At 60.7% G+C, this 42566-nt stretch carries 53 protein-coding genes and 3 tRNA genes; 16 read left to right on the plus strand and 40 right to left on the minus strand.

The window, feature by feature from the left end; genetic code table 11:
* Positions 1 to 339: 339 nt before the first annotated feature.
* The 4 genes from JQ629_RS32260 to JQ629_RS32275 all read right to left on the minus strand — a co-directional run bounded on the left by JQ629_RS32260 (position 340) and on the right by JQ629_RS32275 (position 4323).
* Positions 340 to 693 carry an NIPSNAP family protein gene (locus JQ629_RS32260; RefSeq protein WP_212416044.1) on the minus strand — a complete coding sequence of 118 codons (354 nt, stop codon included), beginning with the start codon at positions 691 to 693 and terminating at the stop codon, positions 340 to 342.
* Positions 694 to 785: 92 nt separating this feature from the next.
* Entirely contained in the window at positions 786 to 1697 is a 912-nt protein-coding gene (locus JQ629_RS32265) for a DMT family transporter (RefSeq protein WP_212416045.1), read from the minus strand.
* Between the two features lie 172 nt (positions 1698 to 1869).
* A complete protein-coding gene (locus tag JQ629_RS32270) occupies positions 1870 to 2928 on the minus strand; it encodes a phosphotransferase family protein (RefSeq protein WP_212416046.1) in 1059 nt (352 codons plus the stop codon).
* Between the two features lie 162 nt (positions 2929 to 3090).
* Positions 3091 to 4323, minus strand: coding sequence for an acyl-CoA dehydrogenase family protein (locus JQ629_RS32275; RefSeq protein ID WP_212264400.1), 1233 nt, complete (start codon positions 4321 to 4323; stop codon positions 3091 to 3093).
* Between the two features lie 307 nt (positions 4324 to 4630).
* Here JQ629_RS32275 and JQ629_RS32280 point away from each other — a divergent pair, with 307 nt between their 5' ends.
* Positions 4631 to 5323 (plus strand): TetR/AcrR family transcriptional regulator, encoded by a 693-nt coding sequence (locus tag JQ629_RS32280; protein ID WP_212416047.1) that lies wholly within the window; start codon positions 4631 to 4633, stop codon positions 5321 to 5323.
* A gap of 1 nt (position 5324) precedes the next feature.
* Here JQ629_RS32280 and JQ629_RS32285 read toward each other — a convergent pair whose 3' ends face one another.
* The 9 genes from JQ629_RS32285 to JQ629_RS32320 all read right to left on the minus strand — a co-directional run bounded on the left by JQ629_RS32285 (position 5325) and on the right by JQ629_RS32320 (position 12401).
* Positions 5325 to 5720, minus strand: coding sequence for a RidA family protein (locus JQ629_RS32285; protein WP_212416048.1), 396 nt, complete (start codon positions 5718 to 5720; stop codon positions 5325 to 5327).
* A 92-nt stretch (positions 5721 to 5812) separates the two neighbouring features.
* Positions 5813 to 7039 (minus strand): CaiB/BaiF CoA transferase family protein, encoded by a 1227-nt coding sequence (locus JQ629_RS32290; protein ID WP_212416049.1) that lies wholly within the window; start codon positions 7037 to 7039, stop codon positions 5813 to 5815.
* A gap of 146 nt (positions 7040 to 7185) precedes the next feature.
* A complete protein-coding gene (locus JQ629_RS37355; protein ID WP_349631358.1) occupies positions 7186 to 7857 on the minus strand; it encodes an NUDIX hydrolase in 672 nt (223 codons plus the stop codon).
* A 268-nt stretch (positions 7858 to 8125) separates the two neighbouring features.
* Entirely contained in the window at positions 8126 to 9319 is a 1194-nt protein-coding gene (locus tag JQ629_RS32300) for a M20/M25/M40 family metallo-hydrolase (protein WP_212416050.1), read from the minus strand.
* Between the two features lie 118 nt (positions 9320 to 9437).
* Complete coding sequence (locus JQ629_RS32305) at positions 9438 to 9815, minus strand: YbaN family protein (protein ID WP_212416051.1); 378 nt, start codon at positions 9813 to 9815, stop codon at positions 9438 to 9440.
* Positions 9815 to 10234, minus strand: coding sequence for a DUF1801 domain-containing protein (locus tag JQ629_RS32310; RefSeq protein ID WP_212416052.1), 420 nt, complete (start codon positions 10232 to 10234; stop codon positions 9815 to 9817). The genes JQ629_RS32305 and JQ629_RS32310 overlap by 1 nt, the downstream gene beginning before the upstream one ends.
* Positions 10231 to 10359, minus strand: a complete 129-nt coding sequence (locus tag JQ629_RS37620; protein ID WP_283815972.1) for a hypothetical protein — start codon at positions 10357 to 10359, stop codon at positions 10231 to 10233. The genes JQ629_RS32310 and JQ629_RS37620 overlap by 4 nt, the downstream gene beginning before the upstream one ends.
* A gap of 53 nt (positions 10360 to 10412) precedes the next feature.
* Positions 10413 to 10556: a hypothetical protein gene (locus tag JQ629_RS32315; protein WP_212416053.1), complete on the minus strand. Its 144-nt coding sequence runs from the start codon at positions 10554 to 10556 to the stop codon at positions 10413 to 10415.
* Positions 10557 to 10760: 204 nt separating this feature from the next.
* A complete protein-coding gene (locus JQ629_RS32320) occupies positions 10761 to 12401 on the minus strand; it encodes a phenylacetate--CoA ligase family protein (RefSeq protein WP_212416054.1) in 1641 nt (546 codons plus the stop codon).
* A gap of 153 nt (positions 12402 to 12554) precedes the next feature.
* On the opposite strand from JQ629_RS32320, the gene JQ629_RS32325 reads away from it, so the two are divergent.
* Entirely contained in the window at positions 12555 to 12857 is a 303-nt protein-coding gene (locus JQ629_RS32325; protein ID WP_212416055.1) for a hypothetical protein, read from the plus strand.
* A gap of 201 nt (positions 12858 to 13058) precedes the next feature.
* Here the strand turns inward: JQ629_RS32325 and JQ629_RS32330 are convergent, their stop codons facing one another.
* The 8 genes from JQ629_RS32330 to JQ629_RS32365 all read right to left on the minus strand — a co-directional run bounded on the left by JQ629_RS32330 (position 13059) and on the right by JQ629_RS32365 (position 18787).
* A complete protein-coding gene (locus JQ629_RS32330; RefSeq protein WP_212416056.1) occupies positions 13059 to 14003 on the minus strand; it encodes a phosphotransferase in 945 nt (314 codons plus the stop codon).
* 120 nt (positions 14004 to 14123) lie between these two features.
* Positions 14124 to 15122 carry a threonine ammonia-lyase gene (locus tag JQ629_RS32335; RefSeq protein ID WP_212416057.1) on the minus strand — a complete coding sequence of 333 codons (999 nt, stop codon included), beginning with the start codon at positions 15120 to 15122 and terminating at the stop codon, positions 14124 to 14126.
* Positions 15123 to 15205: 83 nt separating this feature from the next.
* Complete coding sequence (locus tag JQ629_RS32340; protein ID WP_212416058.1) at positions 15206 to 16090, minus strand: hypothetical protein; 885 nt, start codon at positions 16088 to 16090, stop codon at positions 15206 to 15208.
* Positions 16091 to 16180: 90 nt separating this feature from the next.
* Positions 16181 to 16804 carry a 7-cyano-7-deazaguanine synthase gene (locus JQ629_RS32345; RefSeq protein WP_212416059.1) on the minus strand — a complete coding sequence of 208 codons (624 nt, stop codon included), beginning with the start codon at positions 16802 to 16804 and terminating at the stop codon, positions 16181 to 16183.
* Between the two features lie 554 nt (positions 16805 to 17358).
* Positions 17359 to 17432: transfer RNA gene (locus JQ629_RS32350), tRNA-Gly, on the minus strand.
* Between the two features lie 401 nt (positions 17433 to 17833).
* Entirely contained in the window at positions 17834 to 18199 is a 366-nt protein-coding gene (locus JQ629_RS32355; RefSeq protein ID WP_212416060.1) for an SH3 domain-containing protein, read from the minus strand.
* A gap of 136 nt (positions 18200 to 18335) precedes the next feature.
* Positions 18336 to 18557 carry a hypothetical protein gene (locus JQ629_RS32360; protein WP_212264419.1) on the minus strand — a complete coding sequence of 74 codons (222 nt, stop codon included), beginning with the start codon at positions 18555 to 18557 and terminating at the stop codon, positions 18336 to 18338.
* Positions 18558 to 18586: 29 nt separating this feature from the next.
* The gene (locus JQ629_RS32365) at positions 18587 to 18787 is read right to left on the minus strand and encodes a hypothetical protein (protein ID WP_249119398.1); all 201 of its coding nucleotides are present in this window, start codon (positions 18785 to 18787) and stop codon (positions 18587 to 18589) included.
* A gap of 234 nt (positions 18788 to 19021) precedes the next feature.
* On the opposite strand from JQ629_RS32365, the gene JQ629_RS32370 reads away from it, so the two are divergent.
* On the plus strand, positions 19022 to 19417 hold the full coding sequence (locus tag JQ629_RS32370) for a YciI family protein (RefSeq protein WP_212416061.1): 396 nt from the start codon (positions 19022 to 19024) through the stop codon (positions 19415 to 19417).
* Positions 19418 to 19428: 11 nt separating this feature from the next.
* Here JQ629_RS32370 and JQ629_RS32375 read toward each other — a convergent pair whose 3' ends face one another.
* The gene (locus JQ629_RS32375; protein ID WP_212416062.1) at positions 19429 to 19614 is read right to left on the minus strand and encodes a hypothetical protein; all 186 of its coding nucleotides are present in this window, start codon (positions 19612 to 19614) and stop codon (positions 19429 to 19431) included.
* Complete coding sequence (locus JQ629_RS32380) at positions 19556 to 20179, minus strand: hypothetical protein (RefSeq protein ID WP_212416063.1); 624 nt, start codon at positions 20177 to 20179, stop codon at positions 19556 to 19558. Before JQ629_RS32380 ends, JQ629_RS32375 begins: the two co-directional genes overlap by 59 nt.
* Here JQ629_RS32380 and JQ629_RS38000 point away from each other — a divergent pair.
* Entirely contained in the window at positions 20154 to 20555 is a 402-nt protein-coding gene (locus tag JQ629_RS38000; protein ID WP_502753570.1) for a glycosyltransferase, read from the plus strand. The two genes, JQ629_RS32380 and JQ629_RS38000, sit on opposite strands and share 26 nt — an antisense overlap.
* 355 nt (positions 20556 to 20910) lie before the next feature.
* Here the strand turns inward: JQ629_RS38000 and JQ629_RS32385 are convergent.
* Positions 20911 to 20996, minus strand: a tRNA-Tyr gene (locus JQ629_RS32385).
* Positions 20997 to 21198: 202 nt separating this feature from the next.
* Here JQ629_RS32385 and rlmB point away from each other — a divergent pair.
* Complete coding sequence (gene rlmB, locus JQ629_RS32390) at positions 21199 to 22026, plus strand: 23S rRNA (guanosine(2251)-2'-O)-methyltransferase RlmB (protein WP_212416064.1); 828 nt, start codon at positions 21199 to 21201, stop codon at positions 22024 to 22026.
* A 60-nt stretch (positions 22027 to 22086) separates the two neighbouring features.
* On the opposite strand, the gene JQ629_RS32395 is transcribed toward rlmB, so the two are convergent.
* The 4 genes from JQ629_RS32395 to JQ629_RS32410 form a co-directional block, all read right to left on the minus strand.
* Positions 22087 to 22545: a hypothetical protein gene (locus tag JQ629_RS32395; protein ID WP_212416065.1), complete on the minus strand. Its 459-nt coding sequence runs from the start codon at positions 22543 to 22545 to the stop codon at positions 22087 to 22089.
* A gap of 49 nt (positions 22546 to 22594) precedes the next feature.
* Positions 22595 to 23056, minus strand: coding sequence for a hypothetical protein (locus tag JQ629_RS32400; protein ID WP_212416066.1), 462 nt, complete (start codon positions 23054 to 23056; stop codon positions 22595 to 22597).
* 278 nt (positions 23057 to 23334) lie between these two features.
* Positions 23335 to 24030 carry a HoxN/HupN/NixA family nickel/cobalt transporter gene (locus tag JQ629_RS32405; RefSeq protein WP_212416067.1) on the minus strand — a complete coding sequence of 232 codons (696 nt, stop codon included), beginning with the start codon at positions 24028 to 24030 and terminating at the stop codon, positions 23335 to 23337.
* A 142-nt stretch (positions 24031 to 24172) separates the two neighbouring features.
* A complete protein-coding gene (locus JQ629_RS32410; RefSeq protein WP_212416068.1) occupies positions 24173 to 24910 on the minus strand; it encodes a dienelactone hydrolase family protein in 738 nt (245 codons plus the stop codon).
* A gap of 153 nt (positions 24911 to 25063) precedes the next feature.
* On the opposite strand from JQ629_RS32410, the gene JQ629_RS32415 reads away from it, so the two are divergent.
* The 3 genes from JQ629_RS32415 to JQ629_RS32425 all read left to right on the plus strand — a co-directional run bounded on the left by JQ629_RS32415 (position 25064) and on the right by JQ629_RS32425 (position 26123).
* Positions 25064 to 25408, plus strand: a complete 345-nt coding sequence (locus tag JQ629_RS32415; protein WP_212207323.1) for a hypothetical protein — start codon at positions 25064 to 25066, stop codon at positions 25406 to 25408.
* Between the two features lie 143 nt (positions 25409 to 25551).
* On the plus strand, positions 25552 to 25881 hold the full coding sequence (locus JQ629_RS32420) for a hypothetical protein (protein ID WP_212416069.1): 330 nt from the start codon (positions 25552 to 25554) through the stop codon (positions 25879 to 25881).
* A 167-nt stretch (positions 25882 to 26048) separates the two neighbouring features.
* Positions 26049 to 26123, plus strand: a tRNA-Thr gene (locus JQ629_RS32425).
* Between the two features lie 290 nt (positions 26124 to 26413).
* On the opposite strand, the gene JQ629_RS32430 is transcribed toward JQ629_RS32425, so the two are convergent.
* Positions 26414 to 26587, minus strand: coding sequence for a hypothetical protein (locus JQ629_RS32430; protein ID WP_212416070.1), 174 nt, complete (start codon positions 26585 to 26587; stop codon positions 26414 to 26416).
* Positions 26588 to 27548: 961 nt separating this feature from the next.
* On the opposite strand from JQ629_RS32430, the gene JQ629_RS32435 reads away from it, so the two are divergent.
* Positions 27549 to 27731 (plus strand): hypothetical protein, encoded by a 183-nt coding sequence (locus JQ629_RS32435; RefSeq protein ID WP_249133646.1) that lies wholly within the window; start codon positions 27549 to 27551, stop codon positions 27729 to 27731.
* Positions 27732 to 28539: 808 nt separating this feature from the next.
* Here the strand turns inward: JQ629_RS32435 and JQ629_RS32440 are convergent.
* Both JQ629_RS32440 and JQ629_RS32445 read right to left on the minus strand, forming a co-directional pair.
* The gene (locus tag JQ629_RS32440) at positions 28540 to 28779 is read right to left on the minus strand and encodes a PilZ domain-containing protein (protein WP_212416071.1); all 240 of its coding nucleotides are present in this window, start codon (positions 28777 to 28779) and stop codon (positions 28540 to 28542) included.
* 840 nt (positions 28780 to 29619) lie between these two features.
* Complete coding sequence (locus tag JQ629_RS32445) at positions 29620 to 29886, minus strand: hypothetical protein (RefSeq protein ID WP_212416072.1); 267 nt, start codon at positions 29884 to 29886, stop codon at positions 29620 to 29622.
* Between the two features lie 139 nt (positions 29887 to 30025).
* On the opposite strand from JQ629_RS32445, the gene JQ629_RS32450 reads away from it, so the two are divergent.
* Positions 30026 to 30289 carry a hypothetical protein gene (locus JQ629_RS32450; RefSeq protein WP_212416073.1) on the plus strand — a complete coding sequence of 88 codons (264 nt, stop codon included), beginning with the start codon at positions 30026 to 30028 and terminating at the stop codon, positions 30287 to 30289.
* A gap of 42 nt (positions 30290 to 30331) precedes the next feature.
* Here JQ629_RS32450 and JQ629_RS32455 read toward each other — a convergent pair whose 3' ends face one another.
* Entirely contained in the window at positions 30332 to 30607 is a 276-nt protein-coding gene (locus JQ629_RS32455; RefSeq protein WP_212416074.1) for a hypothetical protein, read from the minus strand.
* A gap of 551 nt (positions 30608 to 31158) precedes the next feature.
* Between JQ629_RS32455 and JQ629_RS32460 the strand changes: the two genes are divergently transcribed.
* A complete protein-coding gene (locus JQ629_RS32460; RefSeq protein ID WP_212416075.1) occupies positions 31159 to 31476 on the plus strand; it encodes a hypothetical protein in 318 nt (105 codons plus the stop codon).
* Positions 31477 to 31786: 310 nt separating this feature from the next.
* Positions 31787 to 32197 carry a hypothetical protein gene (locus JQ629_RS32465; protein WP_212416076.1) on the plus strand — a complete coding sequence of 137 codons (411 nt, stop codon included), beginning with the start codon at positions 31787 to 31789 and terminating at the stop codon, positions 32195 to 32197.
* 102 nt (positions 32198 to 32299) lie between these two features.
* On the opposite strand, the gene JQ629_RS32470 is transcribed toward JQ629_RS32465, so the two are convergent.
* The 3 genes from JQ629_RS32470 to JQ629_RS32480 all read right to left on the minus strand — a co-directional run bounded on the left by JQ629_RS32470 (position 32300) and on the right by JQ629_RS32480 (position 33719).
* Positions 32300 to 33148, minus strand: coding sequence for an alpha/beta fold hydrolase (locus JQ629_RS32470; protein ID WP_212416077.1), 849 nt, complete (start codon positions 33146 to 33148; stop codon positions 32300 to 32302).
* Positions 33145 to 33513, minus strand: coding sequence for a hypothetical protein (locus JQ629_RS32475; protein WP_212416078.1), 369 nt, complete (start codon positions 33511 to 33513; stop codon positions 33145 to 33147). The genes JQ629_RS32470 and JQ629_RS32475 overlap by 4 nt, the downstream gene beginning before the upstream one ends.
* 95 nt (positions 33514 to 33608) lie before the next feature.
* Positions 33609 to 33719 carry a glucose transporter gene (locus JQ629_RS32480; RefSeq protein WP_209851245.1) on the minus strand — a complete coding sequence of 37 codons (111 nt, stop codon included), beginning with the start codon at positions 33717 to 33719 and terminating at the stop codon, positions 33609 to 33611.
* A 209-nt stretch (positions 33720 to 33928) separates the two neighbouring features.
* On the opposite strand from JQ629_RS32480, the gene JQ629_RS32485 reads away from it, so the two are divergent.
* Entirely contained in the window at positions 33929 to 34192 is a 264-nt protein-coding gene (locus tag JQ629_RS32485) for a hypothetical protein (RefSeq protein WP_212270243.1), read from the plus strand.
* A gap of 93 nt (positions 34193 to 34285) precedes the next feature.
* Here JQ629_RS32485 and JQ629_RS32490 read toward each other — a convergent pair whose 3' ends face one another.
* From JQ629_RS32490 to JQ629_RS32500, 3 genes are all read right to left on the minus strand, one after another.
* A complete protein-coding gene (locus JQ629_RS32490) occupies positions 34286 to 34525 on the minus strand; it encodes a hypothetical protein (RefSeq protein ID WP_212036121.1) in 240 nt (79 codons plus the stop codon).
* Positions 34526 to 34717: 192 nt separating this feature from the next.
* Positions 34718 to 35428, minus strand: a complete 711-nt coding sequence (locus JQ629_RS32495) for an outer membrane protein (protein ID WP_212416079.1) — start codon at positions 35426 to 35428, stop codon at positions 34718 to 34720.
* Positions 35429 to 35782: 354 nt separating this feature from the next.
* Positions 35783 to 36829, minus strand: coding sequence for an alpha/beta fold hydrolase (locus JQ629_RS32500; RefSeq protein WP_212416080.1), 1047 nt, complete (start codon positions 36827 to 36829; stop codon positions 35783 to 35785).
* Between the two features lie 149 nt (positions 36830 to 36978).
* On the opposite strand from JQ629_RS32500, the gene JQ629_RS32505 reads away from it, so the two are divergent.
* Positions 36979 to 37524, plus strand: coding sequence for a MarR family winged helix-turn-helix transcriptional regulator (locus JQ629_RS32505; protein WP_212416081.1), 546 nt, complete (start codon positions 36979 to 36981; stop codon positions 37522 to 37524).
* A gap of 16 nt (positions 37525 to 37540) precedes the next feature.
* On the opposite strand, the gene JQ629_RS32510 is transcribed toward JQ629_RS32505, so the two are convergent.
* Positions 37541 to 37963 carry a hypothetical protein gene (locus JQ629_RS32510; RefSeq protein ID WP_212416082.1) on the minus strand — a complete coding sequence of 141 codons (423 nt, stop codon included), beginning with the start codon at positions 37961 to 37963 and terminating at the stop codon, positions 37541 to 37543.
* 206 nt (positions 37964 to 38169) lie between these two features.
* Positions 38170 to 38436, minus strand: coding sequence for a His-rich protein BRANT (locus tag JQ629_RS32515; protein WP_212416083.1), 267 nt, complete (start codon positions 38434 to 38436; stop codon positions 38170 to 38172).
* Positions 38437 to 38762: 326 nt separating this feature from the next.
* Between JQ629_RS32515 and JQ629_RS32520 the strand changes: the two genes are divergently transcribed.
* Entirely contained in the window at positions 38763 to 39302 is a 540-nt protein-coding gene (locus tag JQ629_RS32520) for a tetratricopeptide repeat protein (protein WP_212416084.1), read from the plus strand.
* Positions 39303 to 39625: 323 nt separating this feature from the next.
* A complete protein-coding gene (locus tag JQ629_RS32525; protein ID WP_212416085.1) occupies positions 39626 to 42286 on the plus strand; it encodes an EAL domain-containing protein in 2661 nt (886 codons plus the stop codon).
* Positions 42287 to 42566: the final 280 nt, after the last annotated feature.

Consider the following 42566-nt stretch of genomic DNA (forward strand, 5'->3'; position numbering starts at 1 on the left):
AACGGGCACCAGGACCACACGGTTTTGCCGCACGCTTATCCACGCCGTCGTCGAGGCGTAAACCAGCGTCCACCGCATCCCGCCGCGCGTTCGTGACGTGCGCACGCCCCTCTTGTCGGGCGGGACGCGACAATTCAAACCGCTGATTTGCCCGACGAGGAAAGCGGAATTTTGCCCGTCGGGTTAATTTGTCGCACCTGCTGCCGCACATCCGTCATTGCGAGCCACCGGGTCGCGCGAATGCGCGCCCGATGACAGGCTCCGCGAAGCAATCCATAGCGCCGCAAGCGGAGGAATGGATTGCTTCGTCGCTTCGCTCCTCGCAATGACGGCGAGAACTTATGAGGCCTGCAACAGGCTTCGTTCTCGTGCCGGCGAATAATCCACCGGCGCCAGCAAGCGATCCTCGATCTGCCCGACCATCAGTCCGTGCTCCGCGTGTGTCACCCGCTTGAGTTCGGACCACTCGGCGTCCGCCATGAAGGCCGACCATGCCGCGGTCCTGGTCGCCTCGTCGGGCCATTCCAACAGATAGGCAAACTCGGTTCTGTCACCGAATTTGGTTTCCCACATCGCGACAATACGAAAGCCGTATCTGGTACGCATGATACGCGCCGCGTGATCGCGAAAACGGTTATGGAACGCGGCCTTGTTCTTTTCGAAGATTTCATAGATGCGAAGTTGTTGGATCATGGTCAGATCTCCTCTTGCGCCGGAGATATGATCGCGGGGTTGCCTGTCAACTGCCCGGGCCCCGCGATCGGCTCCATCAAACAACGTGACGCTCACAGCCCGTCGGGCGGGATGCCTGACGTGGTTGCCGCCACCGGCCGGGCGCGGACCCGTTCGCGGTAGAATGCGTAGAGGCCGGATGAGACGATGATCGCGGCGCCTGTTAGCATCATGGCATCAGGCTTGTCGCCGAACATGAAATAGCCGAGCAGCATGGCCCACAGCAGCGCCGAATAGCGGAACGGCGCTACCGCCGAGATATCGCCCGATCGCAGCGCCACGATCATGCATTGATAACCGATCAGCACCAGCACCGCCGCCAGCGCCAGCATGCCCAGCGCGTGATTGGACGGCGGCGTCCAGCCGCCGAGCGGAAACAGGATAATCGCGCCGGCCGATGTCACCGTCACCGCCATCAACAGCGTGATGAACAGCGAGGGGATTTGCGCGGGTATTTTCTTGGTCGCGAGGTCGCGCAGGGCGCAGAACGCCACCGAGACCAGCGCCAGCAGCGAAAACTGGTTGAAGCCCGCGATTCCCGGCCGCACGATGATGAGCATGCCGACAAAACCGGCCGCGATCGCCAGCCAGCGCCGCCAGCCGACCGGCTCGCGAAACACCAGCGCCGCGCCGAGCGTGATGGCGAGCGGCAAGGCCTGAAAGATCGCCGAGGTATTGGCCAGCGGCAGATGCGTGAGCGCCGCCATGAACGATATCGTGCCGCCGACCTCGCCGACGACGCGCAGCGCGACCGGCTTCGTCGCAACCGTGCGCAAGGGGCGCAACGCGCGCTGATGCAATGCGAGCGCTGCGACCAGCGCCATCGCGAACAGGCCACGCACCAGCATCACCTGGCCGAAATTGATTTCCGCCGACACCGCCTTGGTGATGGAGTCGTTGATCGTGAAGGCGGCCATGGCGGTGGCCATGATCAGGCTGCCGCGGATATTCGGGGAGAGAGCCAAGATGGATTCCGGTGAATCGCGGATCGTAGGATGGGCAAAGCGACAGCGTGCCCACCATTAGCAACAACGATCTGGAGAGATGGTGGGCACGGCGCTGACGCGCCTTTGCCCACCCTACGGATGCAATGAATGAAACATGGCGCGATCCGGATGGACCGCGCCATGTTGCAAATTATTTCGCACCGGCCTTCTGCGCGTATTCCCAGGACGCCTGCGACAGCGGCACCGTGCGCTTCGCCGACTCGATGGCCTTGGCGTTGGCCGCGGTGCCGTCGCGGATCCGGCCCGCAATACCCTGCGTGATGCCCGCAAGGCGGAACAGATTGTAGGAGAAGTACCAGTTCAGGTCGGGGACCTCGGTACCGGTCACGTTGCAGTAGATCTGCGCGGCCGCTTCCATGCTCGGGATGTTCAGCGCCTTCAGATCGGCGTTGGCGAGGCCCGGCATGGTCCATTGCATCAGGAGGTAAGTGAAGTCAGCCATGGGATCGCCGAGCGTCGACAATTCCCAGTCCAGCACCGCCTGCACGCGCGGTTCGGTGGAATGGAAGATCATATTGTCGAGGCGATAGTCGCCGTGGACGATCGAAACGCGCGACTGCTCCGGCACCGTCTTCGGCAGCCATTCGGCGAGCTTTTCGAATTCCGGAATGTGCTGGGTCTCGGAGGCGCGGTATTGCTTGGTCCAGCGATCGACCTGCCGCGCAAAATAATTGCCGGGCTTGCCGAAATCGCCGAGGCCGATGGCCTGCGGATCAAACAGATGCAGCTTCGCCAGCGTCTCGATCTTGCTGGTGAAAATCTTGTAGCGGTCATCAGGCGTCTGGGTCGGCAGCGTGGGATCCCACAGTACCCGCCCCTCTTCCATCGACATGATGTAGAAGGCCGAGCCGATCACGCCGTCGTCGGTGCAGAGCGCATAGGCCTTTGCAACCGGGAATCCCTGCTTGCTCAGCGCGGCGATGACGCGGAATTCGCGATCCACCGCATGCGCCGACGGCAGCAATTTGCCGAACGGCCTGCGGCGCATCACATAGGATCGTCCGGGCGTATTGAGCCGGTAAGTCGGGTTGGACTGGCCGCCCTTGAACTGCAGGACGGTCAGTGGTCCCTGATAGCCTTCAACGTTTTCGCGCATCCACGCGTCGAGGCGCTTTTCATCGATACGATGACGCTCCTCGACTTCCTTGGTGCCTGAAAACTCTTCGTCTTTCCTGACGCCGTCCGCCACGATGACGCTCCCTCACTTTATCATCCGTCATTCCGGGGCGATGCGCAGCATCGAACCCGGAATCTCGAGATTCCCCGGTTCGCAGTTGCGTACCTGTGGTCTGGTCCTACGGACCATCCCGGAATGACGGCGGGGAGAACGCGCCCCCATTTTGTTACTTAATTAGTGCGACGTGTTTGCATACTTCCGAAGTTCAAGTCTGGCAATGGCGCGATTGTGCACCTCGTCCGGACCGTCAGCCAGGCGGAGCGTACGGATATGGGCATAATCCTTCGCCAGGCCGGCTTCGTCGGAGACACCGCCGCCGCCATAGGCCTGGATGGCATTGTCGATGATCTTCAACGCCATGTTGGGCGCGGTGACCTTGATCATTGCGATCTCAGCCTGTGCAGTCTTGTTGCCGACCTTGTCCATCATGTCGGCAGCCTTGAGGCACAGCAGGCGATTCATCTCGATGTCGGCGCGCGCTTCGCCGATACGCTGTTCCCACACCGAGTGCTCGATGATCTTCTTGCCGAACGCGGTGCGCGAGGCCAGCCGCTTCACCATCTTCTCAAGCGCCTCTTCGGCCTTGCCGATGGTGCGCATGCAATGATGGATGCGGCCCGGACCAAGACGGCCCTGCGCGATCTCGAAGCCGCGCCCCTCGCCGAGCAGGATGTTTTCCGCAGGGACACGAACGTTTTCCAGCAACACCTGGGCGTGGCCGTGCGGCGCATCGTCATAGCCGAACACCGGAAGCATTTTCTCGACCTTGATGCCGGGGGTATCGAGCGGAACCAGGATCTGCGACTGCGCCTGGTGTTTCGCCGCGTTCGGATCGGTCTTGCCCATCAGGATCGCGATCTTGCAGCGGGGGTCGCCGACGCCTGACGACCACCATTTGCGGCCGTTGATGACGTAGTGGTCGCCATCCTTTGCGATGCGCGTTTCGATGTTGGTCGCGTCCGACGACGCCACCGCGGGCTCGGTCATCAGGAAGGCGGAACGGATTTCACCGTCCATCAGTGGCCGCAGCCACTTCCGCTTTTGCTCCTTGGTGCCGTAGCGGATAAACACTTCCATGTTACCGGTATCCGGGGCGGAACAATTGAACACTTCCGAAGCCCAGGAGATGCGGCCCATCTCTTCCGACAGCAACGCATATTCGAGGTTGGTCAATCCCGCGCCGCGGAATTCGTCATCCTCATGCGCGTTCGGCGGCATGAACATGTTCCAGAGGCCTTCGGCCTTGGCCTTCTTCTTCAGATCCTCGAGGATCGGAATGACCTTCCAGCGCGGTCCCTCCGCATCCTGCTTGTCGTAGATCGGCACCGCGGGCCGAACATGCGTTTTCATGAACGAACGAACGCGGTTGAGCCATTCGGTCTGGCGTTCTGACATATTGAAGTCCATGGGACGCTCCCTTGTGAAGATATTTGCTGGCTTTTGAAACCTTTGGCGGCACTGTCTGCCCGCCCCTCGCGCGCCGCAAGAGATTTGGTGGCGCACGAACCGAGGTGGATTGACATTTCCTGCCCTTCAAACGATAGTTTCATACAACTGTTTGAAATGCAACTCCCTCCGCTTCTCGTCATTCCGGGGCAGCCCGCAGGGCTGAACCCGGAATCCAGAGATTGCAGGATCGAGATTCCGGGTTCGCGCTTCGCGCGCCCCCAGGTGCGCAATTGCGCACCGAGAATGACGGGAAAGGCTCGAGGCTATGGCGTCCGATCATACCCGCTCCGCCATTCTCGCCGCCGCCGAACGGCTCTACGCCGATCGCGGGTTCGGCGATGTGACGCTGCGCGACATCGTTGCCGAGGCGAACGTCAATCTCGCCGCGGTGAATTATCATTTCGGATCGAAGGACGAGTTGATCGCGGAATTGTTCGTGACCCGCAGCCTCGCCACCAACCGCGAGCGGCTCAACGAATTGAAGGCGGCCGAGGAATCCGGCGGCGGCCGCGCCTCGATCGAGGCCATCATGCATGCGCTGGTCGGGCCGACCTTGCGCGGCTGCCTCGGCCCTGACCGCGAGGGCTCGACCGCGGCACGCTTCATGATCCGCGCGTCGATCGAGTCAGTGCCGCCGATCCGCCGCATCAAGAATCGCGAAGTCGATCATTTGCGGAAATTCGTCGCCGCGATGCGCCGCTCCCTGCCCGGCCGCGACGATGCCGAGCTCTATTGGGGCCTGCATTTTGCCCTCGCGATGTCGCACCACACCATCAGAGAAAAAGAGCGGCTGACGAAATTGTCGGAAGGTCAATGCGACCTCAACGACGTGAATGCGATCGTCGAACGCGTGGTCACGGTTTCGGTGATGGCGCTGACGGGCGGCGAGCCCGCAAAGAAAGCGCCGGCCCGGTCCATGGCGCCGCCGTATGGCCGGCTGACCCGGCAGGACCTGTAAGCTACATCATCGCCACGCAATCGATCTCGATGTCGAACGGCCCGGTCCATTCCGGGATGCAGACGAAGATGCGCGCCGGCGGGTCCTGTGGAAAGTAGCGCCGGTAGACCGAATTGACGGCTGCAAAGTGCCTGGCTGAGGTGCAGTAGATGTTGCACTTCATCACATTGTCCAGCGATGCGCCCGCGGCCTCCAGACAGCGTTTCATCTGCTCGAGAACCAGTTCGGTCTGGCGCTCGATCGGAACGCTGAGGATTTCGCCGGTCTGGGGATCGAACGGCGGCAGGCCGGAGACAAAGATCATGTTGCCGGCGCGCGTGACCGGCGATGCCGGAGGCGCGCCCCACCGCTCGAGCCAGGAGGAGATCGGTTCGACGCGGAGGGCTTCTCGTTTCATGGCGACACCTTCGATTGGCGGATCGACGGCGCAAGACTAATGTCATTCGCCGCGATCATGCTTCGAAGATGATCGAAATGTCGCTGTTTCGCCTAGACGATCTTCTGTGCCTTCAGCGCCTCGACCCTGGCGTCGTCATAACCGATCGTCGCCAGCACTTCCTTGGTGTGCGCGCCGAGTAGCGGCGGCGCGCGATAGTCCTTTACCGGCGTGCCGGAGAAGGAGATGGCATTGCGGATCAGCGACAGTTCGGGCTCGAAGGGATGATCGACCTTGACCCGCATGCCGCGCGACTGGACGTGCGGATCCGAAAACACCTGCTCGAAATTGTTGATCGGACCGGAGGGCACGCCGGCCTTCTCCAGCTCGTCCAGCCAGTACGCCACCGGCTTCTTCAGGAACAATCCTGCGAAGATCGCCATGATCTCCTTGCCGTGCACGACGCGGTCGTTGTTCTTGAGGAATCTTGAATCGGTCGCGAGCTCGGGAGCGCCCAGCACGGCGCAGGTGCGCGCGAACTGGCCGTCATTGCCGACCACCAGCATCAATTCGCCATCGGTGGCGCGGAACACGCCGGCCGGCATGCCGCCATTGCCCCAGGTGCCGCGCCGCGGCGGGGTCACGCCGTTGACGAGGTAGATCTGCAGCCAATGCGACAGCGAGGCGATCACGGTGTCGAGCAGGCAGACGTCGACATGCTGCCCCTCCCCGCCATTGACCTTGCGGTGAAACAGCGCCGAGAGAATGCCGATCGAGGTGTTCATGCCGGTCATGTAGTCGACGATCGACGGGCCGACCTTCATCGGCCCCTCGCCGGGCTCGCCGTCGATATGACCGGTGACGCTCATCAGGCCGCCCATCGCCTGCAAAATCGCGTCGTAGCCGGCGCGCGGCGCGTAAGGCCCGGTCTGGCCGAAACCGGTCACCGAGCAATAGATGATGCCGGGATTGATCGCCTTGATCGATTCATAATCCAGCCGGTAGCGCTTGAGATCGCCGACCTTGTAATTCTCCATCATCACGTCGCAGGATTTTGCGAGCTCGCGGATGATGTCCTGGCCTTCCGGCGAGGCGATGTTGACGGTGACCGACTTCTTGTTGCGGTTGGCGCACAGATAGAACGAGTTGTTGTTGTTGGCCTTGCCTTCGGGGTCCTGCAGGTATGGCGGGCCGAAAGCGCGGGCATCGTCGCCGCCGCCGGGACGCTCGATCTTGATCACCTCGGCGCCGAGATCGCCCAGCATCTGTGCCGACAAGGGCCCCGCCAGCACCCGCGTCAGGTCGAGAATTTTGATGCCTTTGAGTGGCAGAGCCGACATGAAACTTCCTCCGAAACTTTTGATTTGGTGGCGCCGGAATGTCCCCCCGGCGCGCGATGCCCAGCCGATACACTATTTTGCGGCCATGAGCCCTGCATTCGCGGCATGCAGCTATCCGCCTGTGGCTTGCGGCGCGCCGAAACGCCTCAGCCCGGCGCGTTGAACGTCCGCGCAAAAAACACCGGGGATCTGGCCTTCTTCAGCCGGTAAAGCTGGGCCGGCCGGTTCGGCCCCTTGCGCATTTTGGCCACCGGCTCGATCAGGTCCGCCGCCAGCATCCGGGTGCGGAACGCGCTCTTTTCCAGCGGGCGGTCGAGCACGATCTCGTAGACCCGCTGCAGATCCGGCAGGGTGAATTCCGGCGGCATCAGATAGGCCGGCAGCGAGGTGTACTCGACCTTGCTGCGCAGGCGCTGGACTGCCGCCTCCAGAATATCGGCATGGTCGAAGGCAAGCCTGACCCTTGGCTTGCCTGAACCAACGGCAAACCACCGCGCATCGGCGGCACCGGGGCCGCTCGCGGGCAAATCGGGCATCAGCGCGAAATAGGCGTGGGTCGCCGACCATGGCTCAGCGTCCGCTCTCTCATGCCGGAAAACGGCGTCATCTTCAGCGACGGCATCGAAGCCGACCGCCTGGAGTTCAATTCGGGGACCGAGGCGCAGATCACGGTCGCCGATCGGGTCGGCCGGCTGGTCGTGTGACGGAGCGATCGTCTTTGGTCCGATAGGAACGGAAACGCCATCGGTGACGTTATTCCGGATCGGTTTGGTTTGCGACCATGCGTCGTTGCGAACTAGCTGAAAACGGGTGCCCACATGCCGGAAACCAAAACCAGTCGGCAAATCTACGACGAGAGCATCAAAATTCGTCGGCAAGTCGATGACGGCCGACCGAGGCAATCGGAGGACGACATTCAGCGCGAGCAGCTCGGACCGCGCGGGGTACCCGGACAGCCGGATCCCGCAATAATGGTCCCGCAACGCAGAAAGAAGACTCCGTCGGATTTTGATCCCGGCCATACGGCTTAGGACGGCTGCATCAAGGTTGTCTTGTGCCTCACTGAACCGCAGTGGCAGGCCCCACTCACCGCATCGTCGCGAGCTGGACTGCAAGCGCGCACGCCTTGTCGTACTCGTCGAGATTGATCCACTCGTCGATCGTGTGCGGCTCGTTCTGCCCGGCGCCGAAGGTCACCGTCGGAACGCCGTGGCGGACCATCCAGTTGGCATCCAGCCCGCCATTGGCGGCGCGGATGGCCGGCGTTGCGCCGATGCCGGACACGGCCTCGATCGCGCGCTTGACCACGGGCAGGCTCTCCTTCATGCGGAACGGATAATAGTCGGTCTCGGCCTTGAACTTGACGCGGCCTGATTTGCCGTCGCTGTTCTTCACGCTCTTTGCGGCCTTCTCGAACGCCGCCTTGTAGGCTTTCGTGATCTCCTTGAAGAACTTGCTGTCGTGGCTGCGGCTTTCGCCGCGTACATGCACATAATCGGTGACGACATTGGTGGCGTCGCCGGCCGGCCTTCCCTCGCCGCCGGTGACGGGACCGACATTGCTGGTGCCCTGCAGCTTGCGCTTCACCACCTTGCCGAACCAGCCACCGGCCTTCACGTCGGCGAGCGCGAGCGCCAGGATCATGGTCGAACTGATCCCGCGCTCGGGTGCGACGCCGGCGTGCGAGGCGCGACCGAAAATCTCGACCTGCCAGCGATCCGCGCCGACGGCGCCGATCGTGACATTGGAGGCAGAGCCACCGTCGTAGTTGAAGGCCATGACCGGCGAGCCGAGTTCGTCGGTCTTGACGTGGCGCGCCCCGTAAAGCCCGCTCTCCTCGCGGACGCAGAACAGCAGCGTGATCGGCGGATGATCGAGCTTCTGTTTCGCAAGTTCGGCCGCCAGCGTGACGAGAACGCCGCAGCCGGCGCGGTTGTCGCCGCCGAGCGCGGTCTTCGCGTCATTGACGATCTTGCGCCCCGCCAGTTTTGGTTTGGCGCCGGCGCACAGCGGCACGGTGTCCATGTGGGTCATGAACATGATCCGCGGCTGGTTATGCATCGCGCCGCGGCCGGGCAGATCGACAATGAGATTGCCGGTCTCCGTCGGCACGGGAATGCGGGTGTTGGCGTCGTCGAGACGGATCGCGGTCGCCGGCACGCCGCTTTCCTGCAGCGCCGCGCTGAGCTCGCGTCCGATCGCGGCCTCCTTTCCGGTCACGCCCTCGACAGCGAGGAAGCGCATGAGGCGGTCGGTGGCGGTTTTGACGTCGACTTGCATGGTGGGTTTCCTGATGAGGCTCTGCGGGGCTCGTGAGCATCGTTCGAGACGGCCGGCTGCACAAGGCTAGCCGGATCAGGACTGGCATGCGGAGACCACTGCGCTCGTGGCGCGAGCGCTAGATCGAAGTGTCCTGCCGGGCCACCGCCGGACGCGAGACGACGTAGGCGGCGCAGGCCAAAAAACCCGCCGCCACGGCCAGGGCGAGCGGCACTGACGGCGCGAAAGTATAACAGAAGACAGCGAACCCGAACGCCATCCCCGCGCAAGCCATGATCTTGGCCGGGCGCGGGATAGCTCCGGCGGCGCGCCAATCCCGCAGCGGCTTGCCCAGTGTCGGATGCCCGAGCAGCCAGGCCTCGAAACGCGGCGAGGAACGCGCGAAACACCACGCTGCGATGATTAAGAAAACCGCCCCCGGCATCAGCGGCATCACGAGGCCAATCACGCCAAGCGCGACCATCACCCAACCCAGACCAAAGTAGATGATGCGCATCAGACCTGCCGCCTGTTGCCTTTCTTCGAAGCCGGCTTTGCCGCGTGCACCGGATTGCCAAGCGTCTGGTTGAGCGCGACGGCCTCCCGAGCCAGGCGACGCGCGATCGATGGCTTGATGGACATTCCCTCCCGCAGGACCAGCGTGGCCATCTCGTTCTTGCCTGCCTTCTTGAGGCGAGGCTCTATGTCACTCAGTCGCTGGCCTCTCCAGAAGCCGAACAGCACCCGCTCCTCCTCGGCGCGGATCAGCAGAGTCGGTCCATTAGCCAGATAAACGAGGTGGCCCCATTTCACGACTTCTTCCAGGGCCGAAACTGCGCGAACCGCCGCGCGCAGGGATTCAACACACTCGCGGCGCCAGCCGAAGAGGGCGACGACATACGCGTCGGGGCTGGCAGCAGGTGTCATCTTCTTCATGTCAGATCCACGTTCATCCACCCGACCGCCGGATTCGATCGGCGCCACTGCAAAGCAATCAAACGGCTGATTGCATGCAGATCTGCGGTCACCTCGATACGAACCTTAAACATGACGAATTCCATGCTTTGGGGTCCGTGGCCACAGACGGTTAAGTCGGCAGGCTGCTCGCCGTCGTCTACCAGAGATCGGGCCGGTTCGAGGAGGCGAAGGCGGCGATCCAGGATGGACTGAGGCTGCGGCCCGGCACGACGAAGCTGACCGTCTGGCCGCCGACGAAGAACTTGAGTCCGGTGTATGTCGCCGCGGCCGATCGGGTCATTCAGTCCATGGTGGACGCCGGCTTGCCGGAGCAGTGAACGCGGTGGCGACCTTACCATTACGGCGTTGACCTCATTGCTCTGGGCTTTGGGCAGCATTAGCTTCAAAGGATCGCTCGGATCGATGTCCCGAGCAATAGGTGTCTTTTGAAACCGCTACTGAGATGCAGTTCGTCACTCCGTGGCCACGCGAAATGAAGCGGCGCTCACCGCACCTCGGGGCGACTAGTCAGAGTCGATCTCGTAAAAAGGTTGACGTTGAGTTTGAGTTCCCCCGCCGAAATTAGCTTTCGAATCGATGAGTCCTCTTCGATGATGGCTTCCGCGATCGCTGTGCGTGTTCTCTCCACCCAACGCTGGCCAGCAAGCGCATAGCACTCTACGTCGATTTCAAGCCCGACCGTCGTGCCTTGCTCGAGCCGCATCCGGTACTGAGGGCGAGGAATTTTGGGGACACAAGCAAATCGGTCGAGCGCGTTCCGAACCGGGACAGGCGGAATGGCGAATCGTGTGCCGTCCGAGCTCGTTATGGAAAGCACATCCCGGGTGCGGCCAAGGAAATCGACACTCCGACCGGCAAAACCGCAAGTGCAAAACTCTTCGCTTAATTTACCCCAGTCTCCAACCTCGTATCGCAGGAACACGGCCGAGCGTTGAAACGGATAAAGCCCCGTCAGATAGATATCGCCCTGCTCATCCTTCGCAACCGCCTTCCCTGCACCATTGAGCACCTCGGGAAAAATGTTGGGACCAAAGTGATAGCGACCTGGATGGTCCTCGCATTCTACAGCTCCTCCGACTATTTCGGAACAGCTATACGTCGTGTGCAATCGGGCACCCCAACTCTCCTGCAGCCAACGTCGCGTCGTAGGACCAACCCATGACCCGGTGACAAGCAGATTCTTTACCGACGAATCCTTCGGTTCCATGCCGCGTTGAAGCATGTATTTTGTGAGCAGGATCAGACCGAACGGAGGAGTAGCGTGGATGGTTTGGATCTGCTTGAGCCCGTTCCTCGAGGGAAACTCGACGAAGACTTGAGCAGCAATGTAGTCCCACAAATCCCACCTGTTCTCGTGAAGGGCGTTCGTCTCATAGGTTGCAAGGACGGTGTCTCCGCCGGCCAGCGGAGCGCCAATCAGGCGGCCGGCTGGCATAAGCCGCAACGTCATACCGTAGGGTGATTCTACCGCGGTATCGTCCGAGCTGCCGTATTTTGAGAAAGCCTCATTCTCGGCGCGGCAATGAGGCACCAAGAGTGCGCGCCCGGTCGTTGTCGCAGACGTCGCAGTGTAGAAATCTACCGGTGCCTCTTTCGCGCAAATCGAAAGTAAGTCTCGTTCTGCCTCGTTTCGCCGTAGTACTGGCAGGGCTTCCATTTGATCTAGGGCCGTTATTGCTATCGGATACCTGGAACTTGCATAGCGCGAGCATGTCGCACCAGCATGTGCAAGCGTCAGGTTAAGGAGATCAACCACCTCATTCGCACCGGAGTCGACCGCGGCGACAGAATCCAGGGCCGCCGCCAGACGGTTCTGGTCTCTCGCTTGGCTACCCATAATGGACAGCAGGTTAGCAATTGCATCCCGCCGTTGCGGTGCAGCACTTCCAATCCAACAAGCAAAACTTGTCAGTCGCGCGGTGTCACGCGCATGTTCCTGCAAGGTCGATATCAGCAAGGATCCTGCGTGGAACCCCAGGTTGCCGTTCGCATTATCGGCGATCAACGTCGCCAAGCGGCCAAGGGCATCGATCACCGGCCGAGCAATTTCCACACCGGAGTTGGAGACGTTGCTGTCTGCACTTCGAAGCCAGTCTGCCAAGCTCGATATGTTGTCGATGCGCATCAATCCGCCCGTCGCTCGCCCAACGTCACAGAAAGCATCACACGACCTCTAATTTCCGTTTTTCGCAGCACAACCCAGTTGGCCGAACAACCAAGACGTGCTAAAGCGTATGAATTCGCTGTAGTGTTGGCAAGAGAGCAATGGAGACGGTCGATGGCTGATACGAAAGAGACTGCGAAGCAAATGGTGAAGCAATCAACTAATGATGCCAAGGTGTTGGCTGCATTACTTGCTCAAAGCGAACAGTTTGCAGATGTTATGAGCGACTTGCTGGTCGCAGAAGTCGACGGTTCTCCCGAATTCGAACGAGCCATGAGTGACGCAAAAGCGCATCTTATCAGCCGCAAGGTCGAACTTCCGTCCAATGCACGGGTCACTTTTACGAAGAACAGCCCCTTCACGGTAACGGTTTGCGTCAACGAGTCATGCGTATCCGTCACAGTTAAAGTGCAGTGACTGCGAGCAATCTTCAACTTTCATTGAGATTTCTGCGCGCTGCCAAGCAGCCGCCGGACCAAGGTATCATCCGGCGTCAATTTCGCTAAATGTGTCGACGAGCTGGGAACGCGAATTACGCCTCCCGGAGCGCCGAGTTGTATCGCCCCAGTTTGGCGTCTATCGAGCTCATGCTGCCACAAGTTCGTAGGGCGGCGGTAGCTACCGACGCCCTTTTAGATGCGTTGCGCGCTCTGCGATCAAATCAACAAACCTGGCCTTATTGCTCCATGGACATGCAAGACAGGCATCGCCTGCCTCAAGCCGAGCGATGTAGCCGAGCACGTTGAGGTTCGATAAAAGCCCATAGAACGCGAACCGAAATTCTTCATTCGTCGCCAGGGCAAGGTTTCGTAAGAACCGCTCACCGAGCGGCGTTCCTTTCATGCACGCGTAAAATTGTGCGTATGCATACAACGGGTCACCGCTCACAAATGACTTTAGATCAAGGAGAGTTACATCTCCATTTTCAGCGACAAGAATGTTCTTTGTGTTCAGATCAACCGGCACCAACTTGGGGCCGCTAAAATCAAACTCTTCCGGACGAGAAATAAGCATTTGCCGAGGCAACGAGTAGGTGTCAGCGGAGACGATCGGATTACGGCGAAACGTCTCCTCAATTTTACCCGCCATATCATTCAAAAGGAACGCTGCCCAAGACGACACCGTACCGCGAGTGACCGTTGCATCAAGGCGCCCATACAGCTCCGCTTCGATCGCAGTTACAGCCTCAATCATTTGCGCGATGTTATTCGACACGACGTCGAGTCGACCATCGCTGAGCTCCTCATTTGAAAGCAGCGCAAAGAGTGTCTGACCCTCTATGTATTTGTAGACGGCAAACCGATGCGGTATCAAAGTTTCCGAATTATCGGAAAGCAGCAATTCTCGTGTCTTAGCAAGGCCGTTCAGCCGCTTTGACAATTCGATCTCGCGCGTTGGGCCGGCGCGCTGCGATGGGCGAACGTCGTATATTTTAGCGATAAATTTCCCATGCGCGCATTCGATCAACCAGATCTCGTTACTATCGCTCGCTATTCTGCGGCGAGAAAGAATCTTGCCGGTGCTATGCTCAATCGTTGATTCAATGTGATGAAGTTCGGTCATACGCCAGCCGGGCCGTCTTTGACAGAAGCGAGGCAAGTACACGGTCGCAAGCGACTTGCTACCACTCGGACCAGTTCGCCGTTATGATACAGCCAAATGTCCATCAATGTTTCCCTCTTCCTATGATTGCGCCCCGCTCAATCCGCTAGCGCCCAGAACATAACCCGCCATATCAAGGCCGACATTGCGGCCTGAGATGGTGACAGCAATGGTTTGCCCTCTTGTCGGCACCCTGCCACTCAATGCCGCTGCGAGCGCGACAGCACCACCAGGCTCGACCGCCAACCCAAACTCAACGAACGCCACGCGCATCGCGGCCATCGCCTCCTCATCCGTGACCGCCAGCGTGCCAGCCAGCCGACCCTTTATGATTTCAAAAGGGACGCTGGCCATGAAAGGGCCGCTCAGAGAATCGCAGATCGTATGCCCGCATGGAGCATTGTCGATGCAGTACCCCGCAGCCAGCGAGCGCTCCATCTTTTGAAAGCCCGCTGGTTCAACCGCATAAATGGCAGTTTCTGGCGACAAGGTTTCGAATGCAAGAAGACAACCTGCTGTAAGCCCGCCTGCAGAGCAGCAGACAAGCAATGTATCGATGGTGATATCGCTCATCAGTGCTTTTGTCGCGATTTCGAGCCCGACCGTTCCAGCCCCCGCCACAATCCAAGGGTCATCGGCCGTTGGCACAAGTATGCGGTTTTCTCTTTCGGCGCATTCAGCAGCAGCGGCAGCGGTTGCAGCCATTGGCACCTGAATGACTTTCGCGCCGAGGGCTCTGATGCGATCGACCTTCATTGGCGGCGCTGAAGTAGGCACAACAATAGTTGCGGTTGTCCCTGTGCGGGAAGCGCAGTACGAAACCGCAAGACCGTGGTTTCCGGAGGATCGCGCAACCACACCTCGAGCACGTTCGTCTTCAGTTAGTGCAGTGAGTCGATTGACGGCACCACGCAGCTTGTACGAACCGGTAATCTGCAAATTCTCCGCCTTCAGCAACAAGCGCGCACCAATCGACGCATTGAGTGTCGGAGATTCGACTAAAGGCGTTTCGAAGCAATGACCCGAAATGCGCGTCTTCGCTTCTTCCAGATCCTGGAACGTTGGGAGCCTTAAACCCATTAGTTTCCCCGGGTTCACACGAGAGGTGGTAGCTGCATCTCGTCGAAACCCGCACAACCGCGCGAGCACGGCACGAAACGTAGCTAACCCAAATTGGTCCGGCAATTTACCGCGACGGCAAGATCATCCTGACATTGGCGACAGAGATCAGCATAAAGGTCGAACACATGACTCGCCCTGATTTTCTGAATCTGTTCATTCGTTAGTACTTCGGCGATCCGATCGTCGGACTCTCCGTAATAATTAATACCACTCGAACTCTTAATTCGCTTGAAGAAGTCCACCTTGTAGTAGGCGTCAGGCTCGTCGAGCCAGTGCATATTCTGAATATTGCCCTTCAGGGAGGTCACACTCCGCCACCCCGATAGCTTGTGTGGATCGAAAGGAATTGCCAACCTTTTAGAAAGTTGTCCGACTACAAGCGGGGGATCATTGTCTCGCCATGCCTCGTGAACAAACGAGATGGCATTAATATTTCGCTCGGCCGCGCGCTGTCGAATGCTCTCAATTGATTTGAAGCATAGCAACATTATATCGATCAGATCTTCTCGCTCAGCAAACCAAGAAAAATTCTCAACTATCGACGCAGCCGTTGTGTACGGGTTGCGTACAATCGTTAAAAGGCTCAATTGCGAAGTGGGAACGTCCGCTAGAGTCAGTATATCGATCGGATTAAACGACGCCTCGTTGGTTGTGTAAGCACCCAGCGTTTCTTTGATAAAGACCGGCCCCTTGCCGGCAAGCGGCAAGCTTACACGCGATCCGTGAATACGATTCCGCAAGATAGCTTTCAGCGGCTGATAATACGTTCTTATTCCAAGCTCTGCGAACATCCGTGCAAAGAGTGTGGTTCCGCTACGGCTGGGACCAACACCAACAATCACGTTGGGACAGTCGTACGCGTTGACAATGACGTCGCTAGCGATATCAGCGTCGGCAATATATTCAGGGCGAACGCCGGCGGACATCCTTGTCCTCTTATGTTTTGTCTTTTGCGGATGAACGTCAACCGTGTGCAGGAAATCTCTTTATCTATTCACCGCTGGCGACCAGTACGCCTAGCCGGACTCGTCGTTCGCGGCGTATTCAGTTGGATCTGGCAATTGGATCTTCATGAATGCTTCGCGCCGTCGACGACACGCGCGACATCTGCCACAGTGCTTTTCACCCGGCAACAAGCAGCTCCAAGTCGCTTCGAAAGGAACACCAAGTTTTCTCCCTATCGCAAACACATCTGCCTTCCTCGTTTCCAGATACGGAGTCTTGAGTTCGAAGTTGGCTGCATTCGGCAAGCACCTGATGGCTTTCTGATACTGCACGAAGAACTCTGTGAAGCCCGGAAGATCGTCGATGTCCTCTGCGATCGTGCCATGGAAGAGTTTATTTCCTCCATGCATTCTGACGTAAGCAGCGGCTAAACCGTAGGTTGCTTCGATTACTTCGCGAAGAATGACATAACCGAACTGTCCGCAATCAACAAAATTGTCGCTTAGTTGTGGAACAGCAAGCTCAATAAGAGGTGACTTGAGCCGCGCCGAAAGCGCGCGCGCCGCTTCCAGTTCTCGTTCAAGATAGGGCTGACCGAAATTAATAAATATGCAGCTAACGTCAACATCTTGAGCAAGATCGAAGGCTAACGTCGCTGAATCCGGCCCGCCCGACGTTAATACGTATGCCCTCATCCCTTGGATCCCCTGGTCGCCATCCGTCCGTCGATCGAAACGACTGATAGCATATTGGCCGGACGATGACACGCAACAATGACCAGATCCAGCAAATATATCTCGCAAGTTGCATGCAGGTTTCGGTTAGTTTCCCTCCGACCAAGGTGCTGCACGGCTCACAGAACAGCGCGTCTTCGAGAGCCACGATCGGCGTGTTCGGAGGTCGCTTCACAGCGCACAAGGCCACCAGCGAGAGACGACGGCATCGTTTGCACTTCGCGTCGAGGAGATCGTAGCCGCCGTTGGAGCAGCGCTAAAGCGCCGCCTCTTTCGTCGGCTTATTTTCCCAACGATCAAGCACCGTATCCCGTTCGGGGTGCTGTTCAGCAAACGCAAGGATTTCGGCACGTCGCATCGGGTCCGTGACGTTCAAACGCGGTCAGTAGCCTATGCGACTCTTCGATGCTTGGGGCGTGACGAACCGGCCATTCGATAGCTCCACGCGCGGCGACGACATATTGCCGAAACAATCGAGCGATTGCGAGCCGCGGCGCGGCTCGCTGGGAAAAGGCTGGAGCGGGTGAAGGGAATCGAACCCTCGTATTCAGCTTGGAAGGCTGCTGCTCTACCATTGAGCTACACCCGCGTCGGGCGATCAACTAACACGCCATGCGGGCGGCCTCAACCACCCCGGAACCCGCAGGGAAACCGTCGGGAAACCGCCAGAAAACTGCCAAACGATGCCCGGCCGCCCGGCAAACTGGCCCGGTTCCGGCCAAAATCCGTGCCGATCCGCCCCTTAACAGCGACAGATTCGCTGCCTATACTCTTATTTCCACAAACAACGAAAGGAGGTGATCCAGTGTCTCTTACCAAGCGCTGTCACCTCGCTGGGATCGCCCGCTAGGCTCTCGCACTTAGAGGCCTGGCAACGGGGCGCTCTCAGCCCTGGACCAGCGAGTTCAAGAGTTGGGGCGCGGCGGGAGCAATCCTGCCGCGCCTTTTGTTTGGGGGTGCGGGATTGCGGCAACTCGCGACCGGAGCAATTCATCTACACGCGAGGAATTTTCGAAACACCCAACCGATCGGCCGGGAAGCGGCATTCGAAATATAGGCCCACTGCTTTCCGTTTTCGGTTGTCTGGTCCGAAATCCGAATGCGCTCGCCGTTGGCGATCTTGCCGACGATTTTTCCGTTCGGTGATGTCCGGATGTTGAGCGGCGTTCCGGTCGGATCGGCGACGACGCACGTATTGCTGTCTCGGTCCGGTCCGCTCGACTGCAATTCCTGCCTGGTGCCCGAGAGCGCCTTTTCATCATTGCCGATGGTGCCGCCGGCATTGCCGGATTGTGCAAAGGCCGCCACAACACAGCCGGCGCTCACGAACGTGCCAAGCAAGACGATCTTCAGCACGGCACGTTAAGCGCCACGGCGAACGCTGCCCCCATCTCTTCCTCCATCGCTGGCGGCATTGTTCCGCAAGCCCGGGACGAGAGCAATAGTGCCGGGCTGTTCGATTCAGAGGTTCAGAAGCTTTTGAGCCGACGGCTCACGCCATCCGGCGCTGCCGGATTCTTTCCCATACCGAGGCCAATGCGATCGCCATGCCGGTGATCCAGGGAAGTACGGCGCCGTATTCCTTGACGCTGAGCAGCAGCGCCAGAATGCTCGTCACCAGCGTGAGCATCTTCGCCATTCCGCCCTGCCCGAACAGCGACACTAGAAACGGCAGGAACAGGATGAAGAGCGCGCCCAGGGTGACGTCGGCCATTGGGGGTGGTCTCGTTGCGCGAAGGGCGGTCAGAAGCCGCAGAGATTGACCGATCGCGGACGCGCGCCGCGGCGGCTTTCGACAATGTTCTCGCCGCCATTGGTGGCCGAGCTGCCGTAATAGCGGTGATGGCCGGAGACATCGTGCCAATCGCCGGGCTGCGTCGATGCGGGCGACGCCGAATGGGACCGGGTGGCGTCACTGATGATCGAGGCTGGCTTGCGTTGCATGACCGTCTCCGTGGATGATGCGCAGTTGCTGCGTTCTGTTCATCAGTCGTTAACCTGCCGCCGCGCGTTCAAGCACCGAACCCCTATATCGTGTTTCCGGAATGTTTCGTGACCTGCCTCACCCGGCGATCGTCCGACACTTTGCCGAAACGGAATTGTCGAGACAGGCTTTTGCCAAACGCCCGCGCAGGTTCACGCACTTCGCTCGAAAACGATTTAGCCAAGGAGATATCGATGCTTTACGCCATTCTGGCCTACCACGTGGAAGCCGAGGTGATGTCCTGGACGCCGGCGGAGGACGCCGCCCTGATGACCGAGTTGCTTGGGGTTCATGACCGGCTCAACGAACAGAAATTGTTGGGGCCATCGGCGCGGCTGGGGGCGACGGGCAAGGCCCGCACCTTGCGAGGACCGGGCGCCGGGGTCGTGATCGACGGGCCGTTTGCCGAAACCAAGGAGCAGTTGCTGGGACTTTATGTCGTGGACTGCGCCGATGCCGACGCCGCGATCGCGGTGGCCCGCGACCTGCGCAAGGTCAATCCGACCGCGGTCTACGAGATCCGCCCGATCGCCCTCTATATTCCCGGCGAGCCGCTCCCGACCACGGAGGCGCCTGATGGTACCGCCTAGGGCTACGACGCTCAGGGCTGGAGTTTTGGCGGTCCGGTCAACCGGCGAATCACATCGCTGGCAAGCTTTACAACGCCGGAAATCACTGCCCCGATCAGCTCCAGAACGGCGCTCACGAACTCAAGCAGGCCGAGGAAATCAAGGAGCCAGAGCAGCAGCACCGCCGCGATCAAAATCGGAATCAGCCAGTCGAACATTTTGTTCTCTCCTGGCCGCTTGGTCGTGAGCCAGTTCGCCAGGGTTCAAGCTGCGGCAATTCGCCTGCCGCGTGTGCCGCACGCAGACCTGTGCGGGATTGGCATATTCGGCCCCGGTTTCATCGAGCGATGTCTTGATGTCGTAGCTTGACGGCGGCTGTTGCGGCAACGTCGCGACGTTGTGGCTTTCGGATTTATACTTCAGCCAGTAATGGACTGAGGAAATCGCGACGCGACATCGCCAGAACCATGCGAACGGCTCGGCGGCGGTGTTGCCGAAATTCTGGACCAGCGTCGCATCGACCGGCCGCGAGAGAATGTTGGTCTCGACCACGATGACCCGCGGCAATTTCGGATAGCTCGCGATGATCGCAAGACCCGTCAGCGGCGAGCCAACGCCGATCGCGACATTGCGCAGCCGGGTACGTAGGAAGCCGCAGGGGACGATCATGATCCCGACGCGATTCCGCACAGCGATCTCGAACAGATGAAGGAGATCCGCTTTCTCGGTCACGTCAGGGACATGCCTGACCTGCTGCGTGCCAACGAGGTATGGCGGGGGCATTCCCCGTATCCTGATCGAGGCCGCCGCAACCGGTCTGGCATCGATCGTATCCAGCCATCCCGGTTGCCGGGAAGCTGTTGAAGATGGCGTTACGGGACAGATCCTGTCGGCGACAACGGACGCCGAGACGAGACGAGACGAGACCTATCTGGTGCAATCGTCAGGTACCTCGAAAGCCCCAGCCTTCTGGCCGCGCACAAACAGGCCGCCTCCCGGCATTTCCAATCACGGGAGTTCAATCAGGCGGCGATTGGCGATCGCTTCACCAAACTGCTGGGCGTGCCTCCGGCGCCATCCGCGAAATGATCGAGTGCGTCCCGTTCTGCAATTCCCGGCGGTACGCGGGCCGTGGACAACTACCGTAAGCGTGGGGTGACACCACCGGCATCCCAACGGGATCGCCCACCACGGAGGCTGACAGGCGGTCTCGCACCGTGGTTTTGAGCAGGGAGAAAGGAGCCCATCAGCGAGGAGCTTGTTCGAACTGGCCTCAAGCGGGCCTAATCGTGCCATCGGCGATTTACACCGGGGAGTTTATTCGTTTGATTCAATGGCTTGAGTAGAGGATGAAGCCCGTGGCCCGCCTAAGCCCTCCGGGCTTCGGCGAGGCAGCCTTCGCCAAGGGCGGCCAGAGTCCGTCTTCGCTTTCGCTGCGCTCAAGCTACGCCGGACACGCATTGACCAGACGGTCTAGCGCGGCTGCGCCACGCGTAGCCCGTCAGGGCGAAGCGTGGTGGGGGAAGAAGGACTCGAACCTTCGAAGTCATAAGACGGCTGATTTACAGTCAGCTCCCTTTGCCACTCGGGACACTCCCCCGTTTAACTGCATCGCAAACCCAACCGCTTGATGGCGGCGAACAGGCCATGGATGACGTTAATACCAGGAGCCGATGGCGCGCTCCCGGTCGGGCGCGTTTATGGGCGAAGGGCCATGGCAAAGTCAACCAAGGGAAGCCTCGAAAAACGCGCCTCGAGGGACCAAATTGCCATAATCCGGAACCCGTGACACAAGCTGGCCCATGAGCGATCGCGACCGAAAACCGCCGTTCCGCCGTGGCGGCGGCAAACCCTTCGAAAAAGGCCGGAAACCGGGCGGTCGCCCGGTCTGGCGCGACCGGGACACCAGTCCGGACGGGCCGGTGATTCTTTATGGGTGGCATACGGTTGCGGCGGCTTTGGCCAATCCGGAACGCCAGATCCGCAAACTGTTTCTGACCGAGAACGCCGCCCGGCGCCTCGCCGACGAGAATATCGACACCCGCGTGCCCCCGGAACTCGTCCGGCCGAGCGCGATCGACCAGCGGCTGGGCCCCGATGCCGTGCATCAGGGCCTGCTCGCGGAGGCCGATCCCCTGCCCTCGCCGGATATCGATACGCTTGATCAGGAGGGCATCGTGCTGGTGCTCGACCAGATCACCGACCCGCACAATGTCGGCGCGATTATGCGTTCGGCCGCGGCGTTTGCGGTCAAGGCGATCGTGACGACTGCGCGTCACAGCCCCGAAGCGACGGGCGTGCTGGCGAAGTCGGCGTCCGGCGCGCTGGAAATGGTGCCATTGGTGACCGTGCAGAATCTCGCCCGAGCACTGAACGAGTTGAATGACCGTGGCTTCATGACCGTTGGCCTCGACAGCGAAGGCAGCGAAGACCTCGGCGCTGTCGCATTACAGCAACCGCTGGCGCTGGTGCTGGGGGCCGAAGGCAAGGGCTTGCGGCAATTGACGCGCGAGACCTGCAGCGTTGTGGCGCGCCTCGACATGCCCGGCGAGATCAAGAGCCTGAACGTCTCGAACGCCGCGGTGCTGGCGCTCTATATCGGCGCCTCCAGGCTGGGATTGATGAAATAAAAACAACGCCCGCTCGCAGGGATGCGAACGGGCGCCGACGTCTTGATTCGAACGTTCGGATCAGTAACGGCCGAAGCGCGCGCCGCGATAGCCGTAACGGACGCCATAGCCATAGCGAGCGCCATAACCGTAGCGGATGCCCGGACGAACGCCGTAGCGGTAGCCGTAGCCGTAGGCCCGCGGGGCTACGACGCCACTGCCGTAGCCATAGCCGTAATACGGACGATAGCCGACGACGGTGTCTTCCTGATAGACGCGGGCCGGAGCCCAGGCGCCGGGACCGGAATAGGTCGGGCCCTGGTTGACGTAGTAATATTGCTGCACGGGATCGGCGAGCCGGGCATAACCCCAACCCACGCCGCCACAGGGATTGCAGCCCGCCGAGGTGTAGGTCGCAACAACCGGTGCGGCGTAGACGACCGGCGCAGCGTAACCGCAGTTGGCGTAACCGCACGCCATCGCGGGCGCAGCGGCCGTCACGGCGACTGCCGCGACCAGTCCTGAAATCAGATGACGCATTACTCTCTCCTGTAGGTGTTTGCCTGTTGGTGTTCTTGTTGGCGTGGTCTTATGGGCGTGGAAGTAGTCCCGTGGGATGCCGACGTGGACGCCGGTCGTCCTGCGGTGCGTAGATGATCTCGGGCGGATTGACGGGCACGTTGGATTGCGCCGGCAGCGGCGCCGACTGTGCAGACCAGGATTGGTGATAGCTTTCGGCCGGCTGCGGCAACCTTCGGTTCGCCGGCGGTTCGATTTCCAGACGGCCGTAACCGGGCAGATGACCCGCGCTCGGATAATAATGACCGACACGCGGAACCGGATCGACATAGCGGCCACCATAGACGGTCGGCTGCACATGCGTGCCCCTCAGGAGGCCCCAGTCGCCCTCGACCACCGAATAGGATGCATCGACGCCGTTGATGATGACGGGAACGCCGGGGCGACCCGGAATCACGATTTCAAAGCCGCCACCGGCCAAGGCCGTCGACGTCGTCGCCATCAGAATTGCCAGTGTCACGCCAATGCGCATCGCTTAGGGTCCCGTTTTCCTCTGACCGCAATTTAGTCGAACCGGCACCCCCAAGGGTTAAGGGGCCGGACCAAACTGCCGGTAAGGCTAACGCGTCAGCATCCCCCGCCGTTCAATTGCGAGCGAACCCGATCAGCAATTGTTAACGGGGCGAGCGGATCCCTCCCTCGTCATTCCGGGGCGATGCGCAGCATCGAGGCCGGAATCCATCGGGCGGCTGGGCGCGCGGTTGAATGGATTCCGGGCTCGCGCTTCGCGCGCCCCGGAATGACGAGAGCTCACGCAAACAGGTTTTCGACGAGGGTCGTAACTCCGATGGCGATCGTGATGATGCCGACGGCGCCCTGCAGGCCGCGATTGGCCCATGTGAGCCAGCGCGCAGACAGCGCGAGGGGCACGGCAATGACGGTGGACAATGCGCCCATGCCGATCATCGAGCCGACCCCGAACAGCGCGACATAACCGAGGCCGGCCGCCGGACTCGACGCCTGCGACACCGTCAGCACCAGCAGCGCAGCCGAGCCCGCCATGCCGTGCATCAACCCGACCAGCAATGTGCGCCAGCGAAAACCGTGCTCGTGGGCGTGCGCGGTGCGCAGATGCGGCGTGGTTTCGCCGGCATGGCTGTGGGCGTGAACATGCACGGTGCCGTCGCCATGGCCGTGCTTGTGAAAATGCACGCGGTCGCGCCACAGCCGCCACAGCACATGCGCGCCGAGGCCGACCAGCATGATGCCGACGGCGGCCTCCAGCGGACGCGCCACGCTTTCCGGGATCGCGCTGCCGAGCAAGATGGCTGCGCCTGCGAAGACGAACAGCGTCAGCGTATGGCCGAGTCCCCAGGTCAGCCCGTGCCTGACGATGTCACCGACACGGCTGCGGCGCGCGGCGATACTGGAGACGGCGGCGATATGATCGGCTTCGAGTGCATGTTGCATGCCCAGCAAAAACCCAAGCCCCAGAATTCCGAACATATGCCCCCTGCCCTTCCGTCATTGCGAGCCCAGCGAAGCAATCCATACTTTCTTTGCGGCCCTATGGATTGCTTCGCTTCGCTCGCAATGACGTTTCGAATTTCCTTATGACACCGCTTGACCTGATTGTCAGAGGCAATGTTCACACCCGATTGGTATCTTCGGAAAACACCTCATCAAACAGACTCAACATCGATGCCCACGAGCGGCGATCGGCCTGCTCATTGTAGAGCGCGGTGCGCATCATCGAACCGTCGGCGGCGGGATTGGTGAATCCATGCAGCGTGTTGCCATAGAGGATGACCTGCCAGTCGCGGACGTGGCCTTCGCGCATCTCGTTCTCGAATGCGGCGACCTGATCGGGCGGCGCCAGCGGATCCTCCGCGCCGGTCAAGACAAGCACACTGGCCTTCACGCGGCCGGGTTGCGCGGGCATTTTCGTCGCCAGCACGCCGTGGAAACTGACCACCGCCTTGAGATCGGCGCCCTCGCGCGCGAGCTCCAGCACCACCGAACCGCCGAAGCAGAACCCGATTCCCGCGAGCCGGCTGGTATCGACCTCAGGCAAATCCGCCAGCGCCGCGAGCGCGGCGCGGCCGCGGGCGCGGAGTTTTTCCGGCTCGGCACGCAGGCCGCCGACCAGGGTCGCGACTTGCTGCAGATTGCTCGCCTGCCGCCGGTCACCGAACATGTCGGCGGCGAGCGCGATATAGCCGAGGTCCGCAAGCCGCCGCGCGCGTTCCATCGCAAACTCGCCGAGCCCCAGTCCCTCGTGAAACACCAGCACGCCCGGCCGCGGACCTGCGGCATTGTCGTTCCAGGCGAGATAACCCCGCAGATTGACGTCGTCGCAGCGGTAATCGAGGTCACGCGTCGGCATAAAATTCTCTGAGGGACTCTTTTAAGGTGTTGGGTGGGCGTCAAAAATGCGGGAGCTGGAACATCACACCGGTTTGAACGCCGCACAACCCAAAATCGGAACATCCAGCCCTGCGATCGGTTGGCCCCGCACAACATTTGCGGAGAGCAACCAATGACAAAGCTGAAACTTCTGGGCGCAACGGCATTGCTGGCGGCGACGATTGCGACACCTGCGATGGCGCAGCAGTGGACGAATGATTACAACTATCGCCATCGATCATCCGGCTTCTGGCCCGGCGAAGTCGCAGCCGGTGTCGTCGGCGGCGCGGTTGGCGCAGCGGGCGCGATTGCGACCGCCCCGTTCCGCAACAGGGATTCTTACGCCTATTACGGCGGGCCGGCCTATGACGATTCCTATGCCTATCCCGTCCAACGCCCGCAGAGCCTGCGTCCCGCCTGCGGCATTCAACCCGACGCGACGTATATGGGCCCCGACGGACGCTGGCGCCCCTGCTAAGGGGTGAGCAGTAAGTCCGGGCCAATAACGCCGAATTGAATTGCGGCCAGGGAAAATAAGGAACGACCTTGCACCCCAGACTTGGCTTGGCGTGACGAAAACTGGTGTCACGAGAAACCTCGCGTCACGAAAAGGAGAACCGTATGACAACAATCAAAATCCTCGGCACGGCTGCGATCATCGCATCTGTGTTGGCGGGCCCGGCCATGGCGCAGCAGGTCACGAACACCAGCAACTATCAGCGTCAGGCCTATCCGGATCAGGCCTATCGGCAGAACGGCAACTGGCGGAACAGCTACAACCGCTGGGATGACCGCAGCGGCTTCCGGGCGGGCAACGCCGCCGCAGGCACCGCGTCCGCGATGGCAGTCGAACCGATCGGCGGCGAAGAATACGCCCGCCGCAACGGCTTCGTCTGCATCCCCGGCACCCTGTTCCGCGGCGAAGACGGCCGCCAGCATATCTGCCAATAGGGCCACTTCGAGCAATGGAAAAGGCGGCCGAACGGCCGCCTTTTTCCTGCGCAGGCTTAATGGGAACGGCTTTAGAGGTGCTGGCCCTTTGCGGGCAAGTCTGGTATTCGACCCGCCGAAGATGAGCGGAACGGGTTATTTTTGCTGGCCCGCCATCGCTTCAATTCGCCGGTTTAGCTCAGCGGTAGAGCAGCGGTTTTGTAAACCGAAGGTCGGGAGTTCAATCCTCTCAACCGGCACCAGCGTCTCTTGAGTGGTGCGAGGGACTGTCACCGCCTAGCAACATCCAGGATGTTTCGCTTCTCGGAGCACCAATTAAGACTCCCCTGCTCGAAAGTCTTGCGGCAGATTCCACGTTACCGGGGTTGGGAGTATTGTCATTGCACTGACAGTCAATTTTCCCGGACGGGGCCGCAGCGCGCAATGCCTGCGGCCTTTTTCTTTTGCGGCAAAGGCCGGTTCATTTGCCGGCAAAGGCCGGCGCACAATACCCATCGACCAAAATGGCTGCGCGCGGCGCGCTCCGCTGCAATTATGCAAACAGCCAATCGTAGGTCTTCGCAAGGAGCTTGCTAAGCAGGTAGAACCAACCTGCCATTGCAAGGACGACAGGAACGAAGAAGGCCACGCCAACGATCACTTGCTCTCGCTTTTGGCCGCTGGCGGCCACTGACACTTTGACGTCCGCTTTTTCGCTGGAGCTCATACACTCACCGTGTGGGGAAAAGGCGACAACTCGCCCCGTTTCAAAAGTAGCAAAGCGCGCGACCGTGATGGCCTCAGCATTCTATTGTTCGCCTTGTTGGCCGCCTCAATTGGCGGCCTCTTCCATTCGCAATGCCGCTGAGAAGCGGCCCCAACCTCGGGGCTGGGGGCTGAGTTGGGGCCGCCATTCCAACCGTGGGCAATGCGGAAAAAGGCGGCCTACGGTTAGCCAAATTACCGCAACTCGGTTGATCGTTCCGAACTAGTTTGGAGTACCTCGGTTGGCGGCCTCTTTCGTTGCGCCGATAGAACCGCAATCCGTCGTCGCCCGAACCCCGAACGCACCCGCTGCTGGCACGTCCACTGGTCGACCCGATCGCGATCCAGTCGGGTCTGCCGGTCAAGGCCAAACAATGGAGATGGGACGTCGCTTCTACTCGGACATCGCGGTCTCTGATTATCAGCCACGATGCACGGAAGCCGACTTCGTCGAGTATCGGTGCCAGCGCGCGGCTAGCTGTGGCTGCACGAGTCCTGGACTTCGTGAAGTACACACCGGCCGGCGCGCATTTGCTTGCTTAACGGTAGCGGCCTCGCCGTTAGCGGTCTTACTTAACCCATTCGGGTGATGTGCACGTTTTCCGCGAGCGAGTGGGAACCAAAGCGCAGTTTAGCAACTTACTCACTCACCTTTGGCGGGGTGAGCAATGAACGACTTAAGCAGCGATAAACTCTCAGGACCGGAGAAGCCCGAGCATCGTATTTGCAGGTGTGGCGCGCAGCCCAAAGTGGTTCACAAGATGATGGACCCAACTCGTGGCTTGACGGTACGAATGTTTGAATGTCAGTGCGGCGAACGCAGTTGGACCGAACATAAAGACTGAACTCTTCCGATAAGCTCCTTACGACTGCCGCTGGAATGACCAAAAGCGATAGAGAAACGGGGCCGAAGAGGCGCGGCAATGATAAAGCAATCTGAAATCTACCGGCAGAACGCGGAGAACTGCCTGCGTCTGGCTGAGGCTGCAGAGAACGAGCCCGCTCACAAGCGCTTCAAGCGGATGGAAGCGGCCTGGCTCGCGTTGGCCGAGGAGCAAGACTGGCTCGACGGGGAGACATCAGCCAATACCCAAAAGACCAAATGATGCTGTACGGTCCGACTGAAGGCGAAGGGGAATAAATGGACCTGCTGTCGTCGATTGACTTGCCGCATTGGCTAATGATCGCTGGAGCTGTCTTAATCGCAATGGGCTGCCTTGGTCTTGTGTTTGGCCGGAGCAGGCAAGCCGCTAGTAATCTTGATCCTGATCCTGATCGTGATTCAGTACAAACTGCTTCGCGCCCCATGGCCGGCAAATGACCGTGCAAGATGTCTGATATCCCAGTTCGGACGCTCTTGGCGTCGTGGCACAAGGCCGAGAATTTCGCTCGGTAGCATCCCGTCACTATCGTAAGAAGCTGGTGCTGAACTGGGATTGCTGTGAAAATGTCCAAAATTTGCCGGGCTTTGTACCGGGTAAACGACAGACCTTACCCCTTCCCTCATCCACTTAGGTGATTGGTCCCTTTCAATTTTTCGGGTGGCCCTTTTTGGCCCTCGCCAGCGCCGCGATCTTGCCGCTCTCTGTTCATCCTCCAGAGTGAGTAGTCCCGGAACAGAAAAAGGCAGTACTGGCCTATATTTCGCCCCCTAATCCCTAATCGGCTGTTTGAGCCAGCGGCCTGCTTTTTGAACCAAAGGTCCGCGCGGGAATCTCAGCGGAAACAGCTAACTCGCGCGAATGCGCTGCCCAACGCGCCGGTGGTCCTCAGACCAGATCTCGATGGTCGGATGGTCTTCAAGAAATTTGGCGCGCCCCCGCTCCGCGGTTTGCGAATTGGTAGCGGCGAGGTCATAGCGGGCCAGCGCCATCCCGCTCAGGTCGACCGCGTAGGACGACGCTGGGTGGCATATCATTGACTCCCGCCGAACCGTTTCTGGCTTCCCTCGAAATACCCATTGAATTTGACGCCGATCAACTTCTCGGTTCGCCATATCACCGTGCAGCTGATGCGCTCAGCGGCGATCAGAAGTGTAAATTGCGCCGGGATGCCCACCGGGCTGACTACCTCAAGCCCCGCTCCAGTCTCGGACTGGTTGCGAATGAGACAGGCGATTGTGCGTCCGCTGAACTCGATGATACCGGTCTTCATGAAGCGACCCCTGGTCCGCGCAGTACGCAGGCCAAACTGGGGGACGACCAATTTGCGCGACTTGCAGCCACGCTAACCCTGTTTAGAACGGTCGCAACGAAACTCGCGTGTTAAGCTTGACGTCCGCGTTGCGGGTTAATTCTGGAACCGCAATCGCTGCAGGCGAACGGACTGCCGCGCGCCGATCTCAAGCGGGCTCGTCCGGCATCACGCCGGCCTAGATGGCATCAGAATCCACGGATGGTCTACATAGCGGGCAGTCGTTTGGGAGTTTTTATGCCCGAGCAAAGAGCGGGCAGAGGTCGGCTGAAGTCGAACAGCCCGCTCAGCGAAGCCGTAAGGCGAGAGACCGAGGAGGAAGCCAGATCATGGAGTATCGGGCATTGCTCAGAGTGGTCCAGGGCATCGATCGAAAATGGAAATGGTTTGTCGCTCCAGCGTCAGGTCGACGGCAAGGCGAAGCGCGGGTGACACCCGCGACGCAACGAGGCTAATCCTTCTCGTCGAGGTCGGGAACTTCCCACAACAAGAACGCCATAATGATAAGCGCTGGGGTCCAAGCTAGCATGGCCCCAAATGCAATGGCCTGCACTGTTGTCATGATCACTCCGGGGTTGTCCCAACCTTGGGTCACTTAACCTAACGCGCTGGCTCTGGATAGCGGCATTGTGAAACTGTTCACAAATAATGACATTTTTCGGCAATAGTCATGGTCGCCGTAAGGTATTGATATGATTGAATGCGGGACGGTTTTGTAAACCGAAGGTCGAGAGTGCAATCCTCTCAACCGGCACCAGTCCGCGTTCTAAGTGACATATACGACAACAACGCTTGCACCGTTTACATCAGCATCCGTATCAGCCACGCGAGCCCGAGCGCAGCGATCATGACGCCGACGCCGAGCACATCCACCGCGTATTCGGAAATCGCACGAGAGCCGTCTGGCAATCTTGAAAATGGATTCCAGCTCGACCCTTCGGAGTGATCGACTTTCACCCGATTGAAGGTGAAAAGCGCGAGCGCGGCCCAACGGATAAAGAAGCAAACCACGTGGCGGACATAAGCCGCCGGAGCCGCCGGCGAGCTGACACCATTATACTTCAACATGGCACCTCCCGAACAATGGCTTGATGAATACGGTTCTGAAGTGTGCACTTCGAATTGTCCGGCACCTAAAGCAGCTTTCTGCCCTCAATCCTCGATATTCACAGCCACGGCGAGTTTCCCGTTATCCTCGCTATTCACAGTGAGCATTTTTGGCGCCGCTCTCTGTGAGCCGCTTTATGCAGACCGCAAGATCAAAAAATCTCAAGCGACTCTTGACCGGGAATCGCAAATCAGAACCTGTACGGCCTTGCTTCAGAGGGCCACCGTGCAAGATCCATTTACTGATTTCATGACTGGCAAGATTTCCGAACGGCACGCCAAACAGGACCGGCGCCTATTCGGCCTGATGTATCTCTGTATCGCAGCTTTGATCGTGCTGGCCGTCGCGAAGCTGTTCGTCTGAACAGCGCATAAGAAAAAGCCCGGATTGCTCCGGGCCTCTTCGTTACCAATGATGGTAGTGTCGATGATAGTGGCGGCGATAGTATCGTGGGCCATCGTCGTAATAGCCGTACGGCTCACCGCCGTAATAGCCGTACCTCGGTCCATAATGGTAGCCACTGTTGTAGGCGCTGGCTGCCGCGGCGGCGCCCAGCACGCCTGCGGCCACACCGAAGCCGATCGCCGCGTTACGCCCGCCGCGGGCCTCGGCCGGCGAGTTGACGACAGCGGTTGTCGCAAGCGCGGCAACGGCTGCGAGAGCGAGTGTTATCTTTCGCATGTGCGCTCCTTTCCGTTGCCGGGTTAACGCGTGCCGAGCGAGCCTGTTGCAGGAACTTGCCCAGGTTAGTTTTTGCATTTTTGGGAAACGGAGTTCTGTTCCGGTGATTCAGCAGAGTTCCGGAATGCGGTTCGTCGATCGCGCGTCTGCTTGGGCGCAGATTCTGCGGACTTCCTGCATGGCGTAGCTGAGCTATCGACTGCTGATCCGCTCGACATCCGGCGCTCTCGGACTCTTGTCCGACCGGTTCGGATCATCGACCCGGGATTTGAGATCAGCGGCCTTCTCGACCAGGCCCGCTGCCACATTCGGGTCCGTGACTGTCCGTGCGAATTTGAGAAGCGTAGTTGCCTGACGCGTCAGATACTGCCTGCCCACCACCGCTGTTATCTCCCGCTTGCCTGTCCGCAGACCTTACGTTGCAACGCGGGAATCGTTCCGAGCCCTGTGTTACGAAGTGCACATTTAATCTTTGTTCCATCCGATACCTGCGGCATTTTGGGTTCCCGTGGCCTCCCGGAACCAACCCCGGCCGATCACGTTTTTGCTGCATGAGAATTCGGGAAGAGAACTGCAATCTGGTGTTGCTCACCGGCGTGACGCTGGTGAGCGCTGTCATCGCAGGCGCCGCTGGCTTTTGGGAACCCGCCTCCGCCGTGAGCCAAACCAGGCCGGTCTATGCCGCCGCCGCGACGATGTCGTCGGCCGCCACGACGTCTTCGCCGTCGGCCGCCGCGGCGCCTTCGCCCTCTTCCAATGCCGCCGCGGCGTCGCCAGCGGCACGGCAACCGGCCCGTCTTGTCGACCAAACGCCGGTCCGGGTGATCGGCGCGCCCTTCGTGCCCAACACCAATCCACGCGAGCGCTAAGCGGGATGAGGGTCGGGCTGTGACTGCCGACCATTTTTCCTCATGCCTTACGCAAGGCACACCCGGGCTGCGAGCTGCCCATTCTACTGTGCATGTCTACTGTGCACGGGGTTGTTTCGCCATTTTGTGTCTGGGCCCTGCGGCGCCCCCGATAGCACCCGCTGGCGGAGTCGCTACGCAGGGTGCTCCACTGGTGTGTCGCCCTTTTGTCACCTCGCCGGCAAATCGAATGCCTTCATTAGCCAAGTTCAACACTTGCCCTTGATTCCACAAAGGCCTTTTGCTGGAATGATTTAGGCTGAGGTGTGCGATGAAATGGATGAAAGAACGCGACCTCCTGATCGCGCAGACGATGGCATTCGTGCAATCGGTGACCGGAAAGAAGCCGGACGCCGCGCAATTCCTCGCGAATCCGGCCTCTTTCGTAAGCCCGGAAGCGCCCGCACCCTTTGACGTGCCCAAAGCCACGCCCGCGGTGTCGATGCCTGACATCGAGGCGATGCTGGCTGAAACCATCTCCGTCGCGCCGCCGAAGCCGGTCCAGAGCGCACGTCCCGAGCCCAAGGTCGACTTCCAGTCCGAGATCCGCGCCCGTGTCGCCAATTTCCGCGCGCATCAGGAACGCTTCAACCGCGAGCGCGAGGCCTATTGCAGCGCCACCATGGCCAAGGTCCACGCCGCGCTGCACGAAGACACCGCACCGCCGCCGCGGGGCAAATAGCCGTTCGCCCAGGTCCTCTGCTTTCAGGTCCTTTTGTTTCAGGTCCCTTTGTTTGACGGGTTTTCTTAACGCGAACCGGAATCCACTTCGCTTGAAAACCCTTTAGGCCCTGCCGATCTTCTCCAGCACCGGCAGCAGGTGCGTCAGAAACAGCTCCGGATTTTCGCTCATCGGGAAGTGGCCGAGCCCCTTCATGATGGTGACTTCACAACCCCTGATGCTGTTGGCCACATCAAGCGTCTCCTCCGGGGTGCAGGAGTAATCATACTCGCCGGACAGCAGAAACAGCGGACAACGCCCGGTGTCGATCTCTGCGACGCGGCCGCGGATGTCGCCGTCGAGCTTGTAGAAATACAGATCGCCTTTGAAGACGCCGGGCCCGCCCTGCATATAGTGCCAGATCGTTTCCCAGCGCTCGCTGTCCGGCGCATCGGGGCCCACCAGTCCGGAGACGATGGCGCCGCAGACCTCGCCGCCATGCACATCCGGCCGGTGCAGGAAATTCAAATCGTAATAGGGATCGACATGCGCGCCGGCCTGCAGGCCGATGATGGCGCGAAAGCGCTCGGGGTGTTCGAGCGCCAGATGCAGCGCCATGCGGCCGCCGATCGAGCATCCGATCAGGATCGGCTGATCGAGCTCGAGTGCCGCTGAAATTTCCAGGACCATGGTCGTGTATTGCGCCGAGGTCAGCTGGTATTCCTCCTCGTGCCAGCCAGCCGGCGGCGAGGATTTGCCGTGCCAGGGCATGTCGAAGGCGATCACGCGATGTTTTGAGGTGACGCGCGCGTCGTTCATCAGCGCGCGGTATTGCCGGCCGTCGCTGCCCGCGGTGTGCAGGCACAGTAACGGCGTGCCCTCGCCCGCTTGCTCGACATAGATGCGGTGCGGCCGGCCGAACAATTCCAGATGCATGTAGCGGCCGACGATCGGCTCGAACCTCGCGCTCATGCGCCGGCTCCCGTGGCGCGGAGCTTGGCGAGCGCTTCCTTGAAGTAACGCAGATGGGCCATGAAGATCTGCAGATCGCCTTCGGCCCTCAGCACGCGCCGCTTGATCAGCGCCAGCAAGTCGTTGGAGCCCGGCGGCGGGCGGGCGCTCCAGAATTTCTTCCATTCCTCCTCGGAGGCGCGAAGCGCGAAGGCCGAAGACGGCATCACCAGCGGCCCTGGCGTCACCGACACGATTCGGCCCTCGTAGATCGAAATCAGAAAGGCTGACTGGCCGACCTCAAGCAGGAAGCTGGTCGTGAGATAGCGGCCGCGCCGGACCAGTCCCGCATCGCCATTGACCCGCGCTTGCAGCGTCTCGATCATTCCCGTCCCCGTCCCTGCAATGTCGTCGGGCCGCTTCACGGCCCGCTTATTGTCTGCATGATGGGTGGATTGAACGCGAGGTCAATCGCCAGCCGTTAGAGCCAGGCGTAGACCAGCGCAACGTTGGCCGCGCAGGCCACCAGCAGCGCGACCGTGAGCGTGAGTTGGACACGCTCGCAGGAGTGAGTCTGGAGGATCGTTCTCATGGCCGAAACATCCAGCGATTCTAGCCGCGGAGTCTCGGGGATTCTTTTTCGCAGGATTCATGACTCGTTTACGACTCAGGGACTCCGCCAAAATACCGCCGAAATGGGCCATTTCAGCCCTTCGTGAGCCCTGAACGGGCGGCATACCAGCCAAGCCAGAACCCAAATGGGGCTGCAACGTTGACCGTTTTTGCTGGAGCCCCCCACGCATGCCCTACGCGCTGTTCTGCCAAGAGGCCAAGCTAAGCAAGGCCTATCCGACCGAGGCCGATGTCTGGAGGCTGGCCCGACAGTCGGGGCTCGTGGTCGATGCGGTTTCCGATGAGGAAAGATCCGAACCGCGACCGGTGCTGGACAATGACTACGAGATCAGGCCCTGCCAGCCGGACCCAGACGAAGATCCGGCGCGCAACAAGGCCGAGGCCGAGCGCGACGCCCGATCGGTTCTGCAGTTGGGTTCGAAAGCGGCCTGACGCAGCCGCTTCGCGGGTATTGCTGGCGGAGATAGAGGCGCAGGCGAACAGCCCCGCCTTACGGCCGGAGGAAAAAATCGAACGATCGCCTTCTTAAGGCGTCGCGGCTGCCAGTGAAGCCTGTTCCGAGGCAAGCACGACGCAAGCCTTGCGACGGTTCAGTCCCCTGATCGCGCCGGTCACCTTGAGCACCTTCCCAACCGGACAGTTGGCGTCCTGCACGAAGGCGATTTCATAGGGAGCAAGGATGAGCGGTTCTGATTTCAGGACAGTCTGGGCAAGGCATGGCAGCGACGCTGCGGAAAATATCAGCCCTAACGCAAAAGCACGCATGTTTGATTGTCCAACCAGCCGATTGGATCATAATAGCCGAAGATGACAAAAAGTTGCGTGCACCGCGAAAATTATTTTTTGCGGGCTGCCAACAGCTGCGGATAGCCGTTCGTGCCCTCCTGCAGCGCCTCCTGAAAACAAAAAGGCCGGCTTCCCGCCGGCCTTTTCTCGTCTGGTTACGTAGCAAGCCCGTCAGTATTTGGAGGCCGCGGGGCCACCCCAGCCAAACCGATAGTTCACGCCGACCTTGACGGTGTGTTCGTCGTTCCGGAAGCTCTGGCCGGTGATGTCGGCGGGGCCAGCCGTGAAGGTGGTTTTGCCGAAATCATAATACTGGTACTCGGCCTTGGCCGACCAGTTGGGCGCAAACATGTATTCGAGGCCGCCGCCGACGGTGTAACCGTCCTTGCGGTTGCCGCTGGTGGTGAAGCCAGCCGGGACGCCGCCCACGGTGACGCCGAGATTGTTGCCGTCGCGCCAGGCATAACCGCCCTTGGCGTAAAGCAGCGCCGGACCCCACGTGTAGCCGACCCGGCCGGTCACCGAACCGAGCTGGTCAGTACTGGTAGTCACGAGCGTACCGCCCGGGAACAGCGCACCACTATTGTTGCCGCTCAGCCAGCTGTACTGGGCTTCGGCACCCACCACCCAGTTGGGTGCGAATTGGTAGTCGAAGCCGCCCTGCACACCGCCGAGGAAGCGCGCGTCGCTGCTTTGCAGGGAGTCGGTACCCGCAAACGCCCCGCCGACATGGCCGCCGATGTAGAAACCGGTCCAGTTATAGACCAGCGCCGGCGCGGTGTAGGCTGGCGCCTTGGTATAAGGGCGAGGCTGGATGTCCGCCGCGAAAGCAGGAGCCGCCATTGCAGCCAGCGCGGCAGCGCCGAGCAAAATCTTTTTCATCTTCATTCCCCGTGACTAACGTTCCGTCATCAAGCCAAACAACGTGACCTCAATTAGGTTGCTTTGCGGCAATGCCGGAGCACCTGACGGTGCTCAACTGTGACGGCGCGGCAACAAAGCGCTTTAGTTCCCTCGCATATAAGGTTTTTTCCTGCGTTAACTGGCGGGTATCCCGCTTTGTTGATGTCGGAGATGACTAAGGCAAGGTTCAAGGGTCGCCAAAAAGTGATTGAATTGCGTTCGTCTTTTCGAGCCGGAGGACCCTCCGCTAAGCCGGAGGACCCTCCGCTAAAGAGCGCCATTTGGGGCTTCCGGGACGCTCGATTTCAGGCTCCCGGAAGCCCGTCCCGGCTCTCAATAGCCGGCAACGTCGATCACCGCCTCGGCAAACGCCTGCGGCGCCTCCTGGGGCAGATTGTGCCCGATGCCCCCGGTGATCAGGCGGTGTGCATATCTGCCTGAGAACTTCTTGGCATAGGCGGCAGGATCGGGGTGCGGGGCGCCATTGGCATCGCCTTCGAGGGTGATTGACGGCACCTGGATTACCGGAAACGCGGCGAGCCGCTTCTCCAGATCGTCGTATTTCGCCTCGCCCTCGGCCAGGCCGAGCCGCCAGCGATAATTGTGGATCGTAATGGCGACCTGATCCGGGTTGTCGAGGGAGGCCGCGCTGCGCTCGAAGGTCGCGTCGTCGAAATTCCACTTCGGCGAAGCCAGTTGCCAGATCAGCCGGGCAAAATCGCGGGTGTGTTTCTCATACCCGGCCCGGCCGCGCTCGGTGGTGAAATAATACTGGTACCACCAGGCAAGCTCGGCCTTCGGCGGCAGCGGCGCCTTGTTGGCCTGCTGGCTGCCGATCAGATAGCCACTCACCGCGACCAGTGCCTTGACCCGCTGCGGCCAGATCGCCGCGACGATGTCGGCGGTCCGCGCGCCCCAGTCGAAGCCGGCGATGACCGCCTTCTCGATCCTGAGCGCATCCATCAGATCAATGACGTCGACGGCGAGCGCGCCCTGCTGGCCGTTGCGGAGCGTGTCGCTGGAGAGAAACCGCGTGCTGCCGTAGCCGCGCAGATGCGGGACGATCACCCGGAAGCCGGCCGAGGCCAGGATCGGCGCGACGTCGACGAAGGCGTGAATGTCATAAGGCCAGCCGTGCAGGAGGATGACCGGGGGACCATCGGCGGGTCCTGCTTCGGCGTATCCGACGTTGAGGAGGCCAGCATTGACCTGCTTGATGGCAGGAAACGACGTGTGCGTCCCAGGCTTGATCGCCGTCACCGGTTTGGCGTTACCGGACTGGGCGCCGGCCGGGCCAGCCAGGGCGAACTGGGCGGTTGCCAGCGTCGTGGCCACGGCGCCAAGAAAACGGCGGCGACCAAGGTTGATGGTGTCGGACATTTGGGTCTCCTTCGAGATGCATCGAATACGATTTATTCGAACGCGATCTAATTAGCGTCATAAATCCTGATGTCAACCCTTCCGATTTAATCGTATCCGATATATATGTTCACCGGACGTCACGATCAGGTGTGTCCGGGAGCATCAGGATGAAACCGACCAAGTCTTCGAACCCAACATCGTCGAGCCCAACGTCTGCGGATCCCCGGCCATCGGATCCCAAGCTCGCCGACTTCCTGTGCTTTGCGGTCTACTCGGCCAACCTCGCCTTTGGCCGGGCCTACAAACCGCTTCTCGATGAACTCGGCCTCACCTACACGCAATACATTGCGATCGTGGCGTTGTGGGAAAACGACAATCAGACGGTTTCTAGTCTCGGCGAAAAGCTGTTTCTCGAATCCAACACGCTGACCCCGATCCTGAAGAAGCTCGAGACGATGGGTTATCTGCGCCGGCAGCGCGATGCCGCCGACGAACGCCAGGTGCTGGTCAGCCTGACCGAGGCCGGGCGCGGGCTGCGCGAAAAACTCGGAGGAAGGAATCTGGTGAAGGCTTCCGGGCTTTCACCGGAGGAATTCCCCAAGCTGCAGAAGGCCGTGGTCACGGTGCGCAACAACCTGATCAAATCAATGCAGGGTACGCCGACCGGCGCGCCGGCAAGCCCCCCGCCCGCGGCGGCAAAGCAACGCGCGTAATCCTGAGCGCTCATCGCTACCGCGCCATCTTTTCCAGGTCGGGGAAAGGCGCATAGACCGCACCGGCGCAGGGCTCACTGGCGTTTTCAATAATGCGGTCGAGCCGGCCATCGACGTAAAGTATCGCGCGTTCGCGCGGTTCGGCGTAATTGCCGTCGGAATCGCGCGGGCTGAAGCGCAGGCAACTGACGTAACGCAGCCGTCCCCCGACGACGCGTTGTATCGGCTCCGCCATCACGGCGTTACGCACGCCGACCGGATTGTTGAGATAGGTCCTCATGAACGAAACTATATCGCCCTTGTAATTGTTGGGAAACGGCTGGTTGGAGACGCCGCGGTCGTCGGTATAGGTAATGCTCCTGCCCTCGTCGCTGCCCGCACAGGCCGCGAGCACGATCGGCAGCAACACGGTCGCCGCAAATTTTGCTGATGTCCCCAAGCGTAAGTCTTCCACCTGCCCCCGAGGCTATCTCTTAGACCGGGCGGCGCCGAAATGGAATTCGCAACTCGGTTATCGCGCCCGGCTGGACCGCTGAAAACGGCGCCAACCCACGGCCATTGGGGGAGCAATGGCGCGTGGGTTGGCCTGATACCCGCCGGCGCGGCGGGGGCAATGGGGATCGAACCGCGCCCGCGGATCAGTGATCAGCCGCGCCTGCCGTGCGGAACGTGCTTGAACACGAATTTCGGCGTGGTGTGCGTCTTCAGCAAGCCGATGTGCTTGTGGTGGCGATGATGGTGGCGATAATGCTTGTGGTGATGGCGGCCCATCCGCGCATTGGCATTGAAGAACTTCGCATTCGCCTGCTCCGCCCTGATCGGCGCGTGCATGGTCTTGCCGGGCGAACCGGCCAGCGCGGGTGCGGCGAGAACCGATACGGCAAGCAGCGCTGCGGAAATGGTCTTGAACATGGTTGTCTCCTCTTCCATGGATCGCAGGACTCTCCGGCCACGTGACCGACCCCTCGCAGATCATGCAGACGACGCTAGCGACCACGCGCTGAACCCGTCGTGAAGCGCCACGCCGGACTTCATTCATCTGCATGACATCTTCGTCATGTTCCCAGCGCAATACGTCCGCAGCGCAAAAAATCACGGGAATGGCATTAAGCGTTTGGGAATGTTCCCGACCGCCAGGTGTTCAAATCAACGAGCTTCGGTATAGGATGGATGGCACCGTCCTTTTCTACTGATTTTCTCGAAGTCGGGTTTCTTGATCTGTTCAACTGGAGAGACGCATGACCAAACTTGCTATTAGGCTTCTGACGCTGGCGATGTTGACGCTGGCGCTAACGGCGGCTCCCGTCGTCAGCGTGGTCTACGCCGCACCCGACAGCGATCCGCCGCCGCCGCCCGACAAAAAGAAGAAGAAATCCAGCGAAGTGCGCCCGAGCACGCAGGAAACCGCATTTGCAACCGGTTATCGCGCCGCTTACGCGGCGATCTACGATCGCCACGACTACGCCTCGGCGATCGAACAGTTGAAGGCGCTCGGCCGCGACGACAGCGCCGCGGTCGCCAATCTGATCGGCTACTCCTATCGCCAGCTCGGCGACTACAAGGTGTCGCAGATCTGGTACGAGCGCGCGCTCAAGGCCGATCCGACCCACGTCAAGACCTGGCAATATTACGGCCTGTGGCAGGTCGAACAGGGCAACCGCGAATCCGCGCAATACCATCTGAACAAGATCGCGGCGCTTGCCGGCAGCTCGAGCGAGGAATACCGCTCGCTCGCCGCAGCGCTCGAAAAGCCGCCGGGAACCGGTCTGGTTTACTGAGCCGTCAACGGCCCTCGCTTCGTGGCGGGGGGCGCAGGAATACGAGCAGGAATACGAAAATGGATGGGTGCCGACGCGGTCCGCCGCCGGCACCTTTCCTTTTTCTGCCACGCACACGGAAATTGCGCTGCAGCCTGGCCGCTGAGGCCGGTCGCTTCGGATATTTATTAGCGAATCCTTAAGGATGATCTCTTTCCGCCAGCCGGGGCGGGATCGAAGAACCATTTCAACACCCATGCTCCCTAGGCTTTTCACCAAAATGACGCCGCCGCCCTATCGGACCAAGGCCCCGATGGGTTGCAGGCGGGTATCAGGGTTGGATGATGAGCACAGGCGATTACCCCGTGGCCGAAACGCCGGACGTTCTGCTGGCCGCGCTTGAGCGGGCGAACGACGCCGTGCTGATCCTGGATCGCGAGCTTCACGTCAGCTATTGCAACGCCGCGGCCGAGCTGATCTTCGGGCTCAACCGCGCAGCAGCGCTCGGCTGCCATGTCGGCGATCTCGGGCTCAAGGACCTGCAACATCATCATGTCGCGACGCCGGCCTCGGACCAGGTGAGCCGCAACGACGTTCCGCATGGACGCACCGCCGAGATCACGATCGCGCGCAAGGATGGCAGCCGGATTCGTGTGGCGCTTTGGCTTTCGAACATCGAGATCGACGGTCAATGCCGCACCATCGCATTCGTGCGGGACATCACCAAGGAGGTCGCCCGGCGTGAAAGGCTGGCCCTGCTCTCGCTGGTCGCCGACCGGACCAGCCGCGCCGTTGTCGTCACCGATCGCAATCTGCGGGTCGTCTACACCAATGCCGCGTTTACGGGAATGTTCGGGTACTCGCTTGAAGAGGCGAAGGACCGGCAGGCAGGCGAACTGCTGGTGGGCCGCCATACCGACCGCAGGACGCTGGCCAAGCTGCGACGCTGGGTCGGCGAGGAAGCCGGCGGCGAAGAGGAAGTCCTCGCCTACGACAAGAACGGCGACGAAATCTGGGTTTCGGCCAACGTCAAGACGTTCCGTGACGGCCGCGGACGGTCCAACTACATGTTCGCCCTGCTGACCGACATCTCCGAGACCAAGCAGCTGCGTTCGCTGCAGCAGCTGATCATGAGCGCGCTGGCCGATGAAATGCCGATCGCCGACATCGCCGACCGGCTTTGCCGGCGCGTTGAAGAGATCGCGCCTGACGTCGTCTCCTCGCTGCTTCACATCGACGCCGGCGGGCTGGTTCACCCGCTCGGCGGCCCCAGCCTTCCCGAGGACTATTCGCGGGCGCTGGACGGCGTCGCGATCGGTCCGAACATCGGCTCCTGCGGCTCCGCGGCCTATTTCGGCAAGCCGGTGCTGGCGGAGGACATCGACACCGACCCGCGCTGGCAGCCGTTCAAGACCCGCCCGCTCGAGGTTGGCCTGCGCGCCTGCTGGTCCACGCCGATCAAGGGCAAGGACGGGCGCGTGATCGGGACCTTCGCGTTCTACTACCGGGAATGTCGCGCGCCCAGCCGCTGGCATCAGCGGATCGTCGACGCCTGCGTCGATCTCGGCGGGCTCGCGATCGAGCGCAAGGAGGCCCGCGCCCAGATCGCGCGGCTCGCCTATTACGACATGCTGACCGGCCTGCCGAACCGCGCGCGCCTGCGCGATCTGATCCTTGAGGCGACCAACGCCTGCGCCGACGGAGGACACGTTGCGCTGGCGTTTCTCGACATCGATAATTTCAAGGACGTCAACGATACGCTCGGACACTCGGCCGGCGACGAATTGCTGGTCGGATTTGCCCAGCGCCTGCGCGCGCAGATCCAGCCGGGCGACATGCTGGGGCGCCTCGGCGGCGACGAATTCGTGATCGTGCTGCCGAACCGCAACGCGGCCGAAGCCTCGCTGATGGCGTCGCGATTGACGGAGGCGCTGGTCAATCCGATTCAGATCGGCGCCAAGCAGGTCGCGATGTCCGCCAGCATCGGCATCAGCATGTATCCGGACAACGCCACCGATATCGATACGCTGATCCAGCAGGCCGATGCCGCCATGTACAAGGCCAAGCAGGCCGGCCGCTCCACGTTTCGTTTCTTCAGCGCCGACATGGACCGGCTGGCCGAACAGCGGCTGGCCCACAGCGCGGCGCTGCGGCGCGCGCTCGCAAACGACGTTCTGCAGTTGCAGTATCAACCGCAGATCCGGACCAGCGACGGCGGCATTTACGGCGTCGAGGCGCTGGCGCGCTGGTATGATCCCGTGCTCGGCGACGTCTCGCCTTCGAAGTTCATCCCGCTCGCCGAAGAGTGCGGACTGATCGAACAGATCGGCATGTGGTCGCTCCGCGAGGCCTGCCGGCAAATGGCGGAATGGCGCGGCGCCGGCGTGGATATCCCCTGCGTATCGGTCAACCTGTCGCCGATCAATTTCCAGAACCCGAACCTGGCCGCAGCGGTCGCCGGGATTCTCGCAGACCATGAACTGCCGCCGGACGTGCTGATGCTCGAGATCACCGAAGGCGTGATCATGAACGAGCGCTCGGTTGCGATCGAGACGATGCACGCGCTTCGTGACCTCGGGGTCGGCCTTTCGCTGGATGATTTCGGTATCGGCTATTCGAGCCTGAGCCGGCTGGCGCATCTGCCGATCCGCGAGTTGAAGATCGACCGCAGCTTCATGCACGATGTCGAGAGCGACCCCAGCGCGCTGGCGATCGTGACATCGGTGGTTCGCGTTGGCCAGAGCCTGCACCTCACCGTCGTCGCCGAAGGCGTCGAGAACGACGAGCAGCTGAATTTGCTGACCGAACTTGGATGCGACGTGGTGCAGGGATTTCTCTACGCCCGCGCGCTGTCGCCCGACGCGTTCGGCCGCTGGCTGCTCGACCATAGCGCCGCGCAGGCGAGCAGGATGCTGAGGCACGTCGGAAAATCGCTGGCCGAGACTTCACCGCGCCGCTTCCGGCACGAATTCGTAAAGCCACTTTCATCGTCGTCCCGGCCTTGAGCCGGGACCCATACCGCGTGATCTCTCGATAGAGGCTCGGTAACAGAGACCTTCCGCAAAACTTCTTCCTGTGGTTATGGGTCCCGGCTCAAGGCCGGGACGACAGCGATGTTTGTCGCTGCACCGAGGCCCAAACATGATTTCGCGTTCTCGCCGCGCATTGCGCCCGAGCTTTGCCAGAAATTTCCTTGCCCTCCTAAATGAGAGGGCGCAGGGAAGACCGGGTGCGCGCTGCACCCGCGGTCTCGCGTGCGGTTTGCACAAAACAAAATGCACACGA

It is taken from the genome of Bradyrhizobium sp. AUGA SZCCT0222 (assembly GCF_018130205.1).
In the GTDB taxonomy this organism is placed as follows: domain Bacteria; phylum Pseudomonadota; class Alphaproteobacteria; order Rhizobiales; family Xanthobacteraceae; genus Bradyrhizobium.

What these genes read in the sequence shown, in the direction of transcription:
- JQ629_RS32520 (WP_212416084.1), top strand. Translation starts at nt 38,763, where the DNA reads ATGACCAAACTTGCTATTAGGCTTCTGACGCTGGCGATGTTGACGCTG.
- JQ629_RS32300 (WP_212416050.1), bottom strand. Translation starts at nt 9,319, where the DNA reads ATGCAAGTCGACGTCAAAACCGCCACCGACCGCCTCATGCGCTTCCTC.
- JQ629_RS32280 (WP_212416047.1), top strand. Translation starts at nt 4,631, where the DNA reads ATGGCGTCCGATCATACCCGCTCCGCCATTCTCGCCGCCGCCGAACGG.
- JQ629_RS32375 (WP_212416062.1), bottom strand. Translation starts at nt 19,614, where the DNA reads ATGTTCGACTGGCTGATTCCGATTTTGATCGCGGCGGTGCTGCTGCTC.
- JQ629_RS32315 (WP_212416053.1), bottom strand. Translation starts at nt 10,556, where the DNA reads ATGACCCGATCGGCCGCGGCGACATACACCGGACTCAAGTTCTTCGTC.
- JQ629_RS32485 (WP_212270243.1), top strand. Translation starts at nt 33,929, where the DNA reads ATGCCCTACGCGCTGTTCTGCCAAGAGGCCAAGCTAAGCAAGGCCTAT.
- JQ629_RS32310 (WP_212416052.1), bottom strand. Translation starts at nt 10,234, where the DNA reads ATGAAGAAGATGACACCTGCTGCCAGCCCCGACGCGTATGTCGTCGCC.
- JQ629_RS32500 (WP_212416080.1), bottom strand. Translation starts at nt 36,829, where the DNA reads ATGTCCGACACCATCAACCTTGGTCGCCGCCGTTTTCTTGGCGCCGTG.
- JQ629_RS32475 (WP_212416078.1), bottom strand. Translation starts at nt 33,513, where the DNA reads ATGATCGAGACGCTGCAAGCGCGGGTCAATGGCGATGCGGGACTGGTC.
- JQ629_RS32330 (WP_212416056.1), bottom strand. Translation starts at nt 14,003, where the DNA reads ATGACCGAACTTCATCACATTGAATCAACGATTGAGCATAGCACCGGC.
- JQ629_RS32365 (WP_249119398.1), bottom strand. Translation starts at nt 18,787, where the DNA reads ATGCAACGCAAGCCAGCCTCGATCATCAGTGACGCCACCCGGTCCCAT.
- JQ629_RS37620 (WP_283815972.1), bottom strand. Translation starts at nt 10,359, where the DNA reads ATGGAATTCGTCATGTTTAAGGTTCGTATCGAGGTGACCGCAGATCTG.
- JQ629_RS32290 (WP_212416049.1), bottom strand. Translation starts at nt 7,039, where the DNA reads ATGTCGGCTCTGCCACTCAAAGGCATCAAAATTCTCGACCTGACGCGG.
- JQ629_RS32275 (WP_212264400.1), bottom strand. Translation starts at nt 4,323, where the DNA reads ATGGACTTCAATATGTCAGAACGCCAGACCGAATGGCTCAACCGCGTT.
- JQ629_RS32360 (WP_212264419.1), bottom strand. Translation starts at nt 18,557, where the DNA reads ATGGCCGACGTCACCCTGGGCGCGCTCTTCATCCTGTTCCTGCCGTTT.
- JQ629_RS32455 (WP_212416074.1), bottom strand. Translation starts at nt 30,607, where the DNA reads ATGCGAAAGATAACACTCGCTCTCGCAGCCGTTGCCGCGCTTGCGACA.
- JQ629_RS32470 (WP_212416077.1), bottom strand. Translation starts at nt 33,148, where the DNA reads ATGAGCGCGAGGTTCGAGCCGATCGTCGGCCGCTACATGCATCTGGAA.
- JQ629_RS32460 (WP_212416075.1), top strand. Translation starts at nt 31,159, where the DNA reads ATGAGAATTCGGGAAGAGAACTGCAATCTGGTGTTGCTCACCGGCGTG.
- JQ629_RS32325 (WP_212416055.1), top strand. Translation starts at nt 12,555, where the DNA reads ATGGCTGATACGAAAGAGACTGCGAAGCAAATGGTGAAGCAATCAACT.
- JQ629_RS32465 (WP_212416076.1), top strand. Translation starts at nt 31,787, where the DNA reads ATGAAATGGATGAAAGAACGCGACCTCCTGATCGCGCAGACGATGGCA.
- JQ629_RS32285 (WP_212416048.1), bottom strand. Translation starts at nt 5,720, where the DNA reads ATGAAACGAGAAGCCCTCCGCGTCGAACCGATCTCCTCCTGGCTCGAG.
- JQ629_RS32420 (WP_212416069.1), top strand. Translation starts at nt 25,552, where the DNA reads ATGACAACAATCAAAATCCTCGGCACGGCTGCGATCATCGCATCTGTG.
- JQ629_RS32430 (WP_212416070.1), bottom strand. Translation starts at nt 26,587, where the DNA reads ATGAGCTCCAGCGAAAAAGCGGACGTCAAAGTGTCAGTGGCCGCCAGC.
- JQ629_RS32445 (WP_212416072.1), bottom strand. Translation starts at nt 29,886, where the DNA reads ATGTTGAAGTATAATGGTGTCAGCTCGCCGGCGGCTCCGGCGGCTTAT.
- JQ629_RS32515 (WP_212416083.1), bottom strand. Translation starts at nt 38,436, where the DNA reads ATGTTCAAGACCATTTCCGCAGCGCTGCTTGCCGTATCGGTTCTCGCC.
- JQ629_RS32305 (WP_212416051.1), bottom strand. Translation starts at nt 9,815, where the DNA reads ATGCGCATCATCTACTTTGGTCTGGGTTGGGTGATGGTCGCGCTTGGC.
- JQ629_RS32320 (WP_212416054.1), bottom strand. Translation starts at nt 12,401, where the DNA reads ATGCGCATCGACAACATATCGAGCTTGGCAGACTGGCTTCGAAGTGCA.
- JQ629_RS32405 (WP_212416067.1), bottom strand. Translation starts at nt 24,030, where the DNA reads ATGTTCGGAATTCTGGGGCTTGGGTTTTTGCTGGGCATGCAACATGCA.
- JQ629_RS32345 (WP_212416059.1), bottom strand. Translation starts at nt 16,804, where the DNA reads ATGAGGGCATACGTATTAACGTCGGGCGGGCCGGATTCAGCGACGTTA.
- JQ629_RS32335 (WP_212416057.1), bottom strand. Translation starts at nt 15,122, where the DNA reads ATGGGTTTAAGGCTCCCAACGTTCCAGGATCTGGAAGAAGCGAAGACG.
- JQ629_RS32435 (WP_249133646.1), top strand. Translation starts at nt 27,549, where the DNA reads ATGATAAAGCAATCTGAAATCTACCGGCAGAACGCGGAGAACTGCCTG.
- JQ629_RS32370 (WP_212416061.1), top strand. Translation starts at nt 19,022, where the DNA reads ATGCTTTACGCCATTCTGGCCTACCACGTGGAAGCCGAGGTGATGTCC.
- JQ629_RS32525 (WP_212416085.1), top strand. Translation starts at nt 39,626, where the DNA reads ATGAGCACAGGCGATTACCCCGTGGCCGAAACGCCGGACGTTCTGCTG.
- JQ629_RS32490 (WP_212036121.1), bottom strand. Translation starts at nt 34,525, where the DNA reads ATGCGTGCTTTTGCGTTAGGGCTGATATTTTCCGCAGCGTCGCTGCCA.
- JQ629_RS32505 (WP_212416081.1), top strand. Translation starts at nt 36,979, where the DNA reads ATGAAACCGACCAAGTCTTCGAACCCAACATCGTCGAGCCCAACGTCT.
- JQ629_RS32340 (WP_212416058.1), bottom strand. Translation starts at nt 16,090, where the DNA reads ATGTCCGCCGGCGTTCGCCCTGAATATATTGCCGACGCTGATATCGCT.
- JQ629_RS32415 (WP_212207323.1), top strand. Translation starts at nt 25,064, where the DNA reads ATGACAAAGCTGAAACTTCTGGGCGCAACGGCATTGCTGGCGGCGACG.
- JQ629_RS32400 (WP_212416066.1), bottom strand. Translation starts at nt 23,056, where the DNA reads ATGCGCATTGGCGTGACACTGGCAATTCTGATGGCGACGACGTCGACG.
- rlmB (WP_212416064.1), top strand. Translation starts at nt 21,199, where the DNA reads ATGAGCGATCGCGACCGAAAACCGCCGTTCCGCCGTGGCGGCGGCAAA.
- JQ629_RS32395 (WP_212416065.1), bottom strand. Translation starts at nt 22,545, where the DNA reads ATGCGTCATCTGATTTCAGGACTGGTCGCGGCAGTCGCCGTGACGGCC.
- JQ629_RS32410 (WP_212416068.1), bottom strand. Translation starts at nt 24,910, where the DNA reads ATGCCGACGCGTGACCTCGATTACCGCTGCGACGACGTCAATCTGCGG.
- JQ629_RS32260 (WP_212416044.1), bottom strand. Translation starts at nt 693, where the DNA reads ATGATCCAACAACTTCGCATCTATGAAATCTTCGAAAAGAACAAGGCC.
- JQ629_RS32480 (WP_209851245.1), bottom strand. Translation starts at nt 33,719, where the DNA reads ATGAGAACGATCCTCCAGACTCACTCCTGCGAGCGTGTCCAACTCACG.
- JQ629_RS32440 (WP_212416071.1), bottom strand. Translation starts at nt 28,779, where the DNA reads ATGAAGACCGGTATCATCGAGTTCAGCGGACGCACAATCGCCTGTCTC.
- JQ629_RS32495 (WP_212416079.1), bottom strand. Translation starts at nt 35,428, where the DNA reads ATGAAAAAGATTTTGCTCGGCGCTGCCGCGCTGGCTGCAATGGCGGCT.
- JQ629_RS32380 (WP_212416063.1), bottom strand. Translation starts at nt 20,179, where the DNA reads ATGCCCCCGCCATACCTCGTTGGCACGCAGCAGGTCAGGCATGTCCCT.